At 71.1% G+C, this 52,288-nt stretch carries 47 protein-coding genes and 1 riboswitch; of the genes, 25 read left to right on the forward strand and 22 right to left on the reverse strand.

Going from position 1 to position 52,288, the window contains the following annotated elements:
• Nucleotides 1–178: 178 nt before the first annotated feature.
• The 5 genes from ABD264_RS11560 to ABD264_RS11580 form a co-directional block, all read right to left on the reverse strand.
• The gene (locus ABD264_RS11560; protein WP_303106230.1) at nucleotides 179–1,474 is read right to left on the reverse strand and encodes a cystathionine gamma-synthase; all 1,296 of its coding nucleotides are present in this window, start codon (nucleotides 1,472–1,474) and stop codon (nucleotides 179–181) included.
• A 56-nt stretch (nucleotides 1,475–1,530) separates the two neighbouring features.
• Nucleotides 1,531–2,820 (reverse strand): aminotransferase class V-fold PLP-dependent enzyme, encoded by a 1,290-nt coding sequence (locus tag ABD264_RS11565; RefSeq protein WP_144943138.1) that lies wholly within the window; start codon nucleotides 2,818–2,820, stop codon nucleotides 1,531–1,533.
• Between the two features lie 94 nt (nucleotides 2,821–2,914).
• Nucleotides 2,915–5,425: a 5-methyltetrahydropteroyltriglutamate--homocysteine S-methyltransferase gene (metE, locus tag ABD264_RS11570; RefSeq protein ID WP_290500217.1), complete on the reverse strand. Its 2,511-nt coding sequence runs from the start codon at nucleotides 5,423–5,425 to the stop codon at nucleotides 2,915–2,917.
• A gap of 251 nt (nucleotides 5,426–5,676) precedes the next feature.
• Complete coding sequence (locus tag ABD264_RS11575; RefSeq protein ID WP_344206177.1) at nucleotides 5,677–6,684, reverse strand: methylenetetrahydrofolate reductase; 1,008 nt, start codon at nucleotides 6,682–6,684, stop codon at nucleotides 5,677–5,679.
• Between the two features lie 42 nt (nucleotides 6,685–6,726).
• Nucleotides 6,727–6,842, reverse strand: a riboswitch (SAM riboswitch).
• Nucleotides 6,823–8,436: an MFS transporter gene (locus ABD264_RS11580; RefSeq protein ID WP_344206179.1), complete on the reverse strand. Its 1,614-nt coding sequence runs from the start codon at nucleotides 8,434–8,436 to the stop codon at nucleotides 6,823–6,825. (Overlaps the previous riboswitch by 20 nt.)
• Before the next feature lie 77 nt (nucleotides 8,437–8,513).
• Here ABD264_RS11580 and ABD264_RS11585 point away from each other — a divergent pair, with 77 nt between their 5' ends.
• From ABD264_RS11585 to ABD264_RS11635, 11 genes are all read left to right on the forward strand, one after another.
• Nucleotides 8,514–9,212: a TetR/AcrR family transcriptional regulator gene (locus tag ABD264_RS11585; RefSeq protein WP_344206181.1), complete on the forward strand. Its 699-nt coding sequence runs from the start codon at nucleotides 8,514–8,516 to the stop codon at nucleotides 9,210–9,212.
• An 88-nt stretch (nucleotides 9,213–9,300) separates the two neighbouring features.
• Nucleotides 9,301–9,903 carry a hypothetical protein gene (locus ABD264_RS11590; RefSeq protein ID WP_344206183.1) on the forward strand — a complete coding sequence of 201 codons (603 nt, stop codon included), beginning with the start codon at nucleotides 9,301–9,303 and terminating at the stop codon, nucleotides 9,901–9,903.
• 9 nt (nucleotides 9,904–9,912) lie between these two features.
• Nucleotides 9,913–10,782 (forward strand): fructosamine kinase family protein, encoded by an 870-nt coding sequence (locus ABD264_RS11595; RefSeq protein ID WP_144943141.1) that lies wholly within the window; start codon nucleotides 9,913–9,915, stop codon nucleotides 10,780–10,782.
• Between the two features lie 115 nt (nucleotides 10,783–10,897).
• On the forward strand, nucleotides 10,898–11,389 hold the full coding sequence (locus ABD264_RS11600) for a MarR family winged helix-turn-helix transcriptional regulator (protein ID WP_244944826.1): 492 nt from the start codon (nucleotides 10,898–10,900) through the stop codon (nucleotides 11,387–11,389).
• Nucleotides 11,386–12,486: a polyprenyl synthetase family protein gene (locus ABD264_RS11605; protein WP_144943143.1), complete on the forward strand. Its 1,101-nt coding sequence runs from the start codon at nucleotides 11,386–11,388 to the stop codon at nucleotides 12,484–12,486. The genes ABD264_RS11600 and ABD264_RS11605 overlap by 4 nt, the downstream gene beginning before the upstream one ends.
• A gap of 14 nt (nucleotides 12,487–12,500) precedes the next feature.
• Entirely contained in the window at nucleotides 12,501–13,481 is a 981-nt protein-coding gene (locus ABD264_RS11610; RefSeq protein ID WP_344206185.1) for a phytoene/squalene synthase family protein, read from the forward strand.
• Complete coding sequence (gene crtI / locus ABD264_RS11615) at nucleotides 13,478–15,097, forward strand: phytoene desaturase family protein (RefSeq protein ID WP_144943145.1); 1,620 nt, start codon at nucleotides 13,478–13,480, stop codon at nucleotides 15,095–15,097. Before ABD264_RS11610 ends, crtI begins: the two co-directional genes overlap by 4 nt.
• Entirely contained in the window at nucleotides 15,097–15,444 is a 348-nt protein-coding gene (locus tag ABD264_RS11620; RefSeq protein ID WP_344206189.1) for a lycopene cyclase domain-containing protein, read from the forward strand. The genes crtI and ABD264_RS11620 overlap by 1 nt, the downstream gene beginning before the upstream one ends.
• Nucleotides 15,441–15,779, forward strand: coding sequence for a lycopene cyclase domain-containing protein (locus ABD264_RS11625; protein WP_055082509.1), 339 nt, complete (start codon nucleotides 15,441–15,443; stop codon nucleotides 15,777–15,779). The genes ABD264_RS11620 and ABD264_RS11625 overlap by 4 nt, the downstream gene beginning before the upstream one ends.
• Nucleotides 15,773–16,648, forward strand: coding sequence for a prenyltransferase (locus tag ABD264_RS11630; protein ID WP_144943146.1), 876 nt, complete (start codon nucleotides 15,773–15,775; stop codon nucleotides 16,646–16,648). Before ABD264_RS11625 ends, ABD264_RS11630 begins: the two co-directional genes overlap by 7 nt.
• Nucleotides 16,649–16,733: 85 nt before the next feature.
• Nucleotides 16,734–17,549 (forward strand): alpha/beta fold hydrolase, encoded by an 816-nt coding sequence (locus ABD264_RS11635; protein WP_145011013.1) that lies wholly within the window; start codon nucleotides 16,734–16,736, stop codon nucleotides 17,547–17,549.
• Nucleotides 17,550–17,638: 89 nt separating this feature from the next.
• Here the strand turns inward: ABD264_RS11635 and ABD264_RS11640 are convergent, their stop codons facing one another.
• Nucleotides 17,639–18,616, reverse strand: a complete 978-nt coding sequence (locus tag ABD264_RS11640) for an LLM class flavin-dependent oxidoreductase (RefSeq protein ID WP_144943148.1) — start codon at nucleotides 18,614–18,616, stop codon at nucleotides 17,639–17,641.
• A 106-nt stretch (nucleotides 18,617–18,722) separates the two neighbouring features.
• On the opposite strand from ABD264_RS11640, the gene ABD264_RS11645 reads away from it, so the two are divergent.
• From ABD264_RS11645 to ABD264_RS11660, 4 genes are all read left to right on the forward strand, one after another.
• Entirely contained in the window at nucleotides 18,723–19,430 is a 708-nt protein-coding gene (locus ABD264_RS11645) for an alpha-ketoglutarate-dependent dioxygenase AlkB family protein (protein ID WP_144943149.1), read from the forward strand.
• A gap of 87 nt (nucleotides 19,431–19,517) precedes the next feature.
• Nucleotides 19,518–20,045 carry a flavin reductase family protein gene (locus tag ABD264_RS11650; protein ID WP_144943150.1) on the forward strand — a complete coding sequence of 176 codons (528 nt, stop codon included), beginning with the start codon at nucleotides 19,518–19,520 and terminating at the stop codon, nucleotides 20,043–20,045.
• A gap of 214 nt (nucleotides 20,046–20,259) precedes the next feature.
• Nucleotides 20,260–20,919: a flavin reductase family protein gene (locus ABD264_RS11655; protein WP_083482298.1), complete on the forward strand. Its 660-nt coding sequence runs from the start codon at nucleotides 20,260–20,262 to the stop codon at nucleotides 20,917–20,919.
• A 127-nt stretch (nucleotides 20,920–21,046) separates the two neighbouring features.
• A complete protein-coding gene (locus ABD264_RS11660; protein ID WP_055082497.1) occupies nucleotides 21,047–21,604 on the forward strand; it encodes a YceI family protein in 558 nt (185 codons plus the stop codon).
• Between the two features lie 129 nt (nucleotides 21,605–21,733).
• Here the strand turns inward: ABD264_RS11660 and ABD264_RS11665 are convergent, their stop codons facing one another.
• Together ABD264_RS11665 and ABD264_RS11670 are read right to left on the reverse strand one after the other, a co-directional pair.
• Entirely contained in the window at nucleotides 21,734–21,940 is a 207-nt protein-coding gene (locus tag ABD264_RS11665) for a hypothetical protein (protein ID WP_144943151.1), read from the reverse strand.
• A 49-nt stretch (nucleotides 21,941–21,989) separates the two neighbouring features.
• Complete coding sequence (locus tag ABD264_RS11670) at nucleotides 21,990–22,796, reverse strand: cell division protein CrgA (protein WP_055082494.1); 807 nt, start codon at nucleotides 22,794–22,796, stop codon at nucleotides 21,990–21,992.
• A gap of 199 nt (nucleotides 22,797–22,995) precedes the next feature.
• Here ABD264_RS11670 and ABD264_RS11675 point away from each other — a divergent pair, with 199 nt between their 5' ends.
• Entirely contained in the window at nucleotides 22,996–23,637 is a 642-nt protein-coding gene (locus tag ABD264_RS11675) for an anthranilate synthase component II (RefSeq protein WP_055082492.1), read from the forward strand.
• A gap of 184 nt (nucleotides 23,638–23,821) precedes the next feature.
• Here the strand turns inward: ABD264_RS11675 and pknB are convergent, their stop codons facing one another.
• From pknB to ABD264_RS11715, 8 genes are all read right to left on the reverse strand, one after another.
• Nucleotides 23,822–25,774 (reverse strand): Stk1 family PASTA domain-containing Ser/Thr kinase, encoded by a 1,953-nt coding sequence (gene pknB / locus ABD264_RS11680; protein WP_344206194.1) that lies wholly within the window; start codon nucleotides 25,772–25,774, stop codon nucleotides 23,822–23,824.
• A gap of 5 nt (nucleotides 25,775–25,779) precedes the next feature.
• Nucleotides 25,780–27,549 carry a protein kinase domain-containing protein gene (locus ABD264_RS11685; RefSeq protein ID WP_144943153.1) on the reverse strand — a complete coding sequence of 590 codons (1,770 nt, stop codon included), beginning with the start codon at nucleotides 27,547–27,549 and terminating at the stop codon, nucleotides 25,780–25,782.
• Nucleotides 27,546–28,988, reverse strand: a complete 1,443-nt coding sequence (locus tag ABD264_RS11690) for a peptidoglycan D,D-transpeptidase FtsI family protein (RefSeq protein WP_144943154.1) — start codon at nucleotides 28,986–28,988, stop codon at nucleotides 27,546–27,548. The genes ABD264_RS11685 and ABD264_RS11690 overlap by 4 nt, the downstream gene beginning before the upstream one ends.
• Complete coding sequence (locus ABD264_RS11695) at nucleotides 28,985–30,715, reverse strand: FtsW/RodA/SpoVE family cell cycle protein (protein WP_313960154.1); 1,731 nt, start codon at nucleotides 30,713–30,715, stop codon at nucleotides 28,985–28,987. The genes ABD264_RS11690 and ABD264_RS11695 overlap by 4 nt, the downstream gene beginning before the upstream one ends.
• On the reverse strand, nucleotides 30,712–32,292 hold the full coding sequence (locus ABD264_RS11700) for a PP2C family protein-serine/threonine phosphatase (protein ID WP_303106250.1): 1,581 nt from the start codon (nucleotides 32,290–32,292) through the stop codon (nucleotides 30,712–30,714). The genes ABD264_RS11695 and ABD264_RS11700 overlap by 4 nt, the downstream gene beginning before the upstream one ends.
• 3 nt (nucleotides 32,293–32,295) lie before the next feature.
• Complete coding sequence (locus tag ABD264_RS11705; protein ID WP_303106251.1) at nucleotides 32,296–32,820, reverse strand: FHA domain-containing protein FhaB/FipA; 525 nt, start codon at nucleotides 32,818–32,820, stop codon at nucleotides 32,296–32,298.
• A 1-nt stretch (nucleotide 32,821) separates the two neighbouring features.
• Nucleotides 32,822–33,655 (reverse strand): FHA domain-containing protein, encoded by an 834-nt coding sequence (locus ABD264_RS11710; RefSeq protein ID WP_303106253.1) that lies wholly within the window; start codon nucleotides 33,653–33,655, stop codon nucleotides 32,822–32,824.
• 208 nt (nucleotides 33,656–33,863) lie between these two features.
• Nucleotides 33,864–36,020, reverse strand: a complete 2,157-nt coding sequence (locus tag ABD264_RS11715) for an oxidoreductase (protein ID WP_303106255.1) — start codon at nucleotides 36,018–36,020, stop codon at nucleotides 33,864–33,866.
• 242 nt (nucleotides 36,021–36,262) lie between these two features.
• Here ABD264_RS11715 and ABD264_RS11720 point away from each other — a divergent pair, with 242 nt between their 5' ends.
• A complete protein-coding gene (locus ABD264_RS11720; RefSeq protein WP_144943159.1) occupies nucleotides 36,263–36,904 on the forward strand; it encodes a Dps family protein in 642 nt (213 codons plus the stop codon).
• 82 nt (nucleotides 36,905–36,986) lie between these two features.
• Here the strand turns inward: ABD264_RS11720 and serA are convergent, their stop codons facing one another.
• The 6 genes from serA to ABD264_RS11750 form a co-directional block, all read right to left on the reverse strand.
• Nucleotides 36,987–38,183 (reverse strand): phosphoglycerate dehydrogenase, encoded by a 1,197-nt coding sequence (serA, locus tag ABD264_RS11725; protein ID WP_144943160.1) that lies wholly within the window; start codon nucleotides 38,181–38,183, stop codon nucleotides 36,987–36,989.
• 710 nt (nucleotides 38,184–38,893) lie between these two features.
• Nucleotides 38,894–40,009 (reverse strand): glycosyltransferase, encoded by a 1,116-nt coding sequence (locus ABD264_RS11730; protein WP_290500240.1) that lies wholly within the window; start codon nucleotides 40,007–40,009, stop codon nucleotides 38,894–38,896.
• A gap of 5 nt (nucleotides 40,010–40,014) precedes the next feature.
• Nucleotides 40,015–40,551 carry an LbetaH domain-containing protein gene (locus tag ABD264_RS11735; RefSeq protein WP_055086077.1) on the reverse strand — a complete coding sequence of 179 codons (537 nt, stop codon included), beginning with the start codon at nucleotides 40,549–40,551 and terminating at the stop codon, nucleotides 40,015–40,017.
• A gap of 134 nt (nucleotides 40,552–40,685) precedes the next feature.
• Nucleotides 40,686–42,539, reverse strand: a complete 1,854-nt coding sequence (locus tag ABD264_RS11740; RefSeq protein ID WP_344206201.1) for a hypothetical protein — start codon at nucleotides 42,537–42,539, stop codon at nucleotides 40,686–40,688.
• The gene (locus tag ABD264_RS11745) at nucleotides 42,523–43,785 is read right to left on the reverse strand and encodes a hypothetical protein (RefSeq protein ID WP_344206203.1); all 1,263 of its coding nucleotides are present in this window, start codon (nucleotides 43,783–43,785) and stop codon (nucleotides 42,523–42,525) included. The genes ABD264_RS11740 and ABD264_RS11745 overlap by 17 nt, the downstream gene beginning before the upstream one ends.
• Nucleotides 43,782–44,426, reverse strand: a complete 645-nt coding sequence (locus tag ABD264_RS11750; RefSeq protein ID WP_344206205.1) for a YveK family protein — start codon at nucleotides 44,424–44,426, stop codon at nucleotides 43,782–43,784. Before ABD264_RS11750 ends, ABD264_RS11745 begins: the two co-directional genes overlap by 4 nt.
• 712 nt (nucleotides 44,427–45,138) lie before the next feature.
• Between ABD264_RS11750 and ABD264_RS11755 the strand changes: the two genes are divergently transcribed.
• The 8 genes from ABD264_RS11755 (at nucleotide 45,139) to ABD264_RS11790 (ending at nucleotide 52,154) form a co-directional block, all read left to right on the forward strand.
• The gene (locus ABD264_RS11755) at nucleotides 45,139–46,485 is read left to right on the forward strand and encodes a tyrosine-protein kinase domain-containing protein (RefSeq protein ID WP_290500243.1); all 1,347 of its coding nucleotides are present in this window, start codon (nucleotides 45,139–45,141) and stop codon (nucleotides 46,483–46,485) included.
• 14 nt (nucleotides 46,486–46,499) lie between these two features.
• Nucleotides 46,500–47,954 carry a hypothetical protein gene (locus ABD264_RS11760; protein ID WP_344206207.1) on the forward strand — a complete coding sequence of 485 codons (1,455 nt, stop codon included), beginning with the start codon at nucleotides 46,500–46,502 and terminating at the stop codon, nucleotides 47,952–47,954.
• Between the two features lie 67 nt (nucleotides 47,955–48,021).
• Complete coding sequence (locus tag ABD264_RS11765) at nucleotides 48,022–48,873, forward strand: glycosyltransferase family 2 protein (RefSeq protein ID WP_094393423.1); 852 nt, start codon at nucleotides 48,022–48,024, stop codon at nucleotides 48,871–48,873.
• Nucleotides 48,867–50,126 (forward strand): polysaccharide biosynthesis protein, encoded by a 1,260-nt coding sequence (locus ABD264_RS11770; protein WP_144943165.1) that lies wholly within the window; start codon nucleotides 48,867–48,869, stop codon nucleotides 50,124–50,126. The genes ABD264_RS11765 and ABD264_RS11770 overlap by 7 nt, the downstream gene beginning before the upstream one ends.
• Before the next feature lie 94 nt (nucleotides 50,127–50,220).
• A complete protein-coding gene (locus tag ABD264_RS11775) occupies nucleotides 50,221–50,475 on the forward strand; it encodes a hypothetical protein (RefSeq protein WP_144066410.1) in 255 nt (84 codons plus the stop codon).
• Nucleotides 50,427–51,113 carry a phosphatase PAP2 family protein gene (locus ABD264_RS11780; protein WP_344206210.1) on the forward strand — a complete coding sequence of 229 codons (687 nt, stop codon included), beginning with the start codon at nucleotides 50,427–50,429 and terminating at the stop codon, nucleotides 51,111–51,113. The genes ABD264_RS11775 and ABD264_RS11780 overlap by 49 nt, the downstream gene beginning before the upstream one ends.
• Before the next feature lie 185 nt (nucleotides 51,114–51,298).
• Nucleotides 51,299–51,673 (forward strand): hypothetical protein, encoded by a 375-nt coding sequence (locus ABD264_RS11785; RefSeq protein WP_344206212.1) that lies wholly within the window; start codon nucleotides 51,299–51,301, stop codon nucleotides 51,671–51,673.
• Between the two features lie 151 nt (nucleotides 51,674–51,824).
• Nucleotides 51,825–52,154 carry a P-loop NTPase family protein gene (locus tag ABD264_RS11790; RefSeq protein ID WP_344206214.1) on the forward strand — a complete coding sequence of 110 codons (330 nt, stop codon included), beginning with the start codon at nucleotides 51,825–51,827 and terminating at the stop codon, nucleotides 52,152–52,154.
• The last annotated feature ends 134 nt before the right edge of the window (nucleotides 52,155–52,288 follow it).

A 52,288-nucleotide genomic window follows, 5' to 3' on the forward strand; every position in this document is an offset into this window, starting at 1 on the left:
CACCAGGATGGTGTGGGGCCTCCCCGTGTTTAACACTGGTGTGTTCCACGAGGCACCCACCCAACACCCGAAACAACGGTACTGGTGCGGGCGTTGGTGGAAGGGCCCTGCGGGGTGGGAACCCAGTGGTGGGTTCCCACCCCGCAGGGCCCTTCATCATCCTCTGGGGGGACTGTTGTTACAGGCCGGTCCCGACACTGACAGGAACCCCGGAGGGGTCGACGGTGGTCGGGGTATGGACCTCGTGTGACGCGCAAGCACCGTGCGGTTCAGTGGTCGGCTGGTTGGCACCGGCAACCCGGGCAGCGGTTGCCAGGGCCCGATCCAGATCTTCCAGATGGTCGTCCAGCGTCTCGATTCCCACCGACAGGCGCACCAGGTCCTCGGGAACCTCGTACGGGGTCCCCACCCGGGACGCGTGGGTCATGCCGTGGGGCACGCACACGAGCGACTCCACCCCGCCGAGGCTCACCGACAGGCTGTACAGCTCGGATGCCTTCGCAAACTCCTGGGCGGCGGCCACCCCACCGGCAGGTCGGAACGAGATGATCCCCCCGAAGCCGCCGTTCAACGTGCGCGCGGCGAGTGCGTGTTGCGGGTGGCTCTCCAACCCCGGGTAGTTCACCTCGAGAACGTCCTCCCTCGCCTCCAGGAAGCGGGCCACAGCGAGCGCATTGGTGCAGTGCCGCTCCATGCGCAGCGGCAGCGTTTTGAGTCCTCGGGCGGCCAGGAACGAGTCGAACGGGCCGGCCACCGCTCCGCAGGCGAACTGCTGGAAGGCGATTGCCTCGGCGAGGGGCTTGCCCTTCCACTGCGCGTCCCCCACGACGACCGCACCGCCGAGCACGTCCGAATGCCCGCCCACGTACTTGGTGGTCGAGTGGATCACGGCGTGGGCTCCCAGGGCCAGGGGGTTCTGGAGGACGGGTGTGGCAAAGGTGTTGTCCACGACGAGGAGGGCACCGGCGTCGTCGGCGACCCGCGCCCAGGCGGCAATGTCCGCCACGCTCAGCAGTGGGTTCGACGGGGTCTCCAGCCACAGCACCCGGGTGCGGCCGGGGCGAATCGAGGCGGCGGCGTCGTCGGCGGAGGCGGAGGGGACGAAACTGTGCTCGATCCCCCAGCCCGAGAGCACCTGGTCGACCAGACGGAAAGTGCCGCCGTAGACGTCCGAGGCGAGGACCACGTGATCGCCCGGCGCGAGGACCGCCCGCAGCAGCGCATCCTCCGCGGCCATCCCCGAGGCGAACGCGAACGCCCGCGTCCCCTGCTCCAGCGAGGCGAGCTGCTCCTCGAAACCGTTGCGCGTGGGATTGGAGCCGCGGCTGTACTCGTGGCCGCCGGCGCGGAACTCGTTGACGCCGTCCTGGGCGAACGTGGACGTCTGGTAGATGGGCGGGACCACCGCGCCGGTGGTCGGGTCGGGCTGCTGGCCGTCGTGGATGGCGCGCGTGGCGAGTCCGTGGCGGGTCATGGTGTCCTCCTGGGTGCGGATCGAAGTGTGCGGGGTGGGGTGGCGACGCCGCGCGGTCACGCGTGCGCGTGCGGCGCCTCGGCCGGGGCGATCACGGACAGGGCCTGGAAGAGATCCGCGGTGAGGTCCGCCTCGTCCTCCAGCCCCACGGTGAAGCGCAGAGTGTTCTCGGTGATGCCGCTCGCCGCGAACTGCTCGGGGGTGAGACGGCAGTGGGTCATGCTTGCGGGGTGCGCCACGAGGGTGCGGACGTCCCCGATGTTGGCCGCCAGCTTGATGAGCCGCAGGGCATCCACCGCCTGCTCCACCTGCTCGGGGGTTCCGTGCAGCTCCACGGAGAACACGCCGCCCGCACCGCGGTAGCCGCCGGTCTCGAGCAGCTCGGCCTGGCGTGGGCCGTTGTGACGAGGGTGGTGCACGTGCGCCACGGCCGGATGCTCGGACAGTGTGGCTGCGAGCCGCTGCGCGGTGGCGGACTGGCGCTCCACACGGACCCCGAGCGTCGTGATGCCCTGCAGGATCTCGTGCGCGGTGGTGGCGCCCATGCACGGGCCGAGGTCGTTGAGGTACTTGCACCGGGCCACGCCCAGCAGCGCACGCTTCGCTCCGTAGACCTCCACGGCGGAGCGGTCGCCCCACCGGTGCTGCCGCTCGGTGAGCCACGGCCAGCGCTCCGGGTCCCGGGTGGGATCGAAGCGCCCGGCGTCCACGAGCAGACCGCCGAGCGGTCCGCCGTGACCGGAGAGGTACTTGGTGGCCGAGTGAACCACGAAGTCCGCGCCGTGCTCCGCGGGGGTGTACAGGTGTGGAGTGGCCACGGTGTTGTCCACGATCACCACGGCACCGTGGCGGTGGGCGATCTCCGCGATGGTCTCGAGCTCGGGCAGCTCCGTCAGTGGGTTCGCAATGGACTCCAGCAGGAACACCCGGGTCCCCTGCCGCAGCGCGTCCTCCCACTCCTGCGGGTTCCGGGGGTCCGCGAAGGTCACCTCGAGTCCGGTGTCCGCGAGGGTGTCCGTGAGCAGGTCCACGCTGCCGCCGTAGATCCGCGAGGACACGACGGCGTGCGCGTCCTCCGCGGGACCGGTCAGCGCCAGCAGCGCGAGCGCCAGCGCCGCCTGCCCGGATGCTGTGGCCACCGCGCACTCTCCGTGCTCGAGCCGAGTGATCTCGGCCTCCAGCGCGGCAACGTTCGGGTTGCCGGTCCGCGCGTACGTGAACCCACCGGCCCGCTGCGCGAACACCGCGCGGGCCTCCGCGAGGGAGTCGAACGCGTACGCCGCGCTGTGGTGGATGGGCTGGACGATTGGCGTCCCCAGCGGGGCGCGAGCTGTGGTGTCGCTCAAGACGTTCTCCGTTTCTCGGTGCCGCGCGGCCCCGCCCCGGAGGGATGCGGGGCCGCGGATCGTGCTCGGTGTGCTTCGTGGGCCGGGCCCGGGGTCAGCGCTTCGGGGCGCCGACCCTCGCGCTGGCCGGCGCCGCGTGGGTCGAACGGGCGCGGTCGGTGTCGTGCTGCGGGTCCCCGTGGTGCTCGGTACCCGGGCGACCCGCCCCGGGGACGGCCCGTGCGGCGGCGTCGGCAGGGGCGTCGCCCTCTCGCGCGAGCTCCCCGCGGACCGTGACGGCCGCGGCCACCAGCCGGTCCAGGGCGGCCTCCGTCTCCGTCCAGCCGCGGGTCTTCAGGCCGCAGTCCGGGTTGACCCACACGCGCTCGGCGCCGATCGAGTGGGCGGCGTGGCGCACGCGCTGGGCGACCTCCTCGAAGGTGGGAACGCGCGGGGAGTGGATGTCCCACACGCCGGGACCCACATCCCGCGGGAAGTCCGCGGCGGCGAGCCCATCCACGATGCCCGAACCGGACCGGGAGGCCTCCAATGTGGTGACGTCCGCGTCCAGACCGTCGATCGCGCCCAGCACCGTCTCGAACTCCGAGTAGCACAGGTGCGTGTGGATCTGCGTGTCCGTGGCCGCCCCGCCCGTGGCCAGGCGGAAGGACCCCACGGACCAGTCCAGGTACTCCGGACGGTCCGCCTCACGCAGCGGAAGCAGCTCACGCAGGGCGGGTTCGTCCACCTGGATGATCGCGGTCCCGGCAGCCTCCAGGTCCGTGATCTCGTCCCGCAGTGCCAGCGCCACCTGGTCCGCGACCTCCGCGGCGGGGGCGTCGTCGCGCACGAAGGACCACGCGAGGATCGTCACCGGGCCCGTGAGCATTCCCTTGACGGGCCGCTCGGACAGGGACGCCGCGTAGGAGGTCCAGTCCACCGTGATGGGCGCGGGTCGGGAGACGTCACCGAACAGGATCGAGGGGCGCGTGCACCGTGAGCCGTAGGACTGCACCCAGCCGTGGCGGGTGGTTGCGAAGCCGTCCAGGGCCTCCGCGAAGTACTGCACCATGTCGTTGCGCTCCGCCTCCCCGTGCACGAGCACGTCCAGGCCCAGTTCCTCCTGCGCGCGCACCGTGTGGGCGATCTCCTCCCGGATCCGCGCGGTGTACTGCGCGTCCGTGATGCGCCCGGCGCGGTGCTCGGCGCGGGCCGTGCGGACCTCCGCGGTCTGGGGGAAGGAGCCGATGGTCGTGGTGGGCAGTACGGGCAGCTGCAACCGCTCGTGCTGCGCGGCGCGGCGGGCCTCGGCGGTGTCCCGGCGGCGGTCAGTGTCCCGCACGGCGGCGGTGCGCTCGCGGACCTCTGCTCGGTGCGTGGCGGGGTGGTTCGCGCGGGCCTCGCGCACGGCGGCGTCGTGGCGCAGCGTCTCGGCCACCGTCTCCCATCCCTGCTCCACGCCGCGCGCCAGTTCCACGACCTCGCCGACCTTCTGGTCCGCGAACGCCACCCAGGCGCGCACGGCCGGGTCCAGCCCGGTCTCGCGGGCGGCGTCGTGCGGCACGTGCAGCAGCGGCGTCGCCGTGCCCACGGCCACCGGTCCGTGGGCACGGGAGCGCAGCAGGTCCAGCTTCTGGACGGCCCGTGCGAGGTCCGTGCGCCACACGGTGCGGCCGCCGACCACGCCGGCCACGACCGGGCGCTCGCCCCACGCCCGCAGGGCGGCCTCGCCGGGGACGTCGCCGCGGTCCAGGTCCACGGCCAGGGCGTCCACGTCCGTACGGGCCAGGGCGAGCTGCGCGTCCTCGCCGGCGTCCCCGTAGCCGACGGTCACGAGGATCTGCGGCCGGTGGGCGGGGTAGCTCAGCCGCGCGTAGACGGTCTCCAGAGCGGCCACGAGCTCGGCGCGCGGCAGCTGCCACCCGTCCGCGGCGAGGGCGGGCTCGTCCAGCTGCACCCACGGGATTCCGGCGTCCGCGAGAGCGGAGAGCAGGGTGGTGTAGAGGGCCACGACGTCCTCGAGCCGGTCCAGGGGGCGGACGCCGGAGTCGTCCGTGGTCTCGGGACGAGAGAGCAGCAGCAGGCTCAGCGGCCCCACCAGGACGGGGCGGGTGACCGTGCCCGTGGCCGCGAGTGTGGCGGCGAAACGCTGCACCAGACTCTCGGGGTGCGCACTCAGGGGGGTGTCCGGGCCGATCTCCGGCACGTAGTAGTGGTAGTTGGTGTCGAACCACTTGGTCAGTTCGAGCGGTTCGAGGTGGTCCGTCCCGCGGGACAGTGCCGTCACCAGTTCGATGCCGCGCGGGGTGTCCGGGGCGGCGGGACGGTAGCCGTCCGCCGCGAAGCGGGCGGGGACCGCACCCAGAGCCAGGGCGGTGTCGAGCACGTGGTCCACGGCGAAGCCCTCGGAGGGCACCGCGGCCGGGGCGCTCAGGCCGAGCCCCGTGAGCCGGGAGGTGGTGCGTTCCCGCAGTGCGGCGAGCGTGTCCAGCACTGTCTGGGCAGGGTGCTGGACCGGATCGCCCCAGTACGCCTCGAGCGCCTTCTTCAGCTCGCGGTCCGGGCCGATGCGGGGATAGCCGAGAACGGTGGCGGTGGGGAACGGGGTGGTGGGTCGAGCGGTCATGGGAACTCCTTCGTGAATCTCTGGTGGATGCGATGCCTGGTGGCGTGGATGCTTCGGTCGGTGGTGATCGTCTGTGGTGCTGACGGGGCCGGGTTGCCGACCTGCTGTGTGACGTGCGGGGCTGAGCTGCCCGGTGCGGGCGGGAAAAGGGTGTGCGATACCGCGACCGCGGGCGGGTGCGCTCGCGGAGCGGGGCCTGAGGGAGTGGGAGAGGTGCGGCGGGAGGATGACGGCGACGCCGCGGCGTCGGCTCAGGAGGCCGGGCTGCGGCCCCGGTACTCGCGGGCGGCGTCCCGCACGCGCAGGTGCTCCAGGATGGTCAGAGCGGCGTCCGGGCGGTTGAACGTGTAGAGGTGGAAGCCCGCGCAGCCGAGGTCCAGCAGGTCGTCGATCAGTGAGAGCGTGGCGGCGATCCCGCGGCGGCGCAGCTCGTCCGGGGTGCCCGCCGCCAGGAAGTCGGTGAGCCGCTTCGGCACGGCCACGCCGGTGATCTCTGTCATCCGGCGCAACCGCTGCGGGTTGCTCAGCGGCATCAGCCCGGCGACCACCGGGATGTGAATGCCCTCCGAGCGGGCGCGCTCCAGGAAGCGGGCGTAGTCCTCGGGCTCGTAGAGCACCTGGGTGATCGCGTAGTCCGCGCCGGCCTCCTGCTTCTCCCACAGGGACGCCAGGTCCGCCTCGAAGTCCCGGCCACGGGCGGGGGAGGGGTAGCATGCCACGGACACCGACAGCGGCCGGGTCCCGGGGCGGTAGCCGTCTCCGAAGCGGCGCCGCTCGACGTCACGGATGAGCGAGACCAGTTCCGAGGCGCGGCCGAGCCCGCCACGGGGAGTCTCCCACTGCCCGCTGCCCAGCGGCGGGTCCCCGCGCAGCGCGAGGAGGTCGCGAACACCGTCGTCGAGCAGCTGCTCCACGGAGCGTTCCAGGCCCGCGCGGTCCGTGCCGCCGCACGTGAAGTGGGCCATCACGGGGGTGCTCGTGGTGCGGCGCAGGTGGCGCAGTGCCTCCCGGGAGACACCCGTGCCAGCGGAGTGCCCGTGCGTGACCGAGAAGAAGTCCGGACCGGCCTGGGCCATGGCGTCGATGTGGGACCACACGGTGTCCGGGTCCGCGTCCGGGCGGGGCGGGAACACCTCGAAGGACACGAGCGTGGAACGCCGGGGACGGCGCACGAGCCAGGACGTGCCCGTGGGCGGGTCAGCCACCGGGGCCTGCTGCCGGGCCGGGGTCTGCTGCGATGCGAGCGACGGTGCGGACATGTGAAAAAACCTCCGACGTTGACGCCGGAGGTCCAGTTCCGAGCGCCGTACTTGCCATCACGCGGTTGCGCAACGGCCGGATCGTCATCTGGGGCACCCCACTACAGCAGGAGGGTTGCCGCCCGGCTAGCCAGAGCTTTATACCGGGACTCTTGATCCTTTGTTGTTCGAGAGCGTAGCACGGCTCACACCGTGGCCGTCAAGGGGCGGACGGGCGTGCGCCCGGCGTGCAACGGGAGGTCGCACGCCGGGCGCAGCGGGGCGGGGCTCAGTGCTCGTCCGCGGCGTGGGAATTGGTGAGCGTGGTGCAGAGCCGTAGCCGCTGATCACGGCCACCAGCACGGCGACCACCAGGTAGATGACGCGCTCGCCGTGGAAGAAGGACTCCAGGAAGTCCGCGGACCACAGACCGTCCGGCAGGGTCCTGGCCACGAGCGCGGCGAGGATGGTGCCCACCACGGCGGTGCCGAGCGAGTTGCCGAGCTCCTGGCTGACGTCGTTGAGCGCGGTGCCCATGGAGGTCTGGTCCTCGGGCATGGCCTCGATCAGCGCCACGGCGCACACGGTCATGATGATGCGCAGGCCCATGGCCATCAGGCCCATGCCGGCGGCGAGCACCCAGTAGCCGTGTTCCACCTCGAAGGCCAGCACCAGGGTGCCGAGGACCACGCTCGCGGTGGCGATCATGCAGGTGACGCGGTGACCGAACCTCGCGATCAGCTTCTCGGAGACGGGGCTCGAGATGATCATCATGACCACGAACGGCAGGTTGCCGAGACCGGCCTTCATGGGGGACCAGCCCAGGGCGTACTGGAAGTGCAGGATCAGCATGAACATCGCCGCCATCATGGCCACGGAGCTGCCGAGCTGGGCCAGTGCGGCGCCGCGCACGGTGGGGCGCGTGAGGACGGCGAGGTCGATCATGGGGTGCGCGGCGCCGCGCTCCCGGGCGATGAACACGACGACGGCGAGGGCCGCTCCCACGAAGCAGGCGAGGGTGACGGGAGACGTCCACCCGTTGTCGACGCCGCTGGTCAGTGCGTAGCAGCCGAGGCCCATGGCGGCCATGGTGGCCAGTGCGGCGGGGAGGTCCAGGGGCGTGGTGTGCAGGTCCTCGGCGGTGTCCTTGGGCACCCCGTACAGCAGCCCGAGGATCGCGAAGGCGGCAATCGGGGTGTTGACGAACAGCAGCCAGTGCCAGCTCACGGACTCCAGGGCGCCGCCGGCCACGACCGGGCCCAGTGCCATCGCGCTCATGCCGATGATGACCATGATCGAGATGGCGCGCATCCGCACCTTCTCGTCGTCGAACAGGCGGAAGACCAGGGACATGGTCACCGGTGCCATGCACGCGGCGAACATGCCCATGACGGCGCGCAGCGCGATCAGCTGGCCCGCGTCCTGGACCAGCCAGACCAGGGCGGAGACCAGGCCGAAACAGGCGAGGCCCACGGTGAGCACGCGGCGCCGGCCGAAGCGGTCCGCGAGGGAGCCGGAGGTGAGCAGCAGGGAGCCGAACATCAGCGAGTACGCGCCGGTGACCCACTGCAGCTGGGTGGTGGAGGCGTGCAGGTCCCGGCCCATGGTGGGCAGGGCGATGGTCAGGACGGTGTTGTCCACCATCTCGACGAAGAAGCAGAGGCACAGGGCTGCGAACGGCAGCCAGGCCTGGCTGATCGTCTTGCCGACGATCGTGGCCGGAGCGCTCTCCCGCGAGGGGGAGGTCACCGGCTCGAAGGTGGTGTGGGACATGTCGTGAGCCTTTCTCGAACATGGTTCCAATTTCAACCTGCTGCGATATTAGAACGGGGTTCGGTAAAGTGCAATCCATGAGTCCAGCACCCGAGTCCAAGCGCACCCGCGGCCGCCCCAGGGGGAGCCGGCCAGCCCTCTCCCTGCCCGCCGTGGTCGATGCCTCCGTGGCGCTGCTCGACGAGGCGGGCCAGGACGCCCTGACCTTCCGGGCGCTCGCGGCCCGCATGGAGACGGGTGTGGGGGCGATCTACCACTACGTGACCGGGCGCGATGAGCTGCTCGACCGCGCGACCAACGCGATTCTCGCGGACGTCCTGAGTGGCGTCGACGTGCGGGAGGACCCGTTCGAGGTGCTGCGAACACTCTCTGCCACCCTGTTCGAGACCCTGCAGGCGCACGAGTGGGCCGGGGCGTACCTGCTGCGCGACACCACCATGCAGCCCAACTCCCTGCGCATCTTCGAGGCGATGGGCCAGCAGTTCATGCGGATGCAGCTCACGAGCGCGCAGTGCTTCAACGCCGCCAGCGGGCTGCTGTCCTTCGTGGTGGGCAGCGGCGCCGAGATCCGCGAGATGCCGGCCGCGTTCCTGGAGGAGGGGGTGAGCCAGGAGGAGCACCTGCAGGAGTTCGCGGACGCCTGGCTCGCCCTGGACGCCCACGAGTTCCCGTTCCTGCACACGATTGCCCGCGGCTTCGCGCAGCATGACGACCGCGAACAGTTCCTCGCCGGGGTGGACATCTACCTCGCCGGGGTTCGGGCGCAGCTGGGCTGAGACGGAGCCGAGAGGGCGCGGGTCGCGCGGTGGGCCCGTCGGTGAGGGTACCGCGAGCCCGTCCGCTGCCGCGAGCGAGGGGACGTTCGTGGGCACGACGGTGGCTCTCACCCAGACATTCACGACCCCGGACGGCACCATCTCGTTCGACTACCCGGGCGACTGGAGCGTGGCCGCGCTGAGCACCTCGACCGCCGAGATTCCCGCGTGGGGCGTCAACGACGAGAGCGGAGTCCGGATGTTCACGCTCTCGATCCGTCCGGACGGCCAGATCGCGAGCCCCGTGACGCCCCAGAATCCGGCCACGGTGGGAACCCTCCCGGACGCGCTGGGCGCCCAGGGCCATCCGCGGGCCGTCGGCGTGGGGCCGTTCCCCGGCCAGTCGGTGGGCGTGAACATGGCGAACGTGTACGCGGTGACGTCCGCGACCGGCGCGGACCGGCTCTTCGGCTACGTGAGCCGCGGGGACGGCACCGTGGTCTCGTTCGAGGGCACCCAGGAGGGCGGAACCAACGACCAGGTGGACATGGCGGACGAGACCCAGGAATTCCTGCAGAGCGATCTCTTCCGGGCCCGGCTGCTCCCGGTGCCGGAGTCGTTCACCATGAAGCCCTCGTCGCGGGCTGAGGTCGCCGGGTCCTGCCCGACCGTCCTGCCCCGCGCGGTGACGCAGCCCCGCGCGCAGTGCTAGACAGAAACCATGACTCACATCGACCAGCTGCCCCCGGACCTCGTGACGGAGCTGCGGGCGGAGACCGCCCAGCCGCTCAGCGGCGGTGACAGCGCGAACGCCTTCCGCGTGGAGACGCCGGGCGGGCCCGTGTTCGTGAAGACGATGCCGAACGCCCCGGCGGGAGTGCTCCCCCTCGAGGCGAGGGGCCTGGAGGCCCTGCGCGCCGTGGCGCCGGAAGAGATCCGTGTGCCGCGCGTGCTGCACGTCTCGGACGGTGCGCTCGCGCTGGAGTGGATCGACGAGGGCGCGGGCGCCCGGACCGAGGCCACCGAGCGCGGCTTCGGGGTCGGCCTCGCCGCGATCCACCGCGCGCACGCACCGCACGTGGGGTGGCTGGCCCCGGACCTGCCCGAGCGCATCGGCTCCTCGCCCACGGATCTGACGCCCACCGACGACTGGGCCGAGTTCCTGCTGGTGCGCCGGATCGAGCCGCTGGTGCGCGCGGCGGTGGACGCCGGGAACCTGGACCCCGCGGCGTCGGGCCTGCTGGCGGAGCTCGCGCCCCGGGCGGAGGAGCTGGCCGGTCCCGCGGAGCCGCCGAGCCTGCTGCACGGGGACCTGTGGGCCGGCAACCGGGTGGTGGACGCCTCCGGCGCGAACTGGCTGATCGACCCGTCCTCGTTCTACGGGGGCCGCGAGTACGACCTCGCGATGATGCAGCTCTTCGGCGGTTTCGGCAGGGAGTGCTTCACCGCGTACGACGACGCCTACCCCCTGGCGGACGGCTGGCAGCAGCGGGTGCCGTGGTACCAGCTGCCCCCGCTGCTCGTGCACGCCATCCGGTTCGGCGGCGGATACGGGGGTGGGGTGGTGCGGGCCCTGCGCCAGCTCGGGTGACCCTGCCCGGGGTTGGACAGGTCCCGCCGCTGTCCAGCATGATGGTTACTAGAATTTCTAGTAATTACGAGGCGGGAGTCACCGGGTGACGGAGACCGGAGCGTGGAGTGCGAGCGTGAGCCCGCAGTCGCGGGCGCTGCGTCGGCTGGTGCGGCTGAACGAGGAGATCGGGTACCAGATCCGCCGTCTCATGGGCCTGAAGGAGACCGACTACTCCGCCATGGCCCTGCTCATGCGGAGTCCGATGGGGCCCACCGACCTGGCCCACGCCCTGCACATCACCACCGCCTCCGCCACGGCCGTGGTGGACCGGCTCGCCCGGGCCGGGCACGTGGTGCGTGAACCGCACGGAGAGGACCGTCGCCGCATGACCGTGCGGGCCGTGTCCGGCTCCCGCGAGCAGGTGCGGGAGCACGTGGTGCCCATGATGGACATGGTCGAGGAGGAGCTTGCGCGGCTGGACGAGTCCGGCCGCGGGGCCGTCCTTCAGTTCCTCACCGGCACCGCCGACCGCATGGAGGACTACCTGGCGGGACTGCGGGAACGCCCGGCCGACACAGGCGGCGCCACACGGGGCGCGCACCGTGCCAGGGAGGAGCGTTCATGACCGCAGAGGCGGGCACCGCGGCCGACCCCACCGCGGTCTGGGACCTGTTCCGCGCGGCCGTCGACCGGGAGCTGGACGAGTTCTTCGACTCACCGCGCAACAGGGTCCCCTCCAGCCCCGGCTTCCCCGTGATGTGGGATCGCATCCGGCACCAGGTGCTGGGCGGCAAACTGATCCGGCCCCGCCTGACGCACATCGCGTGGCGCGCGTTCGCCGGTGAGCAGAGCGATGACGTCGGCCACGGGGCCGAGTGCGTGCGGCTCGCCGCATCGTTCGAGATGCTGCACGCGGCGCTGATCGTGCACGACGACGTCGTGGACCGGGACTGGCGCCGGCGCGGGAGGCCCACGGTGGGCGAGCTCTTCCGTCGCGACGCGGTGCAGGCGGGGGCCCCTGAGCGCGAGGCCGAGCACGCGGGGGAGTCCGCCGCGATCCTTGCGGGAGACCTGCTCCTGGCGGGTGCGCTGCGGCTGGCGACCACGTGCACCGACGACCCGGGGCGGGCCCGCGCCGTGGCGGACGTGGTCTTCGAGGCAGTGACCGCGTCCGCGGCGGGGGAGCTGGACGATCTCCTCCTCTCGCTGCACCGCTACGGCGCGCAGCATCCGGGCGTCCAGGACATCCTGGACATGGAGCGGCTGAAGACCGCCACGTACTCGTTCGAGGCACCGCTGCGGGCAGGGGCCCTGCTCGGAGGGGCTCCCCCGGACCAGGCCCGCCGGCTGGCTCACGCGGGTGCCCTGCTCGGTGTGGGGTACCAGGTCGTCGACGACGTCCTGGGAACCTTCGGCGACCCCGAGCTCACTGGCAAGTCGGTGGACGCCGACCTCACCTCGGGCAAGGCCACCGTGCTGACCGCCCACGGAATGCGGAACCCCGCGGTGCGGGACGTCCTCGCAGAGCTCGCGGCAGGGCGCGCCTCGGTGGGCTCTGCGCGGGCTGTCCTGACGACGTCGGGAGCGCAGGAGGCAGCCGTGGCGCTGGCCACGGATCTCGTGGACCGGGCCCGAGCGACCCTGGACGAGCTCCCGCTTCCCGCTGCCCAGCGCGCGGAGCTCGACGCGCTGTGCCACCACGTCCTGAACAGAGACTCGTAGTGAGGACCCCCACCATGCCCCAGGACGCACCGGCCGACGCGCCGCTGAGCCTCTACACCGCCACCGCGCTGGCGGCCTCAGGTGCGGTGATCGGGCGCTACTCCACCTCCTTCTCGCTCGCGTGCCGCACCCTGCCGCCTGTGGTGCGCCGGGACGTCGCCGGGATCTACGCGCTCGTGCGCGTGGCGGACGAGGTGGTGGACGGAACGGCCGGAGCGGCGGGTCTCGGCCCGGACCGGGTGCGCGCGGCGCTCGACGCGTACGAGGCCGAGGTGGCCTCCGCGCTCGCCACGGGCTTCTCGACGGACCTGGTGGTCCACGGCTTCGCGGACGTCGCCCGCCGCCACGGCTTTGGCACCGAGCTGACCGGGCCGTTCTTCGCGTCCATGCGGGCGGACCTGGATGTGGCCGAGCACGACGGCGCCTCGCTGGAGTCCTACATCTACGGCTCGGCGGAGGTGGTGGGGCTGATGTGCCTGGAGGTCTTCATGGACATGCCCGGCACCCGCGCCCAGACCTCGGAGCAGCGGGAGATGCTGCGCGCCACGGCCCGCCGGCTGGGCGCCGCGTTCCAGAAGGTCAACTTCCTGCGGGACCTCGGCGCGGACCACGACCAGCTCGGACGCACCTACTTCCCCGGCGCGGACCCCTCCCACCTGGACGAGGCCCGCAAGCAGCTGCTGCTCGCGGACCTCGGCGCGGACCTGGATGCCGCCGTGCCCGGGATCCTCGCGCTGGACCACCGTGCCGGGCGGGCGGTGCTGATCGCGCACGGACTGTTCCGTGAGCTCGCACGGCGGATCGAGGAGGTGCCCGCGGCGGAGCTCACACGACGGCGCATCAGCGTGCCCGCCGGGGTGAAGCTGCGGATTGCCGCGAGAGCGCTGTCCGTCACCGCGCGCACGGGCTCGCACGGGCGGGGCCGAGCCCCTGAGTCGGGGCCACCGGTGCCGGCGACCGTGCCCGAAACCTCCGGGACGGGGGCCACCCGATGACGCGCACGGTGGTGATCGGCGGCGGCTTCGCGGGCCTGGCCACGGCGGGCCTGCTCGCCCGGGACGGGCGCAGCGTCACCCTGCTCGAGCAGCAGGACACGGTCGGTGGCCGCTCCGGGCGGTGGTCCGCGGAGGGCTTCACATTCGACACCGGACCCAGCTGGTACCTCATGCCCGAGGTGATCGACCGCTGGTTCACCCTGATGGGCACGAGCGCCGCCGAGCAGCTGGACCTGCGCCGGCTGGACCCGGGCTACCGCGTCTTCTTCGAGGACCACCTGACGGAACCGCCCACGGACGTGGTCACCGGCCACGCGCAGGAGCTGTTCGACAGCCTCGACCCGGGGTCCTCCAGCGCGCTGCGCGCCTACCTGGACTCGGGCGCGCAGGTCTACGAGCTCGCCAAGAAGCACTTCCTCTACACGGACTTCGCGCACCCGCTGGACCTCGTGCGCCCGGAGGTGCTCCGCAACCTCCCGCGGTTGGCAACGCTGCTGGGCACGTCCATGAAGAACTACGTCGCGCGCCGTTTTCCCGAGCCGCGGCAGCGCCAGATCCTGGGCTATCCCGCCGTCTTCCTGGGGGCGTCCCCCGGCTCCGCCCCGGCCATGTACCACCTCATGAGCCACCTGGACCTCACCGACGGCGTGCAGTATCCGATGGGTGGATTCGCCGTCATGGTGGACGCCATGGAGCGGCTCGTGCGCGCGGCCGGTGTGGAGATCGTCACCGGGGCCACCGTGACCGGCATCGAGGTGGCTCCCGAACCGCGGTCGCCGCGTTCCCGGTTGGCTGCCGCCCGGGCACGACGTCGCACCGCAGGCACGGTCACGGGCGTCACCTACCGCACGGCGCCGGGCACGGACCCGGACGGCGTCGTCGCCGGTGCGGAGGTCACCGTGCCCGCGGACGTCGTCGTCGGCGCCGCGGACCTGCACCACCTCCAGACCCGCCTGCTGCCGGGTCCGTTCCGCGCGCCGGAGTCCCGCTGGAAACGCCGCGATCCCGGGCCCTCCGGGGTGCTCGTGTGCCTCGGCGTGCGCGGGAAGCTGCCGCAGCTGGCCCACCACAACCTGCTGTTCACCGCGGACTGGGACGAGAACTTCGGGCGCATCGAGTCCGGTGCGGACCTCGCGGAGGAGACCTCGATCTACGTGTCCATGACGTCGGCGACGGATCCGGGCACCGCGCCCGAGGGGGACGAGAACCTCTTCATCCTGGTGCCCTCGCCCGCGGCGCTCGAGTGGGGCCACGGTGGAACCACCGCACCGGGCGTCGACGAGCCCGGTTCCGCGCAGGTGGAGCGGGTCGCCGACGCCGCCATCGCGCAGCTCGCGCGTTGGGCGGACATCCCGGACCTGGCCTCGCGGATCGTGGTGCGCAGGACCTACGGGCCCGAGGACTTCGCGGTGGCCGTCAATGCATGGCGCGGCTCCCTGCTGGGCCCGGGGCACGTTCTGACGCAGTCCGCGATGTTCCGTCCCGGCGTCACCGACCGCGGGATCCGGGGGCTGTTCTACGCCGGTTCCTCGGTGCGCCCGGGGATCGGCGTACCCATGTGCCTGATCTCCTCCGAGGTGGTGCGGGACGCCGTGCGGGAGAGCGGGGCGCGCTGATGTACCTGTTCCTGCTGCTCGTCCTCCTGGGCTGCTTCGCGCTCATCGACCGGCGCTGGAACCTGTACTTCTGGTCCGGGCACCCGATGCGGGCCTGGCTCGTGCTGGTCACCGGGGTGGTGTTCTTCCTCGCCTGGGACCTGGTGGGGATCGCCAACGGACTGTTCTGGCACGGGGAGAACTCCCTGACCCTGGGGATCTTCGTGGCTCCCGAGCTGCCCCTGGAAGAGGTCTTCTTCCTCGCGTTCCTCTGCTACCAGACCATGGTCTACGTGCTCGGCGCGCCCGTGCTGTGGCGGTGGCTGCGGGCCCTCACCGGCGCGGCCCACGCGGGGAGGCGGGCATGACGTACTGGGGTGTGAATGCGGTCTTCCTGGGGATGGCGGCGGTCGTTCTGCTGGCAACGGCGCTCGTGCGGCGTCCACCCGCCCGGTTCTGGGGGGCGCTCGCGGCCTCCGCGGCGCTGCTCGTGGTGCTCACCGCCGTTTTCGACAACGTCATGATCGCCTCCGGGATCATGACGTACACGGACCGCAACATCTCCGGGGTGCAGATCGGGCTCGCCCCCCTGGAGGACTTCGCCTACCCGGTGGCCGGCGTGCTGCTGCTGCCGGCGCTGTGGCTGCTGCTCGGGGGCAGGCGCAGCGGCAATTCCAACGACGGAAGGAACGGACCGTGCTGAGGACGCTGTTCTGGGCCTCGCGCCCGCTCAGCTGGGTGAACACCGCCTATCCGTTCGCCGCGGCCGTGCTGCTGACGGGCGGTCTGCCCTGGTGGCTGGTGGCGCTCGGGACCGTGTTCTTCCTGGTGCCCTACAACCTGGCGATGTACGGCATCAACGACGTCTTCGACTACGAGTCGGACCTGCGCAACCCCCGCAAGGGCGGTGTGGAGGGCGCGGTGGTGGACCGCTCCGCGCAGCGCGGCGTGCTGCGGGCGGCGTGCCTGCTGCCGGTGCCATTCGTCGCTGTGCTGGCCGGGTACGGGATCGCGACCGGGAACGTGCTGTCCGTGCTGGTACTGGCCGTGAGTCTGTTCGCGGTGGTCGCGTACTCGTGGGCGGGACTGCGCTTCAAGGAGCGCCCGTTCGTGGACGCGATGACCTCCGCGACCCACTTCGTCTCGCCCGCCGTCTACGGGCTGGTGCTCGCACGGGCGGAGTTCACGGCGGGGCTGTGGGCGGTGCTCGTGGGCTTCTTCCTGTGGGGCATGGCCTCGCAGATGTTCGGGGCGGTGCAGGACGTGGTTCCGGACCGTGAGGGCGGGCTGGCATCCGTGGCCACCGTGCTCGGAGCCCGCCCCACGGTGTGGCTCGCGGCGGGCCTCTACGCGCTCTCCGGTGCCCTGATGCTGCTCACCCAGTGGCCGGGTCAGCTCGCGGCGCTGCTCGCGGTGCCGTACCTGGTCGACGCGTGGCGCTTCCGGGGCGTCACGGACGAGGACTCAGCCCGGGCCAACGCCGGATGGAAGACGTTCCTGTGGTTGAACTACGCGACCGGCTTCCTGGTCACGATGCTGCTGATCTGGTGGGCTCGGGTCCACGTCCTGTGAACGGACGCGAAACGCCCGGGACCGGGGCGGACCGGCCTGGTGAGTGGCCCGCGGGTCGCGTGCCCGGAGCTGGCATCATGGGCGCATGAGCCGATCGACGTTCGCCACTCACACCGCCCGGGTCAGCGACACGCAGCTCGCCTACACGGACGAGGGGCAGGGTCTGGCGGTCGTGCTGCTGCACGGCCACGGCTACGACCGCTCCATGTGGGACGCGCAGATCCCGGTGCTCGTTGACCAGGGATGGCGCGTGATCGCCCCGGACCTGCGCGGCTTCGGAGATTCGGAAGTCACGCCGGGCATCGTCTACACCGAGGAGTTCGCGGCGGACACCATCGCGCTGCTGGACCGCCTGGGCCTGGACTCAGTGGTGCTGGTGGGGTTTTCGATGGCGGGGCAGGTGGCCCTGCAGATTGCTGCGACCCACCCTGAGCGGGTGGCCGCGCTGGTCGTCAACGACACGGTGCCGCACGCCGAGGACGCGGCGGGGCGGCGTCGTCGTCACGTGGGCGCGGACGGGATCCTGACGGGCGGGATGCCGGCCTACGCGGACAGGGTGCTCGCCTCCATGATCCGCGAGGACAACGTGGAACGGCTGCCTGTGGTGGCCGACACGGTGCGCGAGATGATCGCCGCGTGTCCGGCGGAGGGGGCGGCCGCGGCCATGCGCGGGCGTGCCGAGCGCAACGACTTCACCGAGACGCTGCGGTCGTGGCACAAGCCCGCGCTCGTGGTCGTGGGGGACGGGGATGCGTTCGACGGCGGCGCAGCCCGGAGGATGGCCGAGCTGCTGCCGCACGGCGAGCTCGCGGTGGTTCCCCGCAGCGGGCACACGCCGAACATGGAGAACCCTGCAGACTACGACGCCGCCCTGCTGCGGTTCCTGGACTCCCTCGTCTGACCGGGGGAGGAGGCCCGTGCGGTGCCGCGAGCCGCCGCGCCCGGAGTGTCGAACGGCGTCGTCGACCGGCGTGTCGCTCTGGGGCGGACTCAGTTCCAGTTCTTGGCGAGCAGCTCCATGGAGGTCAGGACGTCCGGCTGGCGGGTGGCCGTGGGGGAGATCATGAGCTCGTCCGCATCCGCGTGCTCGGCGAAACGGTGCAGGTAGTCGACCACCGTGTCCGGGGTGCCAGCGCCGGTGTAGCTGATCATGTGCAGCACCTGGGACGCGGCGGGGGAGGCCATGACCATGTCCATTTCCTCCTCGGTGAACTCGCGGCCGCGGCCCACCATGGCGCGCACGCGGGAACGCTGGGAAGCCTCGAGCTGCCGAGCGGCGTCCTGCGCGTCCTCGGAGACGATCACGTTCACCGCCGCGATCACGTACGGCTCGGACAGCTGCTCCGAGGGCTGGAACTGGGAGCGGTAGGCGGCCACCGCGTCCACAAGGGCGTCCGGTGCGAAGTGGGAGGCGAAGGCATAGGGCAGTCCATAGGCGGCGGCCAGCTGGGCCCCGAAGAGGGAGGAGCCGAGGATGGTCAGGGGCACGTTGGTGCCAGCGCCCGGAACCGCGTTCACGCCCGGGACGATCGAGTTGCCGCTCAGGTAGCCCTGCAGCTCCTTGACGTCCTGCGGGAAGTTCTCGGCAGCCTCCGGGGAGCGGCGCAGCGCCCGGAGCGTGCGCGGGTCGGTGCCCGGCGCGCGTCCGAGGCCCAGGTCGATGCGCCCGGGGTGCAGCTCGGCGAGCGTGCCGAACTGCTCGGCCACGGTCAGCGGGGAGTGGTTGGGCAGCATGACGCCGCCGGAGCCCAGCCGGATGCTCTCGGTGTGGGCGGCCACGTGCGCGATCAGCACCGCGGGGGCTGAGGACGCGATCGTGGACATGTTGTGGTGCTCGGCGTACCAGACGCGCGAGTAGCCCAGACGCTCCGCATGCTGGGCGAGCGTCACGGAGTCCGCGAAGCTCTGGCCCAGGGACTGGTCCTCGCGCACGGTGGCGAAGTCGATGACCGACAGGGGCAGTGCCATTTCAAAACCTTTCCAGAAGAAAACTTGCTGTGGAAATAACGGCCTCGGCGGCGGGGGTATTCCTGGTGGCGTTCCCGGTGTCGGACGGGTGGCCTATGGTGCGGTCATGGCCGAGTACGAGGTGGACGAACTCTTCACCGTCCCCCGCGAGCGGGCTGTCCTGGTGCCCGGCGCGGTCCACGTTCCGGGGTGGCTGGACCCCGCGCGGCAGCAGCGGTTGGTGGATGTCGCCCGTGAGTGGGTGCGCGCCGCTCCCATGGAGCACAAGGTGCTCGCCGGCGGCGGGCGGATGTCCGTGCAGTCGGTCATGCTCGGCAGCGGCCGCGCGACCTACGGCTACGGCGCGGACGGTGGCTGCCGGGCCCCGGAGCTGCCGGAATGGTTGGTCGCCCTCGGCGCGCGGGCGGTCGCGGACGCGTACCTGGGGGACCCGGGGCACGACGTCGGCCTCCCGGACGCCGCGCGCCTGGTCCGGGACTTCGCTCCGGACTCCGCGCTCGTTAACTTCTACGACGACGCCGCCCACATGGGCATGCACCAGGACAAGGACGAGTTCTCGGCGGCGCCCATCGTCTCCCTCTCGCTCGGTGACACGTGCGTGTTCCGCTTCGGCAACACCGAGACCCGCGCCGCGCCCTACCAGGACGTGGAGCTGCGCTCGGGGGACCTGTTCGTCTTCGGAGGGCCCTCCCGCTACGCGTTCCACGGTGTCCCCAAGGTGCTCCCCGGAACGGGCGGGCGTCAGCTCGGGCTGAAGAACGGCGGGCGGCTGAACATCACGCTGCGCATGACCGGAGGTTGCGGCGGCAGGTGAGGGTGCCTGAGGCCGTCGGTCGCTAACGTTTCCCCCGGGACAAACCCGGCCGGGCGGCGTCGTCATCGGCGGTGACAGACTGGAGCCATGAAGAGCGAGCCGTTGGATCCCAGCCCCACCGAGACGCAGGTGGAGCGCTACCGCACGCTTGCCGCGGACCACGCCGTGGGGGTGGGGGTGGTGTGCGCCCGCTACCGGGGCAAGGACCACGCCATCACCGTCACAGCGTTCGCGGACGTCTCCTACGACCCGCCCACCATGCTCGTGTGTCTCTACGACATGGGCCGCATGTGCGAGGCCGTGGCGAGCACCGGCACGTGGACCCTGTCCCTGCTCAACGTGGACCAGCGCTCCGTGGCCAACTGGCTCGCAAGCCCCGGCAACCCGGTGGACGGCTTGCTGGACACCGTCCCCTTCCACCGCACCGAGCGCAGCGGTACGCCGGTGATCGACGGCTGCCTGAGCTGGTTCGAGCTCGACACCGTTTCCACCCACACCGCCGCCACGCACCTGGTGGTGGTCGGCAGGGTCACGGCCATGGGCAGGGGTGACGACGCCGGGCGGGCCGACCGCCCGCTGATCCACTTCGCGCGGGAGTACCGGGGTCTGGTCTGACAGCGGAGGACCGAGGACCGAAAACCGTCGCCGACTGCGCTGCGAGCCTGCGGTTCTGTCCCCCAACATGACGTTCTTCGACGCGGTGTGGCCCAGAATGTGGACTGGCAAAGAATAGGTTGGACAGGATTCGCCTGGAAGGATCTACAGTGGCCGGAAATTAGCGGAAAGAAACCGCCGATCCCGGAGCACAGCCGTGTGAGAGGAACCCATCATGCCGGAACGCGTCAGCCACACCACGTCCACCACGCCCCAGAGCCCGGACTCGGGGCCGGCGCCCGAGACCGTTCCCTCGTCCGGCGCCGAGGCCGAGCGCGTGTCCGCGCAGGCCGTGGACCTCGTGGCGCCCACCGAGGCCCTGCGCAGCGATCCGGCCCTGACGGAAGGGTTCAAGTCCGCGTTCGGCCAGCACCCCGCGGGCATCGCGATCATCACGGCGACCGGCCCCGAGGGTCCGGTGGGGCTCACTGCATCGTCGGTGTCCTCCATCTCCGCGGACCCGCCCATCCTGGGCTTCTCTCTGCAGGCCAGCCGCGGGTCGGCCGCGGTGGTGGCCGCCGCGACGTCGTTCGTGGTGCACTTCCTGGACGCCGACGACGTCGACCTCGCCCGCTCCTTCGCCGTCTCCGGCGCACCCCGCTTCGGGGACGACATGCCCTGGACCACCCTGCCCACTGGCGAACCGCGCCTGACGGACGTGCGCCGAGTGCTGCGGGCCATTCCCTTGGCACGGATCAAGGCGGGCCCGTCCCTCGTGTTCAACGCGGCCGTGGTGGAGGTCCTGGGCATGGAGGGCTCCGGCCGTCCGCTCGTGTACCACCAGCGCCAGTTCCACGGCCTGAGCGAGGAGTCGGTCCTGGGACTGCGTGCCTGAGTCGTTCCCGGTCGCTCAAGTTACTTTTTATTGCATAGGTTGACGCGGCATGTATCTCGTCGTAGATTAGTTTCCGAAGCAAGCAGTTGGACGTCGAACGGCGCCCGCCAACCCGAAGGAGTACGACATGAGCACCCTCGAAGGCATGACCCCCGGCACCTGGACCCTGGACCCGGCTCACACGGAGGTGGGCTTCTCCGTCCGCCACGCGGGCATCTCCAAGGTCCGCGGCGTCTTCAGCGACGTTTCCGGCGAGCTGAACGTCACCGATGACTCCGCCAACAACACCGGTCTCGTCACCATCCAGACCAACTCCGTGGACACCAAGAACGAGGGCCGTGACAACCACGTGCGCAGCGCCGAGTTCTTCGACGTCGAGAACTACCCGCAGATGACCTACAAGATCACCGGCGTGGAGCTCAACGGCGACGAGGGCACCGTCAAGGGCCAGCTGACCCTGCGCGACGTGACCAAGGACGTGGACCTGGCCGTCGAGTTCAACGGCGTGGCCGTGGACCCGTTCGGCGCTACCCGCGCCGGTTTCAGCGCCTCCACCTCGATCTCCCGCAAGGAGTTCAACGTGACCTGGAACGCCGCCCTCGAGACCGGCGGGGTCATGGTCTCGGACAAGGTGAACATCACCCTGGACGTGGAGTTCACCGCTCCCGAGTCCAGCTCCAACTGAGCTCGGCTGCAACTGAGCCAGAGCTGGACGCAGTGAGCCACTGACTCCGGACAGCACTGAACGCGCCCCTCAGGACACAGTCCTGAGGGGCGCGTTCTGTGCGCACGCTGCCCGCTCTCGGGGCTGCCGTCAGCGCAGGGACTGCACCACGAAGTAGACGACCGGCACCAGGATGAGCCCGATCAGCGCAATGCGGCGCACCCGCACCTCCATGCGCGCGGGGTTGACGTGATGACGGGTCGGGTGGCGATCCGCCTCGGTGTTGAGGTCACTCGCTGTCTGATCGGCGACGTGGCGCGAGTCGCCCTCCTGCGGCGGGTCGGACGGGATGTTCACGGGCACTCCTGACGGGCCTGGCGGGCGGGATGGCTGACCGGGGCCGGGGTCATCGCCAGCGGGTGGTCATGATCAGGCCGGTGAGCATGAACCCGAGCCCGATCACGAGGTTCCAGACGCCGATCCCGGGAATGGGGATCAGGCCCTGGAAGAGGTAGTAGGAGATGATCCACAGCAGGGCCACGATCATCAGCCCCACCATGATGACCTTGTACCACGTGGGCGTGGGCTGGTAGTCGACAGCGCGGCGCTCGCGCTCCTCGGCCTTGGCCGCCTTCTCCTCGCGGCGCTTCGCGGCCAGTTCGCGCTTGCGGCGGGCCTTGAGCTCGGCCGGCGTCTCCTCGGCAGTCTCCGTACTCTTGGCGGCCGCGCCCGTGGCCCTCTCGCTCCTCGAGCCCTCAGCGGCAGCGGACGCCGCGGCGTCCGTCCGCGCCGTCGCACCGACCCTGCTCGCGCCCTTGCGGGGGTTGTTCCCGGCGCGCTTCTTGCGGCCCGCGGACTTTGCGCCCCCGGCGGACGCGGCATCGCCCTCGGCTCCGGTGGCTGCGTCCGCATCGGTGCCTGCCGTGGCGGTGCCCGTGCTCTTGCCCGCCGCCTTCTCCGAAGTGCCGTGCGCGCGGGCAGCGGGGGCGTCGTCGTCGACCAGCTCGTGGTCCGTGACCGCGTCCTTGGCGGAGACGGACGTGGAGCCGGCATTGCGCGCCGCGTGCCGTTCGAAGGAGGCCGCCGCGCTGTTACGGGGGAGGATCTCGGCGGCGAGGGCCGCGAGCTCCCGGTCCCGATCGGTCAGGACGAACTGCTGGGCGTCGTCGTCATCCTTGCGGGAGCGGCGGAAGCGCTTCTGGGACTGGGCCAATGCTGTTCATTCCTCCTGATGGGTGGGCTCCCGGTGAGGGGCCGGCCGGGGCGGAGCGCGGGTGGGCCGCTGCGGCCCGAGGCACCTCATCCGCCCGGCGCGGTGCGGGGCCCGGTGGGATCGGCGTTCAGTCTATCGGCCGCCTCGGGCGTAGACTTGCGCACGTTCTGTCAATTGGTGAACGCGCAGGAGTTCTTGAGTGTCCGTGAAGATTCTCGTGGTGGACAACTACGACAGCTTTGTCTACACCCTGGTGGGCTATCTCCAGCAGCTGGGCGCCCAGACCACCGTGGTCCGCAACGACGACCTCGACGTCTCCGCCGCCACCGCCTTGGCCGGTGAGCACCAGGGCGTGCTGCTCTCTCCGGGCCCCGGTGCCCCGGCGGACGCCGGCGTGTGCTCGGACCTGATCCGCTGGGCCGAGGTGAACCAGAAGCCCTTGCTCGGGGTGTGCCTGGGCCACCAGGCCCTCGGCGAGGTCTACGGCGCCCGCGTGGGTCACGCCCAGCAGCTGATGCACGGCAAGACCTCCCGCCTGGTCCACAACGAGGACAGCGTGTTCCCCGGCGTGCCCTCCCCGTTCACCGCCACCCGGTACCACTCCCTGGCCGTGGACGCGGACACCGTCCCGGACTGCCTGGAGGTCACCGCCACCACCGACGACGGCCGCGCGGTCATGGGACTCAAGCACCGCAGCGCACCGCTGCACGGGGTCCAGTTCCACCCCGAGTCCGTCCTCACCGAGGGTGGTTACCTCATGCTCGGCAACTGGCTCGAAAGCGTGGGCCAGCACGGTGCGGCGGCCGCGGCGGCGGGGCTCTCCCCGCTCATGACCGCCTGAGCGGACTCCTTCGCCCCTCGCGGCACACCACGACGACGCCGGGCGCGAACCTTGCGGAGGCGGCGGACCGCCGCCGTTCGGAGATCCCAGACGCGCCGACCTGCGAGCCCCTCGAACCGTGAACGCACCACCAACGACGAACGCCCCGGACACCATCGAGTGTCCGGGGCGTTCGCTCATCCGCTCAGCCGTTGCCACGGCCCCCGCGTGACGCCGTGGGCCGTGGTGTGGCGTGGCTCTGGGTGGGTTGGGCCGTGGGCGCCGTCGTCTCCTCCTCAGTGGGCGTGGGCTCCGCGGTCTCCTCCTGCGTGGGGGTGGGGGAGGGAGTGGTTCTGCGCGCCACAGTGAGCGTGATCGTGGAGCCCTGGCTCACGGACGAGCCGGCGGGCGCGGACTGCGCGAGCACCGTGCCGGTCTCGGCGTCCTGCGTCTCCTCGATCTTCACGTCCGAGCCCAGCCGGACGTCCAGCGCGCGCAGCGCCTGCTCCGCCTCCGCGCGGGTCATGCCCACGACGTCCGGGACGGTGACCTTCCCGGAGGAGACCTGCAGCTTCACAGCGCTGCCGTGTGCCACGGAGGTGCCCGGAGTGGGATCGCTGGAGATCACCACGTTCTCCGCCACGGTGGCGCTGTTGACGGTGGTCACCTCGCCCACGCCCAGTCCGGCCTTCTGCAGCGCCTGACGGGCGTAGTCCAGCGACTGACCCACGAGGTCTCCGGGGACATCCACGTTCTCGGGCCCGTCCGAGACCACCACGGCCACGGTCGAGCCCTCGTCCACCTCTGTCCCGGCCGTGGGGTCCATGCTGATGACGTGCTTGTCCGGCACGCTGCTGTCGTGCTTGGTGGTGAACGCGGGGTTCAGCCCGGCGTCGCGCAGGGTGTTCTCAGCGGTGGTGCTGTCCATCCCCACCACCTGGGGGACGCTCACGCGAGTCACCTGCTCGGCCTGCTGGGACTGCCACCACTGCACTCCCATGACTGTGCCGACGCCCAGCAGGGCGAGCAGCAGCAGGAGGAGGACGGGCAGCAGCCAGGCCCGTCGCTTGCGGGGTGCCGCAGCGGTGGCGGGGGCGGCCACGGGCACGGGGTCCGTGGCGTCGTCCGGATCGAGGTCCCCGTGCTGGGCGGGTGTGGGGCCCGAGGGCTCGGCGTCCTCGCTTCGCCCCGCCGCGGTCACCGCCGCGGCGGGTGCACCGGCACCCACCGCGGGAAGGGTCTTGGTGCTGGAGTCCCCGGCCAGTGCGGTGTCGATGGGCTGGGTCGCGCCGAGGTCCCCGGGCAGGGTCGCGCCGAGGTCGCGCAGGGCGCGTCGCATCTCCCCGGCGTCCGCGAAGCGGTCCTCGGGGTTCTTCGCGAGCGCACGCTCCATGAAGCGGTCCACGGCGGGTGGCAGCTGGGGATTCAGCGCCGACGGCGCCGGCGGAGCGTCCCGCACGTGCTGCGCGGCGATCGCCACGGAGGACTCGCCCACGAACGGGGCGCGCCCGGTGAGCATCTCGAACATCACGCAGGCGGCGGAGTAGAGGTCCGAGCGGGGATCCACGGCAGCGCCGCGGGCCTGCTCTGGGGAGAGGTACTGCGCGGTGCCGAGCACTGCCTGCGACTGCGTGAGCGCGGCCTGCGTGTCCTCCACGGCGCGCGCGATCCCGAAGTCCATGACCTTGACGCCGCCGTCCGGTGTGACCTTGACGTTGGCCGGCTTGATGTCCCGGTGCACGATCCCGGCACGGTGGCTGAAGGACAGCGCGTCCATGATGCCGAGCATGTACTCGACGGCATGCTCGGGGGTGACCCCGTCACCGTGGATGAGCTCCCGCAGGGTCTGGCCGGGGACGTACTCCATCACGATGTAGGGCCGCAGCACCCCGTCAGGGCCCTGGGGAGTGATCCCGCCGGTGTCATAGATGGCGACGATCGAGTGGTGGTTCAGGGACGCCACCGCGTGGGCCTCGCGCTGGAAGCGCTCGTGGAACGTCTCGTCCGCGGCGAGCTCCGGTCGCAGGATCTTGATCGCCACGCGGCGCCCGAGCCGGACGTCCTGGCCCAGGTGCACGGTGGCCATGCCGCCACGGCCAATGATCTCGCCCACCTGGTAGCGGTTGTTGATCAGATCAGGAATCGAAGACGCCGCCATGCCCGCTACCCGTCTGTACCGGTGCCCGGACTGCCCGGAGTGGCGGGCGCCGCCACGGCATCGCCGTTCGAGCCCTGCCCGGACGTGCCCTGGCCGGAGGAGTCATTGCCGGTGCTCGTGCCGGGCTCCTGCGCCTGGGCGTCCGAAGCGCCCTGGGTGGGGTCTGCCGCGCCGTTCGTCGCACCGCCGTCGTCAACCCCGCCCTGGGTGGCGCCGCCGTTCGCGGGCTGGGTGGGAGCCGCGGGCGCGGCGGTCTCCTCACGCGCGGGCGAGGTGGCCTCGCGGGAGCTTCCGGTGTCGGCACCGGAGTTCTGCGTGGCGCTCGAGGACGGGGTCCAGGCCACGTAGAGCACCACCGTGGAGCCGATCTCCACCCGGGAGCCGCCCTCGGGATCCGAGGAGACCACGGTGTTCTCGGCCTTGCCGGTGCCCTGCTGCAGGCGCTTGTCCACGTTCACGCCGAGCGCGACGATCTCGTCCGAGACGCTCTGGGCGTCCCGGCCCACGATGTTGGCGGGCAGCGTGACGGCGTTCGCGTCCGTGGGGCTCACGGTGGAGGACGTCACGGTTCCCGGCTCCGGGGAGTCCGAGGAGTCCCGGCCGGTGAGGAACCAGACACCCGCCACGGCGAGCACCACGAGCAGGATCAGCAACGGCAGGAGCCAGGCCCAGACGGAGCGCCCCCCCGACTTCTCGGCCTTGCGGGACCCGCGCGCGGAGTGGTCCACGGCGTCGAACTGAGCCGTGGAGGGGTGCGCACTGTACCTGGGATCCGGGCGGTCCGCCGCGGCGGCCGAGCCTGTCCCGATCGCCGCGGGGGAGGCGGCCGTGCCGTCCATGGCCCGCGTGCGGGGACCCGTGACGGGGGTGATCGCCTCCGTGGGCTGGTCTTCCTGCGTGTACTTCTCCGACAGCAGCGGCGCCATGCCCGGGACCATGGCCACGGCGGACTTCACGTCCCCCCGGCGCAGAGCGTCGACGGCGTTGGCGAGCTTGCCCGCGTTGCCCGGCCGGTCCTCCGGGTCCTTCGCGAGCATCGACATGATGAGCGCGCGCACGGGTTCCGGCACCGAGTCCGGCAGCGGCGGCGGGTTGTCGTTGACCTGCGCCAGGGCGATCGCGATCTGCGACTCCCCGGTGAAGGGACGCCGGCCCGCGAGCAGCTCGTAGCCGATGATCCCCAGGGAGTAGATGTCCGAGGAGCCGGTGGCGGTCTGGCCCGTGGCCTGCTCCGGCGCGAGGTACTGGGCAGTGCCCATGACCTGTCCCGTGGCGGTGAGCGGCACCTGGTCCGCGAGGCGGGCGATGCCGAAGTCCGTGACCTTGACCCGGTTGTCCGGGGTGATGATCAGGTTGCCGGGCTTCACGTCCCGGTGCACGAGGCCCTGGGCATGCGCGGCGGCCAGGGCGCGCGCCGTCTGCCCGATGTAGTTGAGCACCGTGTCCGGGTCCACCGTCTTCTGCCGGTCGATGATGTTCGACAGCGGTTCACCCGGCACGAGCTCCATGACCAGGAAGGCCGAGCCCTCGTCCTCGCCGTAGTCGAAGACGTTGGCCACACCGGGGTGGTTGAGCAGCGCGGTGTGCCGGGCCTCCGCGCGGAAGCGCTGGAGGAACGTGGGATCCCCGTTGTACTCGTCCTTGAGGATCTTCACCGCGACGATGCGGCCCAGGACCTGGTCCTTGGCCTTCCACACCTCGCCCATGCCGCCGATGGCAATACGTTCCGTGAGCGCGTAGCGACCGCCCAGAATGGTGTTCGACGATGGTCTCACTTGTTCAACACCGCCTCGAAGAGTTGCCGTGCGCTGGGGCTGGTCAGGGCCGAGCCCGTGGTGACGTCCACGTCCTCGACCACCACGGACACCGCCAACTGGGGGTCATCCGCGGGTGCGAATCCAGTGAACCACGAATCGTTCAATCCGTCCTTGCCGATCTCCGCGGTGCCGGTCTTGCCGGCCACCTTGACGCCGTCGACCTTGGCGCCGGAGGCGATGCCGTTGTCCACCACCGAGGTCATCAGGTCCGTGACCGTCTTGGCCGTCTCGGTGTCCGTGGAGCGGCGCAGCTGCTCCGACTTGAACTCGTCGATCACGGAGAGGTCCGAGGAGCGGACGGTCTTGACCAGGCTGGGCTTCATCATCACTCCACCGTTCGCGATGGCCGCGGAGGTCATGGCGACCTGCAGCGGGGTGGTCCGGACGTCGTACTGCCCGATCGAGGACAGCGCCAGCTGCGACTGGTTCATCTGGTCCGGGAAGACCGACGGGGTCACCTGCAGGGGGATGTCCAGGTCCTGGCCGTAGCCGAAGTTCTCGGCGGTCTGCCGGATCTTGTCCTGTCCCAGGTCCATCGCGATGGAGGCGAAGGGCGTGTTGCAGGACTGCTCCAGGGCGAACTGCAGGTTCACCTGCGTGCGCGCCGAGCACCCGCCCTGCCGGTAGTTCGGCAGGGTCACGGTGGTGTCCGGAAGCGGCAGCTCGCTCGGGTTCTCCAGGGTGGAGTCCGTGGTGTACTTCCCGGACTCCAGGGCCGCCACGGTGTCGATGAGCTTGAACGTGGAGCCGGGGGCGTAGAGGTCTCCGCCGATCGCGCGGTTCACGAGGGGCTTGTCCGGGTCCGCGTTGAGCTGGTCGGACGCGGCCACCACCTCCTCGGTGTTGTGGGAGGACATGGAGTTCGCGTCGTAGCTCTTGCGGGAGACCATGGCCTTGATCTCGCCGGTCTTGGGATCCACGGCCACGATGGAGCCGTTGTGACCCTCCAGCGCGTCGTAGGCGACCTTCTGCAGGTCCGGGTCAATGGTCAGCTCCACGGACGCGCCCTTGGGCTGGTCGCCGGAGAACATGGACATCACGCGGTCGTAGAACTGGTCGTCGGAGGCGCCGGAGAGCTCGTCGCCCAGGGCCGATTCCAGGCCCGTGGCCCCGTAGACCAGGGAGAAGTAGCCGGTGAGGTTCGAGTACATGGGGGAGTCGGTGTACACGCGCTGGTGCTCGAAGTCGTCGTCGGACGGCTGGGAGGTGGCAATCTCCTTGCCGCCCACCAGGATCGAGCCGCGGTCCTGGCCGAACTGCTCGTACAGGGTCCGGTTGTTCCAGGGGTTGGCCTTGAGGGAACCGGCCGCGAAGAACTGCACGTAGGTCAGCGCGAGCAGCAGCACCACGACGATCGCCGCCACCATGAGCCACATCCTGCGGATCGCCTTGTTCACGGGGTCCCTCCTTCCTGCTGGTCGTCGTCCTGCACCGGGGCATTCTTCTTCTTCGTGCCGGTCCCCGCGTGGGGGCTGCCGGTGGCCTCGCGTTTCGCGTCCCCGCGCCTGCTCTGCGCCGGGGATCCGGAGCGGTCCGCGAGCCGGGACATCACCTCGGTCGCTGAGCCGGCCTCGGCGGTGTCGTCCGCGCCCGCGTGCGCTCCCGCGGAGGAGCTGAGCGCGGCCGAGCGCGTGGGTTCGGTGCGGGCCTCGGACGGCGCGCCGCCGGTGTCGCGGGCGGAGGGGTCGGCGACGTCGCGCTGCTGCTCGCGTGCGCGGCGTCGTCGTTCGACGGAGGCGAGGTCTTCGTCCGTGGCGGGGCCCGTGACCACGGGCCGACGCGCGCTGTGGGAGATCGCGAGCAGGACGGCCACGATGATCCAGTTGGACAGCAGCGAGGAGCCGCCGGCGGACATGAACGGCGTGGTGAGACCGGTCAGCGGCAGCAGCCGCGTGACACCGCCGATCACCACGAGCAGCTGGAGCACCATCAGGGCGGAGAGCCCCGCGGCGAGCAGCTTGCCGAACGCGTCCCGGGTGCCCAGGGCGGCCCGCAGCCCGCGCGTGGCGAAGAGCAGGAACAGCACGAGGATCGCGCCCAGGCCGATCAGCCCGAGCTCCTCGCCGAACGCCGTGATGATCATGTCCGAGTTGGAGTACGAGACGAGGTCCGGGCGGCCCTGGCCTAGCCCCTTGCCGAAGAGCCCGCCGGAGGCGAGACCGAACAGGCCCTGCACGATCTGTGCCGAGCCACCGGGGGAACGGTTGTAGACCTCGGGGTCGAAGGCGTCGAGCCAGGCATCCAGGCGCAGGCTCACGTGGGAGAACACCTTGCTGGCGGCGAACCCGCCCACGGCCATGAGCGCCACTCCCAGCACGATCCAGCCCAGGCGGCCGGTGGCCAGGTAGATCATGGCCAGGAACAGGCCGAAGAACATGATGGCCGTGCCCATGTCCTTCTGGAGCACGAGGACGCCGATGGCGATCACCCAGGCCGCGAGCATGGGCGCGACGTCCCGGAAGCGGGGCAGCCGCACGGGGCCGATCTTCCGCCCGGCCAGCAGGATCAGGTCCCGGTTGGTGGAGAGGTATCCGGCGAAGAAGATCGCCAGGGTGATCTTGGCGATCTCACCGGGCTGGAACGTGCGTCCGGCCACGGAGATCCACAGTCGGGCCCCGTTGATCTCCACGCCGAGCCCCGGGACCATCGGCAGCAGCAGGAGCAGCGCCGAGAGCAGCAGCATGATGTAGGTGACGTTGCGCAGCCGGCGGTGGTCCTTGAGGAACCAGAGCACCACGCAGCACGTCACCATGGCCACCGCGGTCCATACCACCTGGGTGTTCGCCGCGCTCTGACCGGTGGAGAGGTCGATGCGGTGGATCATCGCCAGGCCCAGTCCGTTGAGGGCCACGGCAATGGGAAGCAGGTAGGGGTCTGCGTAGCGCGCGCGGATCCACAGCACCACGTGCACTAGCAGTGCGCCGCCGGCGAGCACGGCGCCGCTGAGGACGATGTGACGGGGGTCCTCCCGCAGCTGGTCCGGGTCCACCAGGATGTTGGCGCCCACGCCGATGCACAGCGCGAGCAGCAGCAGGAACAGCTCGATGATCCGGCGGGGCCTGGGGCGCACGACGGGCGCGGAGTCGGCGGGGGAGGCCGTCGTGGTGGTAGCGGGGGAGCTCACGAGGCGTCACCCCCCGGTGTGGCGGAGGACGCGGCGGGGCTGGGGGAGGGGCTGCCGGAGGTCGTCGGGGTGGGGGTCGTGACGGTTACTCGGCCCGTGGGATGGGGCCCGGGCCCGGTGGAGGTCTTCAGGTCCGCCACAATCTTCTCGGCCTCCTCGCGGCTGCCGGCGGGGATCGTGGCGCGTACGCGCTCCCGGGCGTACTGGGAGAGCGAGTCCACGGAGATCTCCGTGGTGGAGTCCAACTCGCTCAGCGAGATGGGCCCGAGGGACTGCGAGACGCCCTGGAACACGGCTACCTTCCCCTGCTCCTCACCCACGTAGTACTGCGAGGAGGTCCAGGCGCGGGCGGCCCAGCCGCCCAGCAGCAGGGCGACGGCGAGCACGAGCACACCTGCGACCACCAGGGCACGACGGCGCGTGGAGCCTCGCCCGGGGTCCTCGCCCCTGCGGCGCAGCAGGCTGCGCACCTCGGCGGGGTCCGCGGTGACGTCCAGGGTGGAGGTGGAGAGCATGGTTGCGCGGCGCTGGATCGCAGAGTCGGAGACCATGGGGATCCGACCGGTCTGGGTCGCGTTGGCCGCGGCGCCCACCAGCAGGTGGGGGCGCTCGGCGAGGTCCCCGCGCAGCACGGACGCCGAGGACCGCTCGTCCCCGCTGGCGCCCGGGCCGGTGCTGCGTCCGGGTTCGCGGTAGTCGCGGCCGCCCCCTGCCACGGGGGAGTCCATGGGGCCGTCCCACTCCTCGACGGCCTCGCTCTCACTGCGCAGCTGCTCGTCCGAGGTGCGGGACTCGTCCGGCACGGCGCCCATGGCCTCGCCGGTCATGGGGTGGGCCTCCCGGCCGTCCGGGATCTCGCCCACCTGCACGACCACCACGGTCACGTTGTCCGGGGCGCCGCGGTCCAGGGTGAGCTCCACCAGGGAGTTCACGATCTGGTTGAGGTCCCCGGTGGAGCGCATCACGTTCTCGATGGTCTGCGCGTTCACGACGGCGTTGAGCCCGTCCGAGCACAGCAGCCAGCGCTCGCCCACGGCGGGGCGCACGGTGCGCACCTCGAGTTCGGGGGAGGCGTCCACGTCCCCGAGCACCCGCATGAGCACGTTCTTGTGGGGGTGGGTCTCGGCCTCCTCCGGCCGCAGCCGCCCCTCGTCGATGAGTCGCTGCACGAACGTGTGGTCCGTGGTGACCTGCTCGAAGCCCTCGGTCTCGGAGAGCCGGTACGCACGCGAGTCCCCGATGTGCGCCACCGAGATCTCGTCCCCGTCGATCAGCAGGGCGGTGACCGTGGTGCCCATTCCCCCGAGCCGGGGGTTGGACTGCACGAGTTTGGCGAGGTTCTGGTTGGCGTTCTGGATCTCGTCCGCGAGGACCGTGGCGCCGTCGCCGTCGTGGCCGGCGTGGTCCAGGTGCGTGAGGTCGATGACCGCGGACGCGGAGGCCACGTCACCGCCCACGTGACCGCCCATGCCGTCGGCGACGACGGCGAGGTAGCGCCCCGCGTAGGCGGAGTCGTCGTTCTTCGAGCGGACGCGGCCCACATCGGAGCGCGCCGCATAGCGGAAGGCGATGGGCATGGGCTACGGCCTCAGTTCCATCACGGTTCGCCCCACGCGGAACTGCACGCCGGGGTCCACGGCGGCGGCGCGGGAGATCTTCTGGTCACGCAGGAAGGTTCCGTTGGTGGAACCGAGGTCCTCGAGGAACCAGCGGGAGCCCTGCGGGAACAGCCGGGCGTGGCGGCCCGAGGCGTAGTCGTCCTCCAGGGGCACGGTGGCCTCGGGCGAGCGGCCCAGCATTACCGGGGCGGAGCCGAGCTGGTAGCTGCTGCCGGCCAGCGGGCCCTCGACGACGACGAGCTGCTGGGGCCGGTGGCGCGTGCCGCCGGTGGTGGGCGCGGAGGTGCGGGGCTCCGGCGCGGACTCGGGGGCCCTGCGCTCCTGCCGCGGGGGCTCGGCGGCGCGGGCGCTGCCGGCCCGGGCGGCGGTGCGCGCTCGGCCGCTGACGGTCAGGTCACGGGCCTGCGAGTACACCACGGCCGCGATGAAGACCCACAGCAGCGCGAGGAAACCGTAGCGCAGCAGGGTCACGGTCAGTTCGGACACGTCAGCGCCCCTCCTTCGGCACGAGCAGCCGGAAGACCAGCCTGGTGCGTCCCATGGCGATCACGGAGCCGTCCACGAGCTGGGCCCGTCCCTGGATCTTCTGGCCGTCCACATAGGAGCCATTGGTGGATCCGAGGTCCACGGCCAGGAAGTTGCTCCCCTGGCGGCGGATCTCGAGGTGTTTGCGGGAGACCCCGGTGTCCTCCACGGTGATGTCCGCCTGCGAGGAGCGGCCCACGCTCACGCTGTCCGCGTTGAGGGAGAACCGTTCGGATCCCACCTCGATCACCGGCACCTTCCGCAGGACGGGCGCAGGGGCCTCGTGGTCGGCGGGCCCGGCAGGGGCGTACCCGGGGGCGGAGGTCGTGGTGCGGCCATCCCGCGTGGTGCGGGCCGGTGCGGGAGCCGGGGGCTGGGGTGCGCGCGCGGAGGTCCCGGCGTTGGCGGGGGCCGGGGGTGTGCTCGTGCGCTCGAACGAGGGGACGACGTCGAAGTTCCCCGCCTCGAGCTCCGAGTTGCGGGTGAAGCTCACGCGCACCGCGCCCTGCAGCGTGTAGGCCTGTGAGCGGGCGTGGCGGATGACGACGTCGCACAGCTCCTCCGCGAGCTGCACGCCCCACTCCTGGGCGCGCGGGAAGTCGTCGTCCGAGAACTCGACCGTGAACACGTTGGGGGCCATGGTGCGCCCGCCGCTCACCGTGAAGGACTCCTGGTCCAGCTCGCGGCGCAGCGCGCTCGCGATCTCCACGGCCTCGACCCGCTTGCGGGAGCCGGCGGTGAAGGCGGTGCGGACCGCTTTCTCGATCCCGTTCTCCAGTCCGGTCCAGAAACCCATCCCGCCTCCTTTCTCGGCCAGCCAGTGGCGGTGCGTTCAGTGCAACCGCAGGGGGGCGGTGTGGCACACGGTCGTCAGCAGTCCCCAGAATAGTAGCCGCAGTGGCTGTGCGAGCGGTGACAGGTCTCCCGTGCGCGGCGGCGGCGGCCCGCGTGCGGCGCGATCGGGGGCCGCCACGCCGGGCACGGCGGCGTCGTCCCCTCCCCGCTCAGGGCAGGCTGGCGGCGAGCTCCACGGCCTCCTTGATCGCGCGCTTGGCGTCCAGCTCGGAGGCCACGTGGGCACCGCCGATCACGTGGACCGGGCGCCCACCCGTCAGCTGCTCCGCGAGCTCGGCGCGGGACTCCTGCCCCGCGCACAGCACCACGGTGTCCGCCGGAACGAGCAGCTCGACCTTCCCCGGGGCGAGCGCCACCGCGGTGGCCGCGCCCGGGTGCCCGGCTTCCTGGCGCACTGCTTGCGAGTGCCCCGCGGCAGCGGCGGCCCCGGCGCGGGTCTGCTGGCGCGGGGCCGATCCGGCGCCGCCGCCCGCCGCGTTGTCCTCCAGCGTGCCGGTGCCCGGGACCAGCACGTGCACGCCGTCCCCGTCGATGCGCTGGTACTGCACGCCGGTCATGAAGTCCACGCCCGCCATGCGCAGCTCCGCACGGTGGATCCACCCCGTGGTGGTGCCCAGGCGTGCCCCCGGCTTGCCCTCGCCGCGCTGCAGCACCGTGACGTGGCGCAGCGGCGCGGTCGGCTCCGGGCGCAGCAGCCCGCCGCGGGCCTCGAGCGTACGGTCCACGCCCCACTCGCGGTAGAAGTCCGCGTCCGGGTCGTGCGTGAGGAAGTGGGCGACGTCGAAGCCGATCCCGCCGCCGCCAACCACTGCCACGCGCTCACCCACGGGTGCGCCCTCCAGGACGTCCTTGTACCCGAGCACCGTGGGGCCGTCCTCCCCGGCGATCCCGGGGATGCGCGGCGTGACGCCCGTGGCCAGCACCACGCGGTCCGCGTCCGCGAGGTCCTGCGAGGTGGCGGTGTGCCCGGTACGGACAGTGACTCCCAGCTCGGCCAGGCGGGTGCGGAAGTAGCGGATGGTGTGGCCGTAGTCCGCCTTGCCGGGGATCCGGCGGGCGAGCTGGAACTGGCCGCCGATCTCCGGCTGCTCCTCGAACAGGGTGACGTGGTGCCCGCGGGCTGCGGCGGCCTCGGCGAACGCCATCCCCGCCGGGCCCGCACCCACCACGGCGATCCGCTCCGCCGTGCGGGTGGGTCCGAGCGCGAGCTCGTCCTCCCGCATGGCCCGCGGGTTCACCAGGCAGGACATCCGCTTGCCGGAGAAGGTGTGGTCCAGACAGGCCTGGTTGCACGCGATGCACGTGTTGATCTCTGCCGGCCGTTCCTCGCGGGCCTTGGCCACGAACGCGGGGTCCGCGAGGAACGGGCGGGCCATGCACACGAGGTCCGCGTCTCCCCGGGCGATCACGTCCTCGCCGATCTCCGGGGTGTTCATGCGGTTGACGGCCGCGACGGGCACGGAGAGGTTCTCGCGCAGGGCGCGGCTCACCCACGTGAACGCGGCGGGCGGGACGTTCGTGGCGATGGTGGGGATCCGCGCCTCGTGCCAGCCGATGCCCGTGTTGATGATCGAGACCCCGGCCTCCTCCACCTCGCGGCCGAGCGCGAGGACCTGCTCGAACTCCTGCGCGTCCGGCACCAGGTCCAGGGCGGAGAGCCGGTACATCACCAGGAAGTCCGGGCCCGTGGCCTCCCGCACGCGGCGCACGACCTCCACCGCGAAGCGCCGACGGGCGGCGTCCGAGCCCCCGTAGCGGTCCGTGCGCTGGTTGGTGTGAACCACCAGGAACTCGTTGATCAGGTACCCCTCCGAGCCCATGATCTCCACGCCGTCGTAGCCGGCCTGCTGAGCGAGCGCGGCGGCACGGGCGAAGTCCTCGACGGTGCGCTCGACCTCCTCGGTGCTCAGCTCCCGCGGGGTCACCTTGTTGATCGGCGCACGCAGGGGCGACGGCGCCACGGCGTTCGCGTGCATGGCGTACCTGCCGCTGTGCATCAGCTGCAGGGCGATCAGCCCGCCCTCCGAGTGCACGGCGTCCGTGACCGTGCGGTGCGGCGGCAGCTGGTCCTCACGACTCAGGTGGGCGCCGTCATGGCGGGCCGCTCCCTCCTCGTTGGGGGAGATGCCGCCGGTGACGATGAGTCCGGCCCCGCCCCGCACGCGCTCCACGTAGAACCGCGCGAGCTCGTGCTCACCGCCCGGCGTTTCCTCGAGGCCCGTGTGCATGGAGCCCATGATCATGCGGTGCGGCAGGGTCAGCGAGCCCACGCGCAGGGGGGCCAGCAGGTGGGGGTAGGACGTCATCCGATACTCCAAGTCTCAGTTATTTCCTCCACCCTAGAGCTCGTGAGCTGGATCACCAATCCGATCGGGCCGGGAGGTCCGACGTTGCACCACGGGTCTGGGGACCGCCAGAGCACGGGAGAAGGTCCCGCCGGGTGCTGGCCCTGGTGGGCGGTGCGACACGGTGTTATTATGAAGACATCAGAATAAGGGCCGAGGGGCGCGCCGGTCCGGCCGCACCCCGCCCCGACGAGGAGGTTGTCATGGCCAAGAAGTCCAGCAAGAACGCCACCTACACGGTCCCCGGTCTCACCACCGAGCAGGGTCACGCGGTGGCCGATGTCCTGCAGCAGCGCCTGAACGCGCTCAACGACCTGCAGCTCACCCTCAAGCACGCCCACTGGAACGTGGTGGGTCCCAACTTCATCTCGGTGCACGAGATGCTCGACCCCCAGATCGACGAGGTCCGTGGCTACGTGGACGAGGTGGCCGAGCGCATGGCCACCATGGGCGTTTCGCCCAATGGCCTGCCCGGCACCATCGTGTCCGGGCGCACGTGGGACGACTACGACGTCATGCGTGCCTCCGGGGTGGAGCACCTCGCGGCCCTCGACCTCGTCTACGACGGCGTGATCCAGGACCACCGTGCCGCCCTGGCAGAGGTGGGGGACGTGGACCCCATCACCGAGGACATGCTGATCGCCCAGGTGCGCGGCCTCGAGCTGTTCCAGTGGTTCATGCGCTCACACATCGAGAACGACTCCGGCGTGCTGGAGAACAGCTCCGCGCGCACGGAGAAGGCCGCAGCCAAGGCCGTGAAGAAGGCCGTGGCCGGCAAGTCCGGCAAGGGTGCGACGTCGGGCAAGTCCGCAGGCAAGAAGGCGGGCTCCGGCCAGAAGGGCTGATCCGCCGCCCCCGCACGCAGAAGAACCCCCGGTCCTCCCCCGCAGAGCGGTGAGGGTCGGGGGTTCCTGCATGCTGGGCGGGTCAGGAGACCGTGGCCACCCGGATGGTCTCGGGCAGGGCCTTGATGGCGGCCACGACCTCGTCCGTGACGCCGTTGGCGCAGTCCGTGACCATGTAGCCCATCTGGCCCTTGGTCACGAGCTGCTGGCGGTCCACGTTGATCCCGTGCTCGCCCAGGGTGGAGTTCACGCGGGCCAGCACGCCGGGGACGTTGCTGTGGATGTGCAGCAGGCGGGTGCCGTGGATGAACGGGTCCAGCTGCACCTCCGGGAAGTTCACGGACAGGCTCGTGGTGCCGTAGCGGCAGTAGTCGATGAGCTTGCCGGAGACGAAACCGCCGATGTTCTCCTGCGCCTCCGCCGTGGAACCGCCCACGTGCGGGGTGAGGATCACGTTGGGCAGCCCCTGCAGCGGGGATTCGAAGGGCTCGCCCGCGGCCTTGGGCTCGGAGGGGTAGACGTCCAGGCCGGCACCGGCCAGGTGCCCGGAGACCAGGGCCTCCTGCAGGGCCTCGATGTCCACCACATGGCCGCGGGAGAGGTTCAAGAAGATTGAGCGGGGGCGCATCTGGCGGAACTGCTCGCGGCCGAACATGTTGGTGTTGCTCTCGCGCCCGTCCACGTGCAGGGTCACGGTCTCCACCGTGCCCAGCAACTGTTCGAGCGAGTCGCACTTGGTGGCATTGCCCATGGCCAGCCGATCCACGACGTCGTAGTAGTAGACGTCCATGCCGAAGGCCTCGGCCACCACGGAGAGCTGCTTGCCGATGTTGCCGTAGCCCACGATGCCCAGGGTGCGGCCGCGGACCTCGTGGGAGCCCTTGGCGGACTTGTCCCACACGCCCTGGTGCATGGCCGCGTTCTTGTCCGTGAGGTGGCGGGCCAGGGCGATGATCTCGCCCAGCGCGAGCTCCACCACGGAGCGGGTGTTGGAGAACGGCGCGTTGAAGACCGCGGTGGCGGTGTCCGTGGCCGCGGTGAGGTCGATCTGGTTGGTCCCGATGCAGAACGCCCCCACCGCCTGCAGCTGCGGGTGGGCCTCCAGGACCTCGCGCGTCACCTGCGTCTTGGAACGGATGCCCAGCAGGTCCACGCCGTCCAGTGCGGTGAGCAGCTCCTGGGGATCCAGGGCGCCCTTGCGGGTCTCGACCTCGAAGCCGCGGCTTCGCAGCGCGTCCACGGCGTCGGAATGAATGTTCTCAAGGAGTAAGGCCTTCACCCGTCCATCCTAAGGGGTGGGTCTGCGGCGTTTCCTCCCGCGTCGGCCATGCCAGGTATCCGGGCACACCGTTCGGAACCGCCCCGGGACAGGGGGGGAGGGGGTGTTGTCCCCGGGGCGGTTTCGAACGGCCCAAGGCCCCCACCGCGGGTGGGGTACTTGGAGCCGGGCGGTGGAGCGTCCCCCCGCCCATGCATGACGAGCAGGCTCACAGGGTGAACCCGTCAGCCCGCGATCCCGAAGGCCGTGAGGAAGTCCAGCTCGATGCCGGCCACGCTGCCCAGGGGCTGGGTGGCGGAAGTGGCGATATCCACGGTGTACGTCCTTGTCTCGTTGCTCCTGCAGTGCGCGTGAGCGAGCAGCGATCGTGACTGAGTAGTGATCGTGACTGAGTAGTGATCGTGACTGTGCAGTGCCGGGCCGGTCCGTGCGGAATCTGTGTGCTCCGTCCGTTCTCGAACCCGGCAGCAACCACCGTACGGAGAGTACACACCCCGCGGATACTGTCCATCGGCCAGACTTCCGATGGCCGATGGACAGCTCGGACTGGCCGTTCGGCCACTCCCGTGTCCCCTGCTCGGGGGACGGTACCTACGGCTTGTAGGGGCCCGCGCGTCGCGCTGCGGGGCCCCGCGTGGACCGTGCACCGAAACGCACCGTGGGAACCGAGAATCATCTTGGGGCCCGCGGTACGTGATCCTGCGCGGCGCTCAGTCCTGGTAGGCCTCGAGCAGCCGCTCGAGCACGGCGTCCATGCCGTACTCCCGCGCGATCGTCTCCCGTGCGGCCTCTCCCCGGCGTCGCCGCAGCTGCGGATCCGCCAGCAGCTCGGCGAGGGCCGCCTCCAGATGCTGCTGGGAGTCGTCAACGACAGTCCCAGACCCCGTTCGGCGGACGGTTTCCGCCAGACCGCACGTGTCTGTGACGACCACCGGCAGGCCGGTGGACATGGCCTCGAGCACGGACATGGGGTACGGCTCGTTGACGGAGGGCAGCACGTAGAGGTCCGAGTCATTCATCCAGCGGGCGGCACCGGCGGAGTCCACTGCGCCGGCCCACGTGAGGCGCTCGCCCAGACCGGAGTCCTCGATCGCGTGGCGCACGGCGTCTCCCTGGCCCTCATCGGGGCCCACGAGGGTGAACACGGCCCGCGGGAAACGCTCCGCCAGCGCACGCGCGGCGGCCACGAACGCGAGCGGGCGCTTGCGCTCCTGGAGGCGGGCGAGGAACAGCACCCGGCACACGTCGTCGTCCCCGGGAGCCCGCGGCGTGGGGTTCACGGGCATGCCGTTGTGCAGCTCCATGAGGTTCACGGGCCCACGTGCCACCTCTGCGACGTCCTGCTCCTCCTGCGGCGTGAGGTAGAAGACGCGGTGGGCGTCGCGCAGCACGCGCCGGGTGAGGGCGGCGTCCAGCGGGCCCGCGAGGGGGTGGTCCGAGGGGTCGATCATCCCGTGGGTCTGCAGCACCACGCGGGTCCCGGAGAGCTCCGCGAGCCACGCGGACGGCAGGGTCAGCAGGTCCCGGGCGGTGTGCACGTGCACCACGTCCGCGCTCGCGGCCACCCGGCGCACCCAGGTGAGCATCGCGGGTGAGGTCAGGCCCGCGAAACCGGCCCCCGGCAGCACGTAGGACGGGCGGAAGAGACGGGTGTGCACGCCGTCGCGCTCGGTGGGCAGCGGCGTGCCGAGGCCGGATCCGGTGGCGGCGAGGACGACGTCGTGGCCTGCCTCGGCGAGCGCGCGGCACTGGTTGAAGGCGACGGTCGTGGGGCCGCCGTAGGCGTTTGTCCCGGAGACGAGCGCGACGATCTGCAGGATGCGCATGCCGCTCACGCCCTCGCCGAGACCGGGGCGAGGACGCGCTCACCCGCGGGGACGTCACGCGTGACGAGTGCAGTGGCACCGACCACGGCTCCCTCGCCCACGTTCACGCCGCGCAGCACCGTGGCGCGCAGGGCGATCCAGGCGCCGTCGGCCACGGTGATGGGGGCGTTGTCGAACTCGAAGGCGGGGTCGTCAGCGCGGTGGCTTCCGGTGCAGAGCATGGCGCCCTGCGAGATGCACACGTCCGAGCCGATCGTGATGGGCTCCAGGTTCAGCAGCCAGGCACCCACTCCGATCCACGTGTTCTCACCCACGCTCAGCTTCCAGGGCCAGTGGATGCGCACGTCGTGGCGGATCAGCGTGCCGTCGCCGATCTGCGCCCCGAACGCGCGCAGGATGCGGGTGCGCACGCTCGGCGGGCACAGCACCGAGCGCTGCAGCGGCTCCGCCACGAGCGCCCATGCGGCGCACTGCAGCGTTCCCCTGCCCTTGTCGTAGCCTCGGCCGGTGAATGTGGCCAGACGGCGTGTGGTGGTTCCCATGCTTCTCCCCTTCGTGGATGGCTGTGTGCTCGTGCTGCTCGCGGTGGTGCGCACGGCGGTGGGCGAGGCGGTGCGTGCGGTGGCGCGGTCCGTGGTGACGCGGTCCCTGGTGGGACGACGACGACGCCGCCGCGTCACCCTGCGTCGTCGCCGTCGCCGTCGCCGTCGCCGTCGCCGTCGTCGCCGTCGCCAGATCCGGCAACCGTGCCGTGGTGGACCGGCGCGGAGTACGCGATCTCGCCGGCCTCCGTGACCAGGCGGGCCACCGTGAAGCCCTGGGTCACGGTGGTGACCTCCTGGCCCCCGACGAGGGAGTCCGGCGGCGCGCGGTAGGACAGCTCCCGGGCGTCGAGTGCGAGCCCCGCCGGCCACGTGTTGTGCAGGAACTCCACGGAGCGCACCGTGCGTTCGGCGAGGACCCGCAGGTTGGCTGGCGACGCGGCGTCGTCGTCTTCGCCCTCGATCCTCGCCCACCGCGAGAAGTCGACGGAGGACGCGGACGAGAGCGAGTAGTAGCGCCGCCGTGGCGGGTCCGGGATCGCGGGGTCCTCTGCGGCGAAGACGACGACGGGCGCGCCGCGGGTGCTGCTGAGCAGCTCGCCGGAGGCGTCCCGCAGCTCCACCACGGCGAAGACGTGGGCCCCGCCCGAGACCCGGACCGTGCGCTCCAGCACGGCCGCGCCCACCTCACCCGCGGCAACCGTGACCTCTTGCGAGGTGGCCAGGGTGGTGCCGTCCGCGTCGGTGACCCGCACGGTGACACGGGCATCCTGCGACTCGTGGTTGATCGCGAGCCCTTCCACGAGCAGCTCCTGGCCCGCCACGAGGTACTGGGGACTCGTCACGTACGCCGTGAGGTTCTTCTCCTGCGGCTCGTGCCCGCGGAACGCAGCAGCGTGGTGGGCCAGCAGGTCCGCGCGGGTGGTGCCCCAGTCCGTGGTGGGCTGCACGCTCGTGTGCTCCACGGCGTCGTTCCAGGTCACGGCGGTCAGCCAGGCGGCGCCGGAGTCCCGGGCACGCTCCAGCTGGGTGCGCCACAGCTGGGTGCCCCGCGCGTCCACGTAGCCGCCGTGGCTCGTCTCGCGGTCGTAGCCGGGCAGAGTGCCGCCCGCGAAGACCGTGCCGTGCGCCGCCGCCCACGCCGCGAAGTCCCCGAGGACCTGCGACTCCCGGTCCTCGAACAGCCAGACCGCCTCGAACGTGTCCGCGTAGGGGTCGAGCAGGGAGGTGTCCAGGGAGTCCCCGTGCTGGCTCGCCGCGGTGGCCAGCTCCGCCACGAGGTGCAGCCGGGTGCCGCTCTCCTCCACGGCCCCGCGGCACGACGCCCAGTCCTCGGGGGACAGCGAGCGCGCGTTGTAGATCCACACCACCAGGGCGTCCTCCACCCGCGCGGCGGAGGACCTGCCGTCGGACGCCTCGGCGTACTGCCGGATCATCTGGACGGCGCCGTCCCGCGAGGACACGAGCAGGCACGGTGCCACGGCGAAGCCCTCTGCCCCGTCCTGCCACGTGGGATCCGCGGCGTCCATCCAGTCCCCGAGGAAGTCCGAGCCCTTGTTCTCGCCCTCCAGCAGGAGGATCTGCATGCCCGTGAGGCCGGCCGCCCGGCCCTGCTCCAGCTGGCCGGAGACGAGACTCGCGTAGTCCGTGCCCGCCGGCGCGAGGGCCAGGGGGCGCTCGCTGCCGTAGTGGATGTCCCCGCTCTCGGCCAGCGGCAGGCCCTGCGGGACCATGTGGGCCCAGACCTGCTGCTGGGCGGCGGCGGAGGAGGGGCCCCGTGTGGCGCCCGGCCGCCCGGAGGCAGAGCAGGCCACGGTGGTGCCCACCAGTGCGGTGCCCGCCAGGGCGAGGAAGGTGCGGCGGGTGGCGCCGCGCCGTCGGGTCACCTCCGGGCCGCGCGGGTCTGCCCCGGTCAGACCACCACGGCGTGGCGTCGAGCCGAGAGGCGCGCTCTCACGCCGCGGCATTCCGTCACGCGGCGTGGACATCGCGAACTCCACGGGGCGCGGCGGGCCCCGCCCACGGCACGGGGCGCAGGGAGCGGCTGCGGAGGAAGGACTCCGTCCACGGCCGCACCACGCGCTCGAACAGCGTCAGCACGATCATCATGGACACGATCCGGCTCACGGCCCGGGTGTTGTACTGGGTGACCATCACCACCGTGAGCATGGACATGCCCAGGACGGCCGCCAGGAAGAGGGCCATGGTGGGGTGCGGGTTGCTCCCCACGCTGCGCAGGCACGCCCGCACGACGACGCCCCACACCAGCAGGAACAGCATCAGGGCAAAGCCGCCGAAGCTCGCCCACTCGCCGAGCGCGGAGTACGGGATGAAGTCGTGGACGCGCATGGTGGGCATGATCTCGTCCCAGCCCACCAGCGATCCCGGCCCCGGGTTCACCGAGATGAGCATGTCCGACGCCGTGATCGACTGCTCACGGCTCGTGAACACGAGCAGGGGCACGCTGAAGCCGAAGCTGCTCGTGGTGGTCAGCAGGGAGTCCGTGAAGAAGGACGGGTTCTCCACGAGGTGCACCATGGCACGCGCGTAGGGGATCAGTCCGTGGTCCGTGAGCGCCCGGCAGTGCAGCGGGATGGGCAGCAGCACCACGGTGACGACGGTGGTCAGCAGCCACGTGGGCCAGGCCACCCGGCCGCCCGCGAGGAACTTCCCCACCATGTAGAGCACCAGCACGCCGGCGAACACGCGGGTGGCGCACGCGAAGAGCAGCACGAGCCACAGGCCCAGGGTGATCCGGCCCAGGTTCGGGTGCCGCACGGAGAGGAACCCTGCCGCGAGCACCGCCATCGGCTGGGCCACGCTCGCGGCGGAGACGAACGCGGAGGGTGCCGTGAACATCAGGTACTGGGGAGCGTGCAGCAGGTACGGCCCCTTGGCGAGCACCAGCGCGGCCATGGTCCCGAACGTCACGACCAGCCACAGGCCGGAGAGGGACTGCACCTGGCGACCCACGGTGCCCAGCAGGGACGGCCACGAGGCGACCCGGCCGGGCAATGGCACGATCAGTGCCAGCGCAAGTCCCAGCAGCGCCCACAGGACCAGCCGCATGGCGTCCGCGTGGTCGTACGCGCCCCACACGGGTGTGAAGGGGCTGGGCGAGGCCACGACGGCGTGACCCAGGTAGTACTCGGTGGAGGCCCAGCTGATCAACAGGAAGACGACCAGCGTGAGGACCGGGACCCGGTCCATCGTGAGGGCGTCGCGCCACTTCACGAGGACGCGGGTTCGGTCCGCGCGGCGGCCGAGGAGCCCGCGTCACGGGCGCGTTTGGCTCGCCGCGTGCTCAGGGCCTGGGCTGCGGCGAGACCGACGATCGCGCCCACCACACCGCCCACGGTCGCCCAGCGGCTGACCTGCGGCGTGCTGCTCGACGTCGCTGAGGCACCGTCCTGGACGATGGTCACGTCCACCTGCGAGGTGCCGTCGGCGCGGGGAGAGTACTCGCGGATGGCCTTCTGCAGCCCGGCGGCGAGGTCGTCCGCGACAGCCGCGCTGCGCTCGCGGTCGGTGTCCGTGTAGGCGAGCTTGATCAGCGTGGAGCCGGTGGGGACCTCGACCGCGAGGTGCTGCGAGATCTCGTCCGTGGAGCGGCCGTGGTCCGCCGCCTCCTGCAGGACGGTGGTGGTCGTCGCCAGGTTGTTGTAGGTGGGCATGTTGCTCAGCACGTACTGCGAGACGGAGTCCGTCTGCGCGTTCGGCAGGTCCTTGTCCGGGGCCACCATGACGGTGGCGGTGGACGTGTAGGTCTCCGGCCGCAGCGCGGCCGCGGCGCCCGCAACCACTGCCCCCAGCACCGCGGTGCCCAGGACGACGGCCAGGAATGCCACGACGGCGTTCTTCGTTCGTGCGCTCATGTGATTCCCCCGATAGTTCTTTCGCGTTCCCGTCAGCCCGACGGAAATCCCCATTCCCTGTCGTTCCCCGAATGGGGGACAAATATTCATCACATTCCCCAGCTCGGGGGACAAAGCGTTCGTCCCGCGAGCTCCGCTGTGCGGTGGCGGCCTCCGTGGTCACGGGCCGGAGGTGCCCCGGACACCGTGCACCGGCCGCGCCGCGACGTGTGATGCCGGGGGCGGTGCGGTCCTCGTGGTCCGCTCCTGCCCCCTTCTCTCTTCATCGTAGCCCCAATTTCCCGCGAAGTTCACTTTGGCAAAGACCTTGTCCGCACATGTTCCTCGTCGCACCGGGGGCCGCGCAGTCCGTCCCAGGGGCGGGGGTCCGGCACGGCCTCCTGGGCGACGGCGCAGGTGGGAGGCCCCTCCTCTCGGTGTCGAAGTAGTTGTCGCACTCATGGGATTCCGCGCAGTGCACTTTCGACACCCCTCATTTTCCGGGCGAAACGCACGAGCCCACCCTGCCGGAGGTAAAATTCATCCTCCGATGTGGGTACAAAGGAATTCCGCGGAAACTGTCTGAGTGTTCATGGAGATGAATCCGCGCGATAGACTTCCCTCAGATTCATTTGGGGAGAGACGGATGGGCCGGTCCCGATCGCCGTGTGCGCTGGGCAGCGCGCAGGCTCGGGTCCACCGCGACACCGTCACCATGGGGTATGGAGGACACATGACGCTGCGCGACTACGCCGAGGTTCTGAAGAAGTGGTGGAAGACCATTGCCGCACTGGCGGTGGTGGGCCTCGTGGCGGGAGGGGTGCTCGCCGTGGCGCTGCCGGCCAAGTACGAGGCCAGCTCGCAGCTCTACGTCACCATTCCCACGAGTGACTCCGCGACCGAGCTGAACCAGGCGGCCACGTACCTCTCGCGGGAGCTGAAGTCCTACGCCACGGTGGCGACCACCCCGTACGTCCTGGACCCTGTCATCCGTGACAAGGGCCTGAACCGCTCGGTCTCGGACCTGCAGGACATGCTGGACGTCACCAACCCCACGGCCACGTCCGTGATCCAGGTGACCGCCACGGCGGAGACGCCGGAGGAGGCCCAGCAGGTGGCCAACGGCGTCGCCGACCAGCTGACCAAGGGCGTGCAGTCCCTGTCCCCCGAGGTGGCCAACCGTGAGGGCGCCGTGAAGGCCGAGCTCCTGAGCCGGGCCCAGCTGCCGGAGAAGCCGAGCGGGATTCCCGCCGCGGTGTACCCCGCCGCGGGCCTGGTGCTCGGTGCACTGCTCGGAGCGGTCCTGGCGTTCGTGCTGGAGAGTCTGGTCCGGCGCCCCCGCACCCTCACCGAGCTGCGCAGCGTCCCGGGGGCGGCTCTCACCGCGAGCGTCCCGCGCCTGAAACACCTCAGCGACGCGCTGAGCTTCGACCCCGCGGCCATCGAGCAGCCCGGCTCCGCGGCCCCGACCCCGCACGTGACCGCGCTGCGCTCGCGGCTGCAGCAGCGCCACGCGGAGGTGCTGCCCCAGGTGGAGGGCGGCGCGACGTTCGTGGTCACGGGAACCCGTTCCGGCGACGGCGCGAGCACGGTGGCCCTGGAGCTCGCCCGCAGCTTCGCGGGCCTCGGCAGCCGGGTGGTCCTCGTGGACGCACATCTCTCCGACCGCGGAATGACGGAGCTGCTCGCGCAGCAGGCGCACCCGGGGGTCTCCGACCTCCTGGAGCGGCGCGCGGCGGCCGAGCAGAGCGCAGTGCGCCTCGAGCCGGGGCTCACGTTCCTGCCGGCGGGCTCGCCCGCGTCGCGGCCCAGCGACCTCGTGTGCTCCGAGCCCATGGTGGCGCTGCTGCGAGAGCTGCACGGCGAGTTCGACGTCGTTATCCTGGACTGCTCGCCGCTCAGCGAGTCTGCGGACGCCGCCGTGCTCGGCGAGCTCGCGGACGAGGTCCTGCTCGTCACGGTTCCCGGGCGGGTCTCCACGGACCAGCTGCACAGCGCGGTGGCGGGGTTCCGCGAGGTGCCCGTGTCCCTCGTGGCCAACAAGGTGCGCTCGGGCCGCGGACACGCCGGACTGGTCTGAGCGCGGTGACCGCGGTGAATCCCGTTGCCGGCGCCATCCTGCTGCTCACCGCCTCCGCCGTGGTGGGTCTCCTGGCCCTGATCCACATCCGCACCCGTGGCCGGGTGGACGGACTCAACCTGCGCCTGTTCATGGTGCTCAACTTCCTGCTGGCCAATGTGGTCTCCGGCTTCGCCCACGTGCTGGGCTGGTCCAAGGACCGCGGCTTCTACGAGGTGCTCTCGGGCGATCCTGTGGGCTCCACCTCCGGGCTGACCACCGCCGCGTGGGCCACGTTCCTCGCCAGCTGCGCACTGTGGGCCGGTCTGGTCGTGCCGCGCCCCCGGCTGTTCCCGGCCCGTGACGACTCCCGGGAGGTCCCGCGCCGCCCGCTGGCACCGGAGAACCTGTACTCGTTCGCCGCCGCCCACCGGGTGAGCGTGGGTGGTCTCGCCCTCGTGCTGGCCGCTGCGGGAGGAGTGGGACTGATCCGGGTCATGGGTGCCACCACGGACCAGACCGGCGGCCGGATTATCTCGGTGGACGGTGGCAACGCCCGCTACGCGTTCCTGGCCGGATGGCTCCCGTGGGCCGTGACTCTCCTGGTGCTGGCGTTCGCAGCTCGCCGGCGTGCCACCGGGCAGGCCGTGTGGAACACGCTGCTGCTCGTGGGAGGGCTGGCCGCGCTGGCCGTCAGCGCCACGTGGAACGGTGGCCGCGCCGAGATCGCCTACGTCGCGTTCCCGCTGCTGGCGATCATGCTGCCGCGGATCAGCATCCTGCGGTGGCCCCTGATCGTGGCGGGCGCCGTGGCGATGGTCGTGTTCGTCGTGGCGACCACCTCCCAGCGGGTCGGTGCCACCACGGACCCCTGGTCCTTCATCGACTGGCAGTGGGGGCGGTTCTCGATGTCCGCATGGGCGTCGAACCACACCGCGCTGCACGGGGAGACCATCTGGAGCGCGCTGATCAACGTGCCCCTCGCCCTGCTGCACCTGGGCGGCGTCTCCGTGGACAACCCTTTCCGCTCCATGGTCCAGGTCTCGGGTTACGACCTGCTCGGAGGGGAGGACCAGATCTACGTGGTTCCCGGCTTCAGCGCGGAGATGCTGCTGAACTTCGGTCTTGTGGGGGTGGTCGCGGGGTACTTCCTGTTGGGGATCTTCTCCGCGGTCGTCTCGGACGCCTACAGCCGCAGCCGCAGCGAGACCAACCGGGTGCTGCTGGCCACGGTCGGCTCCACTCTCGTGTTCCAGGGCATCGTGGGGCAGCTCGAGTCGTTCGAGGTCTTCGTGACGTTGTCGATCCTGCCCCTGTGGGCACTGTGGGTTGCCGAACGGCTCTTCGCACGGCCATGCGACCTGGGGCAGCCGCTGGAACCGGGGCCCGCGGCGTCGTCGGCACCCGGGTCCCCGGGCGGCCAGTGCGGTCCGAACGGCACGAGCGGTGCGACGGCGCTGGGCGGCGCGAGGGCACCCGCGCGGCTCTGAGCCGCCGAGGACAATTCGGGGGAGGGGCGCCGGACGCGCTCTGACACACTTTCTTGGGGGAAAAGACATGCCATTGATCACGGTCATCATGCCCGCCTACCGGGCGTCCGGCACGATCGGGCGCAGCATCAGGTCCACGCTGCGCGCCATGCCGCGCGACGCCCAGCTCGTGGTGGGCCTCGACGGGCCCGACGACGCCACGGAGCGGGCTGCGCGCGCCGTCACGGACCCGCGCCTGGTGGTGCGGGCCCACGAACGCAACCGGGGTTCGGTCGCGTGCACGCGGGAGCTGCTGCTGAGCACCGACAGCGCGTTTGTGGCCAAGATGGACGCGGACGACCTCTGCGCCCCGTGGCGGTTCCGACTGGAGCTCGCCGCGATGCGCCACGCGGACATCGTGTGCGGCAGCGGGATCCGGTTCGGTGGCGGCGCCGTCCCGCGGCCCTCGTACTTCGGGTCGCTGACCTCCGAGGAGATCGGGGTCCTGCTGCCGTTCACCAATCCGATGTTCCACCCGAGCATGCTCGCACGGCGTGAGACCCTGCTGGAGGCCAACGCCTACGCCGTGGACTCCCCGGCGGAGGACTATGTGCTGTGGCACGACGCCCTGCTCAACGGGGCACGCCTCTCGAAGATCGCGGCTCCCGTGATCGCCTACCGGCTCAGCGCCGGACAGATCTCGGGTGCGGAGGACTACCACCGGCGTGTCGAGGCGGACCCGGAGGTGCGCCGCGTCTATCAGGAGTGGGCCCGTGCCACGGGTCGCGGCTGGCTGCTCGATGACGGCGGGACCCCGTCCCATCCCAGCGTGCCTTCGGAGCGCGCGGCGGAGGTCCTGACGCAGGTGCGGCCCGTCACCCGCCCCTACGCGAGGCACCAGGTGATGCATCACGTGGAGGCGGCGGAGTCCTCGTGCTGAATCAGGTCAAGGCGCTCATCGAGCGGATCATCCCTAGGCTGTCCTCAGCGCTGGTCATCCTCACACTCGCGGCGCTGACCAACCCGCACTACGTGGGCATCTACAACGTGGTCACGCTGCTCTACACCGCCATCCAGGTCACGATCGACTCCGGTGCACGCTTCGCCGTGATGCGCGTGCTCACCGAGCCTGGCGGCATGAAGATCATGAACCGCTACCGGATGTTCATGCCGGTGGTCGCGTTCGAGCTGCTGGTCGCGCTCATGCTGTTCCTGCTGTGGAACGGGACCCTGGAGAACTGGGGCGAGTTCTTCCAGGTGCTGCCCGTGGCGTTCGCGCCCGGCTTCGGCGCACTGGGGCTGCTCTACGTGGGTACGCTGCAGGCCACCAGCCAGTGGGGTCTGCTCGCGCGGCTCCAGTTCCGTGCCGCGATCGTGGGCCTCGTGGTGGGTGGCGCAACGCTGCTGCTCACCCAGTCCCTGCTCGGGCCCGCACTGCAGCTGGCCGTCACGGAGGGCGTGTTCGCGCTGCTGTGCTGGAGGCGGGCGCGGAAGAACACCATTCCCATCCCGCACTCCGCACCGGGGAAGAAGTCGATCCTCTCGGACATGGGAGCGATGTCCGGGTACGCACTGATGGCGTGGTTCCAGGGACAGGCCGAGCGGCTGTTCATGACGTTCTTCGCAGGCACCGCTGTGCTCGGCACCTACACCGCGGGCAGCGCGGTGGGCCGAGCCCCGGGAGACGCCCTGGCGGCGTCGACGGCGAACATGGTGCGCGTGGCCGTGGCGGACAAGGAGACCCCCGAGGAGATCAGCGACACCAGCAACCGCTTCCTCTCCGGGGCACTCATGCTCGCGGTGGTTGGAGTGGTCGTGGCACAGGTGGCCGCGGTCGTGCTGGGGCCCATTCTGGGCGAGAAGTGGAACTCCGCGATGTCCATGGTGCCGTTCATCGCCATGGTCTCGTTCCCCGGTGTGCTCTCCTGGGCGGCCTCCGTGCTGCTCGTGCGCACGGGCGCGGCGTGGAAGACGTTCGTGGGTCCGGTGATCGGCATCGTCTTCGGCGCGCTCATCGCCTGGGTGGCGTCCTTCGACCTCCATCTCGCGGCCACCATCCTGGTGCTGCGCGAGTTCGCCGTGGTGATCGTTGCCTACAGCTTCGTCGGCAAGGCGGCGCCGTGGCGCTCGTTCTGGCTCGGAGTGGCGCTGACCACGGTGGGTCTGGCAACCTGCTGGATCGTGGTGCTCTGAGGCGTTGGGCCTGCGGCTCCCCACACCGTCGAGACGGCCCGTCCTTCGAGGAAACCACCAGCTGACGTGCGGCTGGTGCTCCTAGGATTTTCGCATGCCATCCGCCCCGCACCCCGATGCATCCCAAGGACTTCTGCGCCGCCGCCTGGCCGAACCCGCCATCGTGGACCCGGCCGCCCGCCGTCGTCGGCTGGTCCTCGCGGGCCTGCTCGTGGTCGGGAGCGTGCTGCTCTTCACCCGCGTGTGGGACTGGTGGCTGGAGCACGAGGACCTCTCCCGCCTGGACACCCCTCTGATGCGGTGGCTCAGGAGCACCGGGACCCGCTGGTCACGTCCGTCCTGGTCGTGATCACCACCGTCACCGCGCCCACCGGGATGATCCTCATCAGCCTGGCCACCGTGCTCGTGTGGCTGTGGCGCAGCACGCACTGGTGGCGGCCCGTGCTCCTGGCTGGGTCCATGCTCCTGGCGGTCACGGGCATCGTGGGTGTCAAGTGGATCGTCGAGCGCCGCAGGCCCCCGATCGCGGACATGCTCCTGGGTGCGGACCACTCGTTCTCGTTCCCCTCGGGGCACACCCTGGCCACCACCACGTTCGTGCTGGTGCTGGTCTACCTGCTGTACTTCCGCCCCCGCGCCGTCACGCCCCGGTTTGCCGCGGACGACGCCGCCCTGCGGTCTCCCGCGGGCGCCGTACCGACGTCTCCCGGTGACCACGGCGTCCGGCAGGTCGCGGCGACGACCCGGCCCGAGCCGCGGCGGGGCCGGTGGTGGGCACTGCTCGGCGCGGTCACGGTGATCGCCGTCGTCGCGTTCAGCCGCCTCTACCTCGGGTACCACTGGCTCACGGACGTCACCGGCGCGTTCCTGCTGGCGCTCGCGGTGCTGGGCGTGGTGATCGGTGTGGACGCGTGGCGGCCGACGGCGCCGCGGCACCGGGGGTGCGTCGCTGTTCCCCGCGGGGCCCCGGGGACCACGGAGCGCTGACCTCGCGGCCATAGGATGTAGCGCACACTCCCGGGCGTCCGTGCGGCGGAGGGAGAGCAGCCATGATCAGGGTCTCCGTCCGCGTGGCCAGTGTCCTCGTGCTCCTGCTCCTCATGTGCCTCACGGACGCGTACGTCCGCCAACGGTACGAGGTCGTTCCGCTGGGCAACGACGCCTCCTAAAGCATGGACTTCTTCCACGGCACGGACCTCTACCGTTTCGGCGGCGGCTCGCAGACCTCCGACGAGATCTGCTGGTACGACACCAGAAGGCACGGCACCGCGCGGCCGTCCTCGCAGCTTGGTGATGCCGACCTGAGCGCGATCTGGACCTTCGCCTTCCGTACTGCACCGGACGGGCGTGACGCCCTGGCGCGGTTCACCTCCGAGCACGGTGTGAGCGTCCGAGAGCCGACAGTGGACCCCGCGCACCTCCTGCTGGTCGCGGTCTGGTCCCCGGGCTCCGGCGCCTCCGTCATCTCGGCCGCGGTCTCGGTCCGCGTGCACGTGGCGACCGTGCACCGCCAGCTCTTCCTGCGGCACTGCGCAGGGCAGATGTGAAGTCAGGTCCTCGGCCGCCGCACGCTCTACGAGGCGGTCCTCGCCTACGGCTCGTGACGGTGATGCCCATTGACCGGTTCGACTCCGTGGACGGCTCTGGAGAACGTTCTGCTGCGGCCGTCGGGGGTCTTCACACGCCCCTCGCAGACGCGTGGCCCGCGAGGTCCTGGACAGGGTCGGTCTCGAGGGGCGCCACGAGGAGCAGGCCGCCCGATTCAGCGGCGGGGAGGAGCAGCGAGTCAGGATCGCCCATGCCCATGCCCATGCCCTGCACAAGCAGGCGGTGTATGTCTTCGCGGATGAGCCGACCGTGTGCCTGGGCGACGAGAACCGTCGTGCGGTCGTCGGGATGCTCCGTGAGCTGATGGAGCACGGTGCCTCGGTCGTCGTCGCGACACACGACGAGGAGATGGTCGCGGCCTCGGACCGCACCTGCCGGCTGCGGCGACCGGAGACCCGGGCACACGACGACGGCGCGTGACCCCTTTTCGGCAGTTTCTAGTGGTCCTCGCAACGCCCTGAATTTTTGGGGAGTTGCGAGGACCATGGCGTCTCATGAGGTGAAGGACGCGTTCTTCCAGGCACTGGAGCATCTGGAGGGCAGCATCACTGCTG

This window comes from Kocuria salsicia (assembly GCF_039532055.1).
In the GTDB taxonomy this organism is placed as follows: domain Bacteria; phylum Actinomycetota; class Actinomycetes; order Actinomycetales; family Micrococcaceae; genus Kocuria; species Kocuria salsicia.

Excerpts from the sequence above, each read along its gene's own strand:
- ABD264_RS11560 (WP_303106230.1), bottom strand. The coding sequence starts at position 1,474 with ATGACCCGCCACGGACTCGCCACGCGCGCCATCCACGACGGCCAGCAG.
- metE (WP_290500217.1), bottom strand. The coding sequence starts at position 5,425 with ATGACCGCTCGACCCACCACCCCGTTCCCCACCGCCACCGTTCTCGGC.
- ABD264_RS11575 (WP_344206177.1), bottom strand. The coding sequence starts at position 6,684 with ATGTCCGCACCGTCGCTCGCATCGCAGCAGACCCCGGCCCGGCAGCAG.
- ABD264_RS11580 (WP_344206179.1), bottom strand. The coding sequence starts at position 8,436 with ATGTCCCACACCACCTTCGAGCCGGTGACCTCCCCCTCGCGGGAGAGC.
- ABD264_RS11585 (WP_344206181.1), top strand. The coding sequence starts at position 8,514 with ATGAGTCCAGCACCCGAGTCCAAGCGCACCCGCGGCCGCCCCAGGGGG.
- ABD264_RS11595 (WP_144943141.1), top strand. The coding sequence starts at position 9,913 with ATGACTCACATCGACCAGCTGCCCCCGGACCTCGTGACGGAGCTGCGG.
- ABD264_RS11605 (WP_144943143.1), top strand. The coding sequence starts at position 11,386 with ATGACCGCAGAGGCGGGCACCGCGGCCGACCCCACCGCGGTCTGGGAC.
- ABD264_RS11610 (WP_344206185.1), top strand. The coding sequence starts at position 12,501 with ATGCCCCAGGACGCACCGGCCGACGCGCCGCTGAGCCTCTACACCGCC.
- crtI (WP_144943145.1), top strand. The coding sequence starts at position 13,478 with ATGACGCGCACGGTGGTGATCGGCGGCGGCTTCGCGGGCCTGGCCACG.
- ABD264_RS11620 (WP_344206189.1), top strand. The coding sequence starts at position 15,097 with ATGTACCTGTTCCTGCTGCTCGTCCTCCTGGGCTGCTTCGCGCTCATC.
- ABD264_RS11625 (WP_055082509.1), top strand. The coding sequence starts at position 15,441 with ATGACGTACTGGGGTGTGAATGCGGTCTTCCTGGGGATGGCGGCGGTC.
- ABD264_RS11635 (WP_145011013.1), top strand. The coding sequence starts at position 16,734 with ATGAGCCGATCGACGTTCGCCACTCACACCGCCCGGGTCAGCGACACG.
- ABD264_RS11640 (WP_144943148.1), bottom strand. The coding sequence starts at position 18,616 with ATGGCACTGCCCCTGTCGGTCATCGACTTCGCCACCGTGCGCGAGGAC.
- ABD264_RS11645 (WP_144943149.1), top strand. The coding sequence starts at position 18,723 with ATGGCCGAGTACGAGGTGGACGAACTCTTCACCGTCCCCCGCGAGCGG.
- ABD264_RS11650 (WP_144943150.1), top strand. The coding sequence starts at position 19,518 with ATGAAGAGCGAGCCGTTGGATCCCAGCCCCACCGAGACGCAGGTGGAG.
- ABD264_RS11655 (WP_083482298.1), top strand. The coding sequence starts at position 20,260 with ATGCCGGAACGCGTCAGCCACACCACGTCCACCACGCCCCAGAGCCCG.
- ABD264_RS11660 (WP_055082497.1), top strand. The coding sequence starts at position 21,047 with ATGAGCACCCTCGAAGGCATGACCCCCGGCACCTGGACCCTGGACCCG.
- pknB (WP_344206194.1), bottom strand. The coding sequence starts at position 25,774 with ATGGCGGCGTCTTCGATTCCTGATCTGATCAACAACCGCTACCAGGTG.
- ABD264_RS11700 (WP_303106250.1), bottom strand. The coding sequence starts at position 32,292 with ATGCCCATCGCCTTCCGCTATGCGGCGCGCTCCGATGTGGGCCGCGTC.
- ABD264_RS11710 (WP_303106253.1), bottom strand. The coding sequence starts at position 33,655 with ATGGGTTTCTGGACCGGACTGGAGAACGGGATCGAGAAAGCGGTCCGC.
- ABD264_RS11715 (WP_303106255.1), bottom strand. The coding sequence starts at position 36,020 with ATGACGTCCTACCCCCACCTGCTGGCCCCCCTGCGCGTGGGCTCGCTG.
- ABD264_RS11720 (WP_144943159.1), top strand. The coding sequence starts at position 36,263 with ATGGCCAAGAAGTCCAGCAAGAACGCCACCTACACGGTCCCCGGTCTC.
- ABD264_RS11730 (WP_290500240.1), bottom strand. The coding sequence starts at position 40,009 with ATGCGCATCCTGCAGATCGTCGCGCTCGTCTCCGGGACAAACGCCTAC.
- ABD264_RS11735 (WP_055086077.1), bottom strand. The coding sequence starts at position 40,551 with ATGGGAACCACCACACGCCGTCTGGCCACATTCACCGGCCGAGGCTAC.
- ABD264_RS11740 (WP_344206201.1), bottom strand. The coding sequence starts at position 42,539 with ATGTCCACGCCGCGTGACGGAATGCCGCGGCGTGAGAGCGCGCCTCTC.
- ABD264_RS11750 (WP_344206205.1), bottom strand. The coding sequence starts at position 44,426 with ATGAGCGCACGAACGAAGAACGCCGTCGTGGCATTCCTGGCCGTCGTC.
- ABD264_RS11755 (WP_290500243.1), top strand. The coding sequence starts at position 45,139 with ATGACGCTGCGCGACTACGCCGAGGTTCTGAAGAAGTGGTGGAAGACC.
- ABD264_RS11765 (WP_094393423.1), top strand. The coding sequence starts at position 48,022 with ATGCCATTGATCACGGTCATCATGCCCGCCTACCGGGCGTCCGGCACG.
- ABD264_RS11775 (WP_144066410.1), top strand. The coding sequence starts at position 50,221 with ATGCCATCCGCCCCGCACCCCGATGCATCCCAAGGACTTCTGCGCCGC.
- ABD264_RS11785 (WP_344206212.1), top strand. The coding sequence starts at position 51,299 with ATGGACTTCTTCCACGGCACGGACCTCTACCGTTTCGGCGGCGGCTCG.